52 protein-coding genes and 1 CRISPR repeat array (2 of these 53 only partly in view) are annotated in these 57671 nt (G+C 69.9%); of the genes, 25 read left to right on the top strand and 27 right to left on the bottom strand.

The annotated features are described in order from the left end of the window. From LX15_RS03900 to LX15_RS03930, 7 genes are all read left to right on the top strand, one after another. A protein-coding gene (locus tag LX15_RS03900) for a VldE C-terminal domain-containing protein (RefSeq protein ID WP_253668073.1) crosses the window boundary here: on the top strand, positions 1-445 show its 3' portion. 209 nt of this gene lie to the left of the window's left edge; the window shows 445 of its 654 coding nt (coding positions 210-654); the start codon falls outside the window, past its left edge; the stop codon is at positions 443-445. Positions 446-454: 9 nt separating this feature from the next. Then, complete coding sequence (locus LX15_RS03905) at positions 455-1318, top strand: hypothetical protein (RefSeq protein WP_253668074.1); 864 nt, start codon at positions 455-457, stop codon at positions 1316-1318. A gap of 477 nt (positions 1319-1795) precedes the next feature. Continuing rightward, positions 1796-2308 carry a hypothetical protein gene (locus LX15_RS03910; RefSeq protein ID WP_253668075.1) on the top strand — a complete coding sequence of 171 codons (513 nt, stop codon included), beginning with the start codon at positions 1796-1798 and terminating at the stop codon, positions 2306-2308. A gap of 79 nt (positions 2309-2387) precedes the next feature. Next, positions 2388-2615 (top strand): hypothetical protein, encoded by a 228-nt coding sequence (locus LX15_RS03915; protein ID WP_253668076.1) that lies wholly within the window; start codon positions 2388-2390, stop codon positions 2613-2615. A gap of 31 nt (positions 2616-2646) precedes the next feature. Then, complete coding sequence (locus LX15_RS03920) at positions 2647-2799, top strand: hypothetical protein (RefSeq protein ID WP_253668077.1); 153 nt, start codon at positions 2647-2649, stop codon at positions 2797-2799. Then, positions 2796-3101, top strand: a complete 306-nt coding sequence (locus LX15_RS03925; RefSeq protein ID WP_253668078.1) for a hypothetical protein — start codon at positions 2796-2798, stop codon at positions 3099-3101. The genes LX15_RS03920 and LX15_RS03925 overlap by 4 nt, the downstream gene beginning before the upstream one ends. 241 nt (positions 3102-3342) lie before the next feature. Then, complete coding sequence (locus LX15_RS03930; protein ID WP_253668079.1) at positions 3343-4242, top strand: glycoside hydrolase family 19 protein; 900 nt, start codon at positions 3343-3345, stop codon at positions 4240-4242. A gap of 233 nt (positions 4243-4475) precedes the next feature. Here LX15_RS03930 and LX15_RS03935 read toward each other — a convergent pair whose 3' ends face one another. Together LX15_RS03935 and LX15_RS03940 are read right to left on the bottom strand one after the other, a co-directional pair. Then, complete coding sequence (locus LX15_RS03935; protein WP_253668080.1) at positions 4476-7343, bottom strand: ATP-binding protein; 2868 nt, start codon at positions 7341-7343, stop codon at positions 4476-4478. A 503-nt stretch (positions 7344-7846) separates the two neighbouring features. Then, complete coding sequence (locus LX15_RS03940; RefSeq protein WP_253668081.1) at positions 7847-9097, bottom strand: S8 family peptidase; 1251 nt, start codon at positions 9095-9097, stop codon at positions 7847-7849. Positions 9098-9615: 518 nt separating this feature from the next. Here LX15_RS03940 and LX15_RS03945 point away from each other — a divergent pair. Then, positions 9616-9762 carry a hypothetical protein gene (locus LX15_RS03945; protein ID WP_253668082.1) on the top strand — a complete coding sequence of 49 codons (147 nt, stop codon included), beginning with the start codon at positions 9616-9618 and terminating at the stop codon, positions 9760-9762. Between the two features lie 244 nt (positions 9763-10006). Here the strand turns inward: LX15_RS03945 and LX15_RS03950 are convergent, their stop codons facing one another. From LX15_RS03950 to LX15_RS03955, 3 genes are all read right to left on the bottom strand, one after another. After that, the gene (locus LX15_RS03950; RefSeq protein WP_253668083.1) at positions 10007-10804 is read right to left on the bottom strand and encodes an alpha/beta hydrolase family protein; all 798 of its coding nucleotides are present in this window, start codon (positions 10802-10804) and stop codon (positions 10007-10009) included. Positions 10805-10955: 151 nt separating this feature from the next. Beyond that, the gene (locus LX15_RS33430; RefSeq protein WP_372502234.1) at positions 10956-11168 is read right to left on the bottom strand and encodes an Imm1 family immunity protein; all 213 of its coding nucleotides are present in this window, start codon (positions 11166-11168) and stop codon (positions 10956-10958) included. Between the two features lie 130 nt (positions 11169-11298). After that, the gene (locus LX15_RS03955) at positions 11299-12135 is read right to left on the bottom strand and encodes a helix-turn-helix transcriptional regulator (RefSeq protein WP_308213408.1); all 837 of its coding nucleotides are present in this window, start codon (positions 12133-12135) and stop codon (positions 11299-11301) included. Between the two features lie 171 nt (positions 12136-12306). Here LX15_RS03955 and LX15_RS03960 point away from each other — a divergent pair, with 171 nt between their 5' ends. Beyond that, on the top strand, positions 12307-13473 hold the full coding sequence (locus tag LX15_RS03960; RefSeq protein ID WP_253668085.1) for an MFS transporter: 1167 nt from the start codon (positions 12307-12309) through the stop codon (positions 13471-13473). Positions 13474-13635: 162 nt separating this feature from the next. Beyond that, positions 13636-13905: a CRISPR direct-repeat array (repeat unit 26 nt; unit sequence GTCCTCCCCGCGCACGCGGGGGTGAG). A 118-nt stretch (positions 13906-14023) separates the two neighbouring features. Here the strand turns inward: LX15_RS03960 and LX15_RS03965 are convergent. Continuing rightward, on the bottom strand, positions 14024-14443 hold the full coding sequence (locus LX15_RS03965) for a hypothetical protein (protein ID WP_253668086.1): 420 nt from the start codon (positions 14441-14443) through the stop codon (positions 14024-14026). 51 nt (positions 14444-14494) lie between these two features. After that, positions 14495-14986: a MarR family winged helix-turn-helix transcriptional regulator gene (locus LX15_RS03970; RefSeq protein WP_253668087.1), complete on the bottom strand. Its 492-nt coding sequence runs from the start codon at positions 14984-14986 to the stop codon at positions 14495-14497. Positions 14987-15103: 117 nt separating this feature from the next. Between LX15_RS03970 and LX15_RS03975 the strand changes: the two genes are divergently transcribed. Beyond that, positions 15104-16282, top strand: coding sequence for an FAD-dependent monooxygenase (locus LX15_RS03975; protein WP_253668088.1), 1179 nt, complete (start codon positions 15104-15106; stop codon positions 16280-16282). Between the two features lie 366 nt (positions 16283-16648). Beyond that, on the top strand, positions 16649-17368 hold the full coding sequence (locus LX15_RS03980; RefSeq protein ID WP_253668089.1) for a hypothetical protein: 720 nt from the start codon (positions 16649-16651) through the stop codon (positions 17366-17368). Positions 17369-17861: 493 nt separating this feature from the next. Here the strand turns inward: LX15_RS03980 and LX15_RS03985 are convergent, their stop codons facing one another. After that, positions 17862-19100 (bottom strand): flavin monoamine oxidase family protein, encoded by a 1239-nt coding sequence (locus LX15_RS03985; protein WP_253668090.1) that lies wholly within the window; start codon positions 19098-19100, stop codon positions 17862-17864. Positions 19101-19413: 313 nt separating this feature from the next. Further along, positions 19414-20406, bottom strand: coding sequence for an ArsR/SmtB family transcription factor (locus tag LX15_RS03990; protein ID WP_253668091.1), 993 nt, complete (start codon positions 20404-20406; stop codon positions 19414-19416). Positions 20407-20534: 128 nt separating this feature from the next. Between LX15_RS03990 and LX15_RS03995 the strand changes: the two genes are divergently transcribed. After that, positions 20535-21752: an MFS transporter gene (locus tag LX15_RS03995; RefSeq protein ID WP_253668092.1), complete on the top strand. Its 1218-nt coding sequence runs from the start codon at positions 20535-20537 to the stop codon at positions 21750-21752. Between the two features lie 1188 nt (positions 21753-22940). On the opposite strand, the gene LX15_RS04000 is transcribed toward LX15_RS03995, so the two are convergent. The 5 genes from LX15_RS04000 to LX15_RS04020 form a co-directional block, all read right to left on the bottom strand. Further along, on the bottom strand, positions 22941-24182 hold the full coding sequence (locus LX15_RS04000; RefSeq protein ID WP_253668093.1) for a DUF2399 domain-containing protein: 1242 nt from the start codon (positions 24180-24182) through the stop codon (positions 22941-22943). Next, on the bottom strand, positions 24179-28390 hold the full coding sequence (locus tag LX15_RS04005; RefSeq protein ID WP_253668094.1) for a TIGR02680 family protein: 4212 nt from the start codon (positions 28388-28390) through the stop codon (positions 24179-24181). The genes LX15_RS04000 and LX15_RS04005 overlap by 4 nt, the downstream gene beginning before the upstream one ends. Beyond that, complete coding sequence (locus tag LX15_RS04010; protein ID WP_253668095.1) at positions 28387-29532, bottom strand: TIGR02678 family protein; 1146 nt, start codon at positions 29530-29532, stop codon at positions 28387-28389. The genes LX15_RS04005 and LX15_RS04010 overlap by 4 nt, the downstream gene beginning before the upstream one ends. Next, positions 29529-31061 (bottom strand): DUF2397 domain-containing protein, encoded by a 1533-nt coding sequence (locus LX15_RS04015; protein WP_253668096.1) that lies wholly within the window; start codon positions 31059-31061, stop codon positions 29529-29531. Before LX15_RS04015 ends, LX15_RS04010 begins: the two co-directional genes overlap by 4 nt. A 521-nt stretch (positions 31062-31582) precedes the next feature. Further along, the gene (locus LX15_RS04020) at positions 31583-32059 is read right to left on the bottom strand and encodes a glycosyltransferase family protein (protein WP_253668097.1); all 477 of its coding nucleotides are present in this window, start codon (positions 32057-32059) and stop codon (positions 31583-31585) included. Between the two features lie 733 nt (positions 32060-32792). Between LX15_RS04020 and LX15_RS04025 the strand changes: the two genes are divergently transcribed. Further along, positions 32793-34028, top strand: coding sequence for a glycosyltransferase (locus LX15_RS04025; protein ID WP_253668098.1), 1236 nt, complete (start codon positions 32793-32795; stop codon positions 34026-34028). Between the two features lie 137 nt (positions 34029-34165). Here LX15_RS04025 and LX15_RS04030 read toward each other — a convergent pair whose 3' ends face one another. Further along, on the bottom strand, positions 34166-34501 hold the full coding sequence (locus LX15_RS04030; protein ID WP_253668099.1) for a DUF8129 domain-containing protein: 336 nt from the start codon (positions 34499-34501) through the stop codon (positions 34166-34168). 225 nt (positions 34502-34726) lie between these two features. After that, positions 34727-35242 carry an NUDIX domain-containing protein gene (locus LX15_RS04035; protein WP_253668100.1) on the bottom strand — a complete coding sequence of 172 codons (516 nt, stop codon included), beginning with the start codon at positions 35240-35242 and terminating at the stop codon, positions 34727-34729. 573 nt (positions 35243-35815) lie between these two features. On the opposite strand from LX15_RS04035, the gene LX15_RS04040 reads away from it, so the two are divergent. Next, positions 35816-37336, top strand: a complete 1521-nt coding sequence (locus LX15_RS04040; RefSeq protein ID WP_372502239.1) for a DUF3558 family protein — start codon at positions 35816-35818, stop codon at positions 37334-37336. A 170-nt stretch (positions 37337-37506) separates the two neighbouring features. Here LX15_RS04040 and LX15_RS04045 read toward each other — a convergent pair whose 3' ends face one another. After that, positions 37507-37797, bottom strand: a complete 291-nt coding sequence (locus LX15_RS04045) for a contact-dependent growth inhibition system immunity protein (protein WP_253668102.1) — start codon at positions 37795-37797, stop codon at positions 37507-37509. 128 nt (positions 37798-37925) lie between these two features. Between LX15_RS04045 and LX15_RS04050 the strand changes: the two genes are divergently transcribed. From LX15_RS04050 to LX15_RS04070, 5 genes are all read left to right on the top strand, one after another. Further along, positions 37926-38966, top strand: a complete 1041-nt coding sequence (locus LX15_RS04050) for an aldo/keto reductase (protein WP_253668103.1) — start codon at positions 37926-37928, stop codon at positions 38964-38966. Between the two features lie 259 nt (positions 38967-39225). Beyond that, positions 39226-40170 carry a winged helix DNA-binding domain-containing protein gene (locus tag LX15_RS04055; RefSeq protein ID WP_253668104.1) on the top strand — a complete coding sequence of 315 codons (945 nt, stop codon included), beginning with the start codon at positions 39226-39228 and terminating at the stop codon, positions 40168-40170. A 685-nt stretch (positions 40171-40855) separates the two neighbouring features. Beyond that, complete coding sequence (locus LX15_RS04060) at positions 40856-41770, top strand: XRE family transcriptional regulator (RefSeq protein WP_253668105.1); 915 nt, start codon at positions 40856-40858, stop codon at positions 41768-41770. Positions 41771-42030: 260 nt separating this feature from the next. After that, positions 42031-42723, top strand: coding sequence for a papain-like cysteine protease family protein (locus LX15_RS04065; protein WP_253668106.1), 693 nt, complete (start codon positions 42031-42033; stop codon positions 42721-42723). A 6-nt stretch (positions 42724-42729) separates the two neighbouring features. Then, a complete protein-coding gene (locus tag LX15_RS04070) occupies positions 42730-43545 on the top strand; it encodes a hypothetical protein (protein WP_253668107.1) in 816 nt (271 codons plus the stop codon). A 207-nt stretch (positions 43546-43752) separates the two neighbouring features. Here LX15_RS04070 and LX15_RS04075 read toward each other — a convergent pair whose 3' ends face one another. Both LX15_RS04075 and LX15_RS04080 read right to left on the bottom strand, forming a co-directional pair. Further along, positions 43753-44460 carry a hypothetical protein gene (locus tag LX15_RS04075; protein ID WP_253668108.1) on the bottom strand — a complete coding sequence of 236 codons (708 nt, stop codon included), beginning with the start codon at positions 44458-44460 and terminating at the stop codon, positions 43753-43755. Between the two features lie 279 nt (positions 44461-44739). Further along, positions 44740-45174, bottom strand: coding sequence for a GNAT family N-acetyltransferase (locus LX15_RS04080; RefSeq protein WP_253668109.1), 435 nt, complete (start codon positions 45172-45174; stop codon positions 44740-44742). A 198-nt stretch (positions 45175-45372) separates the two neighbouring features. On the opposite strand from LX15_RS04080, the gene LX15_RS04085 reads away from it, so the two are divergent. Continuing rightward, on the top strand, positions 45373-46212 hold the full coding sequence (locus LX15_RS04085) for a carbon-nitrogen hydrolase family protein (protein WP_253668110.1): 840 nt from the start codon (positions 45373-45375) through the stop codon (positions 46210-46212). A 117-nt stretch (positions 46213-46329) separates the two neighbouring features. On the opposite strand, the gene LX15_RS04090 is transcribed toward LX15_RS04085, so the two are convergent. Beyond that, positions 46330-46797, bottom strand: a complete 468-nt coding sequence (locus LX15_RS04090; protein WP_253668111.1) for a MarR family winged helix-turn-helix transcriptional regulator — start codon at positions 46795-46797, stop codon at positions 46330-46332. 44 nt (positions 46798-46841) lie between these two features. On the opposite strand from LX15_RS04090, the gene LX15_RS04095 reads away from it, so the two are divergent. The 3 genes from LX15_RS04095 (at position 46842) to LX15_RS04105 (ending at position 49198) form a co-directional block, all read left to right on the top strand. Then, on the top strand, positions 46842-47216 hold the full coding sequence (locus LX15_RS04095; protein WP_253668112.1) for a VOC family protein: 375 nt from the start codon (positions 46842-46844) through the stop codon (positions 47214-47216). 162 nt (positions 47217-47378) lie between these two features. After that, positions 47379-47597 carry a hypothetical protein gene (locus tag LX15_RS04100; RefSeq protein ID WP_253668113.1) on the top strand — a complete coding sequence of 73 codons (219 nt, stop codon included), beginning with the start codon at positions 47379-47381 and terminating at the stop codon, positions 47595-47597. A 134-nt stretch (positions 47598-47731) separates the two neighbouring features. Next, the gene (locus LX15_RS04105) at positions 47732-49198 is read left to right on the top strand and encodes an RICIN domain-containing protein (RefSeq protein WP_253668114.1); all 1467 of its coding nucleotides are present in this window, start codon (positions 47732-47734) and stop codon (positions 49196-49198) included. Positions 49199-49485: 287 nt separating this feature from the next. Here LX15_RS04105 and LX15_RS32175 read toward each other — a convergent pair whose 3' ends face one another. The 5 genes from LX15_RS32175 to LX15_RS04125 all read right to left on the bottom strand — a co-directional run bounded on the left by LX15_RS32175 (position 49486) and on the right by LX15_RS04125 (position 53544). Beyond that, positions 49486-49608 carry a hypothetical protein gene (locus tag LX15_RS32175; RefSeq protein ID WP_301303988.1) on the bottom strand — a complete coding sequence of 41 codons (123 nt, stop codon included), beginning with the start codon at positions 49606-49608 and terminating at the stop codon, positions 49486-49488. 219 nt (positions 49609-49827) lie between these two features. Beyond that, positions 49828-51087, bottom strand: a complete 1260-nt coding sequence (locus LX15_RS04110; RefSeq protein ID WP_253668115.1) for a serine hydrolase domain-containing protein — start codon at positions 51085-51087, stop codon at positions 49828-49830. Between the two features lie 342 nt (positions 51088-51429). Beyond that, positions 51430-51570 carry a hypothetical protein gene (locus tag LX15_RS04115; RefSeq protein ID WP_253668116.1) on the bottom strand — a complete coding sequence of 47 codons (141 nt, stop codon included), beginning with the start codon at positions 51568-51570 and terminating at the stop codon, positions 51430-51432. 200 nt (positions 51571-51770) lie between these two features. Further along, the gene (locus LX15_RS04120; RefSeq protein ID WP_253668117.1) at positions 51771-52709 is read right to left on the bottom strand and encodes a phosphotransferase; all 939 of its coding nucleotides are present in this window, start codon (positions 52707-52709) and stop codon (positions 51771-51773) included. A 97-nt stretch (positions 52710-52806) separates the two neighbouring features. After that, entirely contained in the window at positions 52807-53544 is a 738-nt protein-coding gene (locus tag LX15_RS04125; RefSeq protein WP_253668118.1) for a TetR/AcrR family transcriptional regulator, read from the bottom strand. Positions 53545-54206: 662 nt separating this feature from the next. On the opposite strand from LX15_RS04125, the gene LX15_RS04130 reads away from it, so the two are divergent. Beyond that, positions 54207-55610: an MFS transporter gene (locus LX15_RS04130; protein ID WP_253668119.1), complete on the top strand. Its 1404-nt coding sequence runs from the start codon at positions 54207-54209 to the stop codon at positions 55608-55610. 272 nt (positions 55611-55882) lie between these two features. Continuing rightward, complete coding sequence (locus LX15_RS04135; RefSeq protein WP_253668334.1) at positions 55883-56836, top strand: NADP-dependent oxidoreductase; 954 nt, start codon at positions 55883-55885, stop codon at positions 56834-56836. Positions 56837-56932: 96 nt separating this feature from the next. Here LX15_RS04135 and LX15_RS04140 read toward each other — a convergent pair whose 3' ends face one another. After that, complete coding sequence (locus LX15_RS04140) at positions 56933-57562, bottom strand: FMN reductase (RefSeq protein ID WP_253668120.1); 630 nt, start codon at positions 57560-57562, stop codon at positions 56933-56935. Continuing rightward, positions 57559-57671: the final stretch of an LLM class flavin-dependent oxidoreductase gene (locus LX15_RS04145; protein WP_253668121.1), read on the bottom strand. The gene runs 1048 nt beyond the window's last position; only the last 113 of its 1161 coding nucleotides appear in the window; the start codon falls outside the window, past its right edge; the stop codon is at positions 57559-57561. Before LX15_RS04145 ends, LX15_RS04140 begins: the two co-directional genes overlap by 4 nt.

Consider the following 57671-nt stretch of genomic DNA (forward strand, 5'->3'; position numbering starts at 1 on the left):
CTGGGGCGTGAACGCCAACGGCCAGGCGCACATCGCCAACGACCTGCTCGACTGGCTGCTCTCCACCGACAGGCACGGCAACGAGCACGCCCTCGCCCGCCGGTGGGGAATCATGTACATCATCTGGAACGGTCGGATCTGGTCGGCGAACCAGGCGCGCGAGGGATGGAAGCGCTACACCGGCCCGTCCCCGCACACCGACCACGTGCACTTCAGCTTCTCCTGGGCCGGCGCCCGCAAGGAGACGACCTGGTGGAAACCGAAACCGAGGGATGACATGGCAGACGTGCCTCAGTGGCAGTGGGACAGGGTGTTCAACCGCGTGCTGCGGATGTCCGCGGGCGTCGAGGGGGAGAACTTCAACGGCGAGCAGTTCAACCACGAGCAGCGCCAGATCGACGACATCGTCGCCCGACTGGACCGGATCTTGTCCCGCCTGGAGTGAGGGAAGCGGATGGTCACGAAGGAAGCGGCGATCATCCGCGGCGGGATTCTGCCTGAGGTGGCGGGAATCGCCGTCGCCGAGGCGGAGCGGGCACGGCTGTCGCTGGCCGTCGGATGTGTGATGTTGATGAAGGAGTCCGGTGGCGGACGCAACGTCTACGGGCACGACAAGGTCAGGTGCGGCCCGGTGGGCGGACCGGTCACGGAGGAGAACTACCGCGACTACCTGCGGAACCGGTCGCGCTGCGGCGCGCAGGGCGTCGGACCCGCGCAACTGACCTATCCCGGGATCCAGGACCGGGCGGACCAGCTCGGCGGGTGTTGGCGACCCGAGATCAACATCCGGGTGGGTTTCGAGATCCTCGCCGACTACGTCAGGACCAGCGGCGTTCGCGACGCGTTCAGCCGGTACAACACAGGAAAACCGGGGGACACCCCCTACGCCCGAGACGCGATGAGCAAGCTGCCGCGTTGGGAGCAGATCGTCGCCGAAGCAGACGAGACGAGGGATGACATGGCCGAGGTGCCCCAGTGGCAGTGGGACAGGGTGTTCAACCGCGTGCTGCGGATGTCCGCGGGCGTCGAGGGGGAGAACTTCAACGGCGAGCAGTTCAACCACGAGCAGAACCGCATCAACGACATCATCGGCCGGCTCCAGAAGATCGAGGAGATCCTGGCCAACAAGAACCTCGCGAACATCCCGCAGTGGCAGTGGGACCGCCTGCTCAACCGCGTGCTGCGCATGTCGGCCGGTGTTGAGGGCGAGAACTTCAACGGCGAACAGTTCAACCACGAGCAGAACCGCATCAACGACATCGTCGCCCGGCTGGAGAAGATCGAGGCGAAGCTGGCCGCGCAGAACCCGGCGAGCTGAGGACGACCGCCCGAAACAACCAGGAACGAGGTGGGCACCGGAAGACCCCGGTGCCCACCTCGCCGCTCGTCACGCCACCAGTGAGGCCCCCGAGTACCTCGTGTCGGCCAGCAGCGGGGCTGGCGGACATCAGAGGAGAACCCTGTGAGACGAGTGGCCGGTGCGGTTCAGAGCAGTGGACACGCTCGCCACGGAAATGTTTGCCGAGAGAAGCAGAAACCACGTTCGAATGTCCTGTGTGGAGGATTCAGGGCACTCGGGGATCTCGGCGGCGTGAAGGAAGAGGAGCGGAGAAGCCGACTCCGACGCCACCAACCCACGTTGAACAGGCGTGCGAACGACCGAAAGTGGCCGAGGTTGTGTTCGCGACAACGCTCATGGTCTGGGTAGGAAGCCCGAGCGCGGCCGAACGCGCCGTCTTCGGCACATCGCCTCTCCCCCGCCGAACTCGCCCCGGCGGCGATGGAGGCCGTTCAGGTGGCGATCGCCCAGCGGATGGAGGCCTGGTCGAGATCGTTAGCCGATGATGGTTGGCGGGAGCGCGCGGAACGACTTGAGAGCGAGCAAGGCCTCTCGGCAGGCGACGACGAGGTTCCGCCGGCGTTCCGCACACCTGTCGCGACCCGCTCACCTCGCCCGCTGAGCGAAGTCACCGAGGACGTTCTGCGGCTGTACGACAACTGGGACACCTTCGCTGCGCCACCGACGCCGGACACCGTGCTCGGCACGGATCGGACGGGCAAGCTGATCATGACGCTGTCCTCGACCGGGATGACGTCATGCGCAGTGGACGAGCGGTGGGTCGCCGACCAGACCAGCGCGAGACTGGTGAACGCGTTCAGCGAGGCACTCGCCACGGCCAGGGACGAACTGGCGAGGAGTACAGCGGCCCCGGAACCCGCCGGAACCCTCGACACGCTGTTCGGCGAGGCGATGGCTCTTCCGCGTGACCAGCACGGACTCGTCGACCGAGGGGATGAACGGGGATGACGCCTACCGCTGACCAGGTGAAGGCTCGACCAACCTCCTCCGGGACGAGGCGAGGATCTGGGACGAGGAAGCGGCCCAGATGGCGAGGATTCCGTCGATGGTGGACGTCCTGCGGCTCAGCCGCGTCGAGGCGGGCCCGTTCCAGGTCATCTTCGACGCCTACGGACAGGTGCTCGACCAGGTCTCCGCCAGGTCGAGTGAGGCGGCCACGGCCATGGCCGAGTTCGCCAACACCCTCCGGTCGGTGGCGAACACCTATGACGAGGAAGAGGCGGCCGGCGTGCACCGAATGAGCAACATCTACTAGCGGACGACGGACGAGGGGGTGTTGGGGGGTCATGGGCTTCAGCGAGGCGCAGTTCACCGCGACCATCAACAGGATCAACAGTGGGATGGAGGATCTGGGGCACAAGATCGGAGAGGTGCCGAGGGCCGCGAACGAGGCGGTCGACCGCTGGTACCTCCCGGGATTCGTCAACCCATCGCGGTGATCGTGGTGAAGTTCGTCGGGGCGATGGCCACCGCGATCGCGGCGTTCGGCTCCGCGGTGTTCTCCTGGGCGGGCGCCGCTCTGGTGGTCGAGGAGGCCGGGGTCACCAGCGGACTGGTCTGGGCCTCCGTGGGGGCGCTGACCGCCACGCTGGGAACCCAGGCCCAACAGTTGATCGGTCTCCACGGCGAGACCATCGACACCAGTGCCTTCCCCGGCGGGAGGTGGCCGAACCCCGCGACAGGCTCCTACGACGACGGGTCGGTCAAGGACGGCGACGCCAAGTGGTCGCTGAACAGATAGGAGGAGCGCGCCACCGTTCGGTGGGGGCAGGATGCCGCCGAGTGGCGGTGTCGCGGCGGTGCGGGGCGGCCGGCGAGGAGTAGGAGGACCCGTTGGTCAGTCCGCGGCAAGGTGGCCGAGTGGGCCGGTTCGTGGAGGAAACCCCTCTCCACCCTTGACTGGTTCAGACCAAACGGGGTGTCCTGCGACATGGACCGTGTCCCCCTGCGACACGGCGCCGCCAGAGACAAGGAGTGGTCGAGTGTTGAGAAAGCGCCTCCTCGCAGCGTTAGCCGCCCTGGCCACCGCGTTCGTGCTCGCCGTCGGTGCCCCCTCGGTGTCCTCGGCCGCCGAGACGCCCGAGGCCGCTGCGGCGTGCACCGCGCCCAACTGGGTCGCCGGCCAGTGGTACGAGTCCGGGGCGATCGTGCGGTACACCAACGGCCTGTACTACCGCGCCAAGCACGCCAACCCGGGCTACGACCCGACGATCAGCACCTGGTACTGGGAGCCGTACCGCTGCGACGGCGGCGGGGGCAACACGTCCTTCGTGGTCAGCCAGGCCCAGTTCAACCAGATGTTCCCGAGCCGGAACGCCTTCTACACCTACCAGGGCCTGACGGCGGCGACGAGCGCCTACCCGGGTTTCGCCAGGACCGGTGACGACGCCACGAGGAAGCGGGAGGCGGCGGCGTTCCTGGCCAACGTCAACCACGAGACCGGCGGTCTGGTCCACATCGTGGAGCAGAACACGGGCAACTACCCGCACTACTGCGACCGGAACCAGCCCTACGGCTGCCCCGCCGGACAGGCCGCGTACTACGGTCGTGGCCCGATCCAGTTGAGCTGGAACTTCAACTACAAGGCCGCCGGTGACGCCCTCGGCATCGACCTGCTGAACAACCCGTGGCTGGTGGAGCGGGACGCGGCGGTGTCCTGGAAGACCGCGCTCTGGTACTGGAACACCCAGCGCGGCCCTGGCCGCATGACCCCGCACGACGCGATGGTCAACGGCAACGGGTTCGGTGAGACGATCCGGAGCATCAACGGCGCGCTGGAGTGCGACGGGCGCAACCCCGCCCAGGTGGAGAGCCGGGTCAACGCCTACCGGAACTTCGCCCGCATCCTCGGGGTCGACCCGGGCGGCAACCTCTACTGCTGACCGACAAGCCCGGTAGCAGGGCGTGCCTGGCCTCGCCCGGCGGGCGGACGGTCGACGCAACCGAGCGTCCGACAGATCGCCGGGCGAGGCCCAGGGCTGCCGCCAGCACCGGCAAAGGCGCCAGCACCGGCAAAGGTGGACTCGTCACCGAGGCCGGTCGCTCCACGGAACGACACCGGCGACACAGCGACACAATCGTCCACAGTGGCCGCAATCATGGCACCACCGACAGATCATTCACCACGCCGCGTCATCAACTGGGCTCGTGTCCTGACTCCCAGTTTGTGGAGAACCCGGGCCACGTGCTGCTCGACCGTGCGGGGCGACAGGAACAGGAACTCCGCGATCTCCCGGTTGGTGTGGCCCTGCCGGAGCAGCCGCGCGACCTCCTGCTCCCGGGGCGACAGCGCGTTGCCGTAGCCACGCCGGCCGCGTCGCGATGGGGACGCGGTGCCGGACCGCAACACCTTCCGGCACCGCGTCGCGTCGACGCTGGCGCCCATGGCGTCGAACCGGTCCGCCACGGCGGCGAGGTCGGCGACGGCGGACGTCTTGTCGCCGGCCAGGGAGACCATGGCGATCCGTTCGGACAGCAGCGTCGAGTAGTACACCAGCGACAGGTCGTCGGCGGCCGTGCGCGCGGCGCGCAACAGGTCGGTCGCCTCGCGCTCCCCGCGATGTTGGGCGAGGATTCCCCGGCACGCCAGCAGCGCGGCGGCGGCCAGCGGAGCGGTCCTGCCGGCGACGCCGGTTTCCAGATCCCCCACCAGTTTCTCAGCCTCGTCCTGTCGCCCTTCTCGGCAGTAGGCGTCCACCGCCGCCGGGGCGAGTTCCCCGGCCCACGCCCACACGCCCTTGCCACGCAGGATCTCCACTCCCCTGTCGGCTTCCGCGCAGGCGTCACGGGTTCGGTCCCGCGCGGTGTGCAGGCGGACGAGCGCGGCGTATCCACTCAGGACGATCGGCGTGATGGCGTTGTCCGGCGTACGCAGCCCGGTGTCGGCAAGGTGCCGCCCGGCCGCCTCCCACTCTCCCCTGACCATCGCCAGGCAGCCCAGGACCAGGGACAGCTCGCCGGCCAGCGGGAGGAGTTCGCGGTAGTCCTCGATGAGCCGCACCACGCGCCCCCGCAGGCCCGCCCAGTTCCCGGTGAACCAGTCCAGGCGCGCCTCGGTGGACTGCGCGGTGCCGACGATGAACGGCACGCCCGCGCCCACGGCCAGGCGCAACGCCTTCTCCAACAACCGCCGTGACAACGGGAAGTGCCCGGTGAGCAGGCAGGCGTCGGCCAGGTTCGCGTGTGCCCGCACGAGGTGCCGGCGGTCGGTCACCTCGGGCGAGTCCTCCGGCAGCAGGTCCAGCTCGTCCAGCACGGCGGGGTCCCCCACCGACAGCCGGGACGCCAGGTGGTTGGCCAGCAGCGCCAGCCGCAACGCGTCGTCGTCACACCCGGTCAGGAACGCCTCGACCTCGCCGATCCACCGCAGGTGGAAGTCGACGGGCGTGGTCCCGGTGAACGGCTGCGCCAGCGCGGTCCGTCCCTGCATGGCCAGGTCCGGTCGTTCCCGCAGCTCCCGCACGGCGGTCTCGATCTCGGTCAGGCCCTGTCGCAGTCCCTGCGCCTGACGGACGAGCAGCAGGCCCAGGTTCAGCCGGACCTCGCCGCGCGCGGCGACCGACAGGCGGGGATCGCCCAGGAGTCGTTCCAGGGCGGCGCGCGGGTCGTGCTGGTCCAGCCCGTGTCGGGCCACCAGTCCCAGTTTGATCGCCAGTCTGTCCACGTCGGACGCGTGGGGTGTCTCGTCGAGGAGCTGCCGGTACAGCCGGGTCGCGGTGGCGGCGTCGCTCATCTGGGCCGCGTGGTCGGCCGCGGCCTCGCCGTGGCGCAACCACTCCGCGACCATCCCCGCCCTGCGGCTGTGTTCGGCCAGTTGGAGCAACGGCGGGGGTTCCAGCCGCGACAGGGCCGTGAACACCCGCGCGTGCAGCAGTTTCCGTTCGGGGCCGCTGAGCGTGTCGTAGACGGCCTGTTGGGCCAGGGCGTGCCGGAACCCGTAGCGGGTGTTGTCCACCTCGTGCAACACGGCCGCGCGCAGCGCTCGCGTGACGGCGGTGCGCGCCCGCTGGGGCGACATCGCCGCGATGTCGGCGAGGAGTTCCTCCGTGGCGGGAACACCGAGCACCGCCGCCGCCTGTGCGACGCGCCTGCCCGTGGCGGGCAGGCGGTTGAGACGCTCGGCCATGGCGTCCCGCAACAGCGCGGGCACTTCGAGGGAGTCGAGGAGTCGCCGCGCGGTGGCGGTGTTGACGTCGACCGTGCCGAGCGGACCCCGCATCGCGCGCAACGTCTCCTCCACGACGAACGGGATGCCGGCGGTGCGGTGGTGCAGCCGCGCCGCGAAGTCCGAGGGCACCTCGGTGACCCCGAGGATGGCGGCGGCGAGTTCGCCGACCTGCGCCACCTCCAGAGGGCGGAGTTCCAGCAGGAGGGTGGTGACCCCGGCCGGCGGCAGGTAGGCGGCGCCCAGGGGCATGCCGTCCGGCGCGTCCTCGCGGCGGTAGGTCATGAGCACGGTCAGGGTCGGCGGCGGATCGGACAGGAGGAACCGCAGCAACTGGCGTGAGCCGTCGTCGGCCCAGTGCACGTCCTCGACCACGAGCAGCGCGGGTCCGAGCGCCGACAGGATCTCCCGCACGGCGCGGAACACCTGGTGTCGCCGGTGGCGGGGGTCCTCCGCGTGGTCGGGCGCTTCCGGCAGGCATCGGGCGATCTCCGGCAACAGGGGGCCGAGGACCCCGGTGACCGGGCTGAGCCGACGTCGGTCCAGGTACGCGCCGGCCGTGCGGAGCGCGTCGAGGACCGCCCCGTACGGGAAGGGCTCGCGCAGGGGTTGGCAGCACCCGGTGAGCACCCGGAGCGGCGCCAGGTCCGCCCTGCGCTGGAGTTCGCGCAGCAGTCGGGTCTTGCCCACCCCGGCCTCGCCGCTGACGAACACGACCGAGGGTTGCCGGGCGACGACGGCCGACACGGCGGCCAACTGTTCGTCGCGACCGACCAGGACCGGCGAGCAGGAACGTGGGTCCGTGTGCGCCAACGTCATGTCACACTCCACAACGCCGTCGGCCTGTCGTGTTCCCCGGCGTCGTTCGTCGTGCTGATCCGACCCGACCGGCCCCGCGCCCGACAGACGACCCGAGGCGGCCACCGCCCGCCGCTCGCGCGGTGACACGCCTCACACACCCCAGAGAAGAGGCGTCAGCGTAACAGCGTCTGATCCGCCTCGACAGGTTTTCTGTCATCCGCACGACAAAGGCCACAACCCCGTCGGGAGGTCGGTTCGATCCGACCTCCCGACGGGGTCGCTCCCCGTGGAGCAGTCAGCAGGGGTGGCTGCTCCGAACGCGGTCCTGCTTCCCACGCCGTGCCCGGACCGGTGGGCGGGGAGAGGCGGGCACGCGGTTCAGCGGACGGGCGTTCTTCGAGGAACCGGTGTGGACAACCCGGCTCGGGAATCCGGGAGGCGGTCCTCGACGGGGATCACCGGGGTGGCGAGGAGAGCTGCGGACCGCACGGTCTCATCGGCCCGGTCTCACCGCCCCGGTCTCACCGGCCCTGCGACGAACCGTCGTTCAGGAAGCCGGTGTAGAGCAGCTTGTTCGGCGAGCCCTTGACGTCGCTGATCTTGTTGGGCGTCGTGGCGGTCAGCAGGGCGTCGGCGACCTCCGACGGCGACTTGCCCGCGTTTCCGGACGCGCCGAGGTACAGGGCCGCGGCCCCGGCAACGTGCGGCGTCGCCATGGAGGTCCCGCCCATCGACGCCGTGCCACCGCCCGGCCTGGCCGACAGGACGTTGCTGCCAGGGGCGAACAGGTCCACGCACCGGCCGTAGTTCGACGCCGAGCTGGGCGCCCGCCAGATCGACCGCTTGTCGGCGGAGTCGCTGGCCGCCACGGTCAGCGCCTCACCGACCCTGGCCGGCGAGACCCGACAGGCGTCCCGGTTCTCGTTGCCCGCCGCCACCGCGACCGTGACGCCGGCGTTGATCACCGTGCGGGTGGCGCGGTCCAACGAGTCGCTGGCCGAGCCGCCGAGGCTCATGTTAACCACCGCGGGCTTCACGGCGTTCTTGGCCACCCAGTTCAGGCCCTGCTCCACCGAGCTGCCCCGGCTGTAGCCGGAGCAGTCCAGCACCCGGACGCCGACGACCGTCGCCTTCTTGGCCAGGCCGTAGGTCGAGCCGGCGATCGTCCCGGCCACGTGGGTGCCGTGGCCGTGGCAGTCCTGAGCGACCGTGTCGTTGTCGACGAAGTCGTATCCGTTCTTCGCGCGGCCTCCGAACTCGGAGTGGTTGACGTCCACGCCGGTGTCCACCACGTACGCGGTGACGCCCTCGCCGGCGCTGCCCGGGTAAGCGTACTTCCGGTCCAGCGGCTGGTCCCGCTGGTCGACGCGGTCGAGGTTCCAGACCGGGTTGGGCTGGACGCCGAACGCCCTGACCACCGTGTCCTGCTCGACGAACTCGACCGAGGGCTCGGCGGCGAGGCGCCTGGCCGCCGCCTCGCCGACCTCCAGGGCGAACCCGCCCACGACGTCGTAGACGTGCGTCAGCCTGCCGCCGTAGCGGGCGGCCAGCCGCTGGGCGTTGTCCGAGACCTGGGCCGCGTCGAAGGTCGCGGACCGCTTGAAGTGCACGATGTAGCTGCCGGGCACCGAGTCGGCGGTGTTGGCGTTGCGGATCTCGCCCTCGGCCGCCGTGGCGTGCGGCGCGAGGGCGGCGCCCAGGCCGAGGGCCACCATGGCGGCCGCGAGGCCCAGGGCGGATGTTCTCGCCGGGGAACCGTGCTGGGAACGCATGCGGGGAACTCCATCTCTGCCTCGCCGGCGGACCTGGTCCGCGCGGCGCGTGACCTCAGGCAGTCGCAGGGGGGAGGTCACGCCGGTCGACTGTGCTCGACCAGGGCAGGACGGAACATCAGTGAACGATTTGATTAGGGGTACGTAAGAAAATCCGTGACGCGCCGGGACATCCCCGAGCCCACGGGTTCCTGTCCGCTCAACAACCATGCATCGCGAGGCGTGATCACTTGCCGTGTGGTGCGGCCAGCGATCGAGAGGACGCCCTGTTGGTGGCGGGCCTGGGCCGAGGGGGTGCCTGATGTGGCGAGCGAGCCGCGGTTGGCGAGTTCGTACCTGTCGGCCGCTCAGGTTGCCGAGGCCACCAGGATGACAGAGGCCCGCGTTCTCGATCTGCTGCGCAAGCCGGTGGGGGTGCCGGACAACCCTCTCTCGGCGCTGTTCACGCCGCGAGCCGGTTCGGGAACCTGCCGCTGTACAGCCAGCAGCAGGTCTACGAATACCTGGAGCTTGACAGCGTGAGGCCCTCGGTGCGGGAGTGGATGAAGCCGACCAAGGGCCGGAGGGTGTTGATGCGTGACGGCGAGGAGGCCGCGCGCTACGTGGAGTGGTATGTGGCCGACCGCGATACCCGGATCGGCCGTGGCCGGAAGAAGCAGGAGTGATCTCGCTTCCTCGACCTCGGGGCTCCCGACCCTCGTCTCGTCAGGGGGCCGCCGCGACGATGTCACGGCGGCCCCTTGGCTTGCGACTGCGACAGCGCATGAAACATGCCGGTTCGTGGAGAACCTCGTTCGTCCGCCACACCGCCCGGACGCGGTCCAACGTGGCACCTCGGAACGACGAGACTTCCTTGTCCTACAAGGAAACGCGCCTCCAGTCGTGCAGTTTACGCGTGTCGGACAGTCCCTAGCCCGCGGGCGTGAGGTGGCGTCGGAACCACGCGGTCAGGCCCGCGTCCACCTCGCGGGCGATGGGGAGCTGGGGTGCGGGCTCGATGCCGGGCTCCTCAGCCAGCGGGTGTGCCAACCCGGGGATCGACAGCAGTTCGGCCCGCTCCCCCATCGCCTCGACCAGACGGATCGCGTCGGCACGCAGCCCGGGGTGGTCCAACTCACCGCTGACGACCAGCAACGGCGCGTGGGCGGCGAGGGCGTCCGCCTTGGCGATGAAGTCCAGGCTGTCAACGGCCTTCTCGGACTCGGCGTCGTACGGGTAGTCCCCGGGGAACAGGTCCACGACGGACCGCATCCGGATGGCGGCGTTCACCACCGCCCCCGCGAAGATCGGAATCTCGGTCTCGGCGAGGACCCGCAGCGCGACGGCCCCGCCCAGCGAGCCGCCGAGCACGCCGATCGGCCCGTCATCGACCGGCAGTTGCGCGCGGATCGACTCCAGCGCGGCCGGGAACTCCTCGAACGCCTGGCGGACGAACGGGTGCAGGAAGGACATCAGGACGTCCTCGCGCATCAGCTCCAGGCCGGCGTCCATGCTGCCGTTGACCATGCGCGCCCCGCACATCGGCATGCCGAGGTGCACCCGCCACGCGGGCAGGTCGTTCATCGGCAGCGCGGCGGCGAACGCGGCGTCCGACCTCGGCGCGTCGAGCATGTGCCAGGTGACGATCAGCGGCGCGGGGCCGTCGTCGGCCGGCGGCAGCGCGGTGAAGGGAACACCGGCCGCCGTCCCAGTCATCGGTGAGCGCATACGACCACGGTAGGTCCACGGCCGCGCGCTGGGAAACGGTTACGCCACCAGCGGAATCAGTGTGGTCGGCGACGCGGGCACTGAACGCGAAGAACACGGCCGGTGGGACATGGTCCCACCGGCCGTTGCCTCATTGGCTTCCCCGCTCCCCTCAGAATCCGTCGGCTTCCTGCCACTCCACGCAGGTTGGCCGGTGTCCACCTGACTCGTGGAACTCGTGCACAGCCGCCCGAAGCTGGTCGAGGGTGATCGCCGCGTTGGCAGGGAAAAGAAGGCCGGTACCGAGGTCCTGATACAGGTCGACCTTCGGCAGGGGGTGTTGGACAGCGTCATCCAAGGATGATCGAAGCCAGGGCCGACCCAAACGAGCGCCGCGACCCGTTGGTCAGGGTCGACGTCGAACTTGATCCCGTGGTCGGGGAAACTGGAGGGGGCCGAACGTTGGGCGCTCGACGACGAGCGCGGTGGGGTATGCGGAGTCCTTTTCGGGCTCTTCACCCGGTCGTCGTTCGGTTGTCCGCTTCGGTGAGAAGTACTCGGAGCGCGTCCTCGGCGGCACGGTCGTCGGGCAGATAGGTCAGCAGGTGGTGGCCGGGTTCGTCCACGGCGGCGAGTTTCACGTAGCGCAGACGCAGGTCACCGACGATCGGGTGCCGGAAGTGGCGGATCGCGGGGTGGTAGGCGGCCGTCTCCCGCCGCTCGTACCAGCGGGCGCCGTCCGGGTCCTCGACGACGGCCCGGGCGATCTCCGCGAACCGGGGGTCGTCGGGATGGCGCGCGGCGTTGGCGCGGAACTGCCCGAGCAGCGTGCGTGCCTCAGACTCCCAGTTGACGAGCAACTGTCGGCAGGGTGGCCAGCGGAACACCAGCCACAGCAGGTTGCGGTGTCGTGGTGGCAGGCGCGCTGGATCTGTCAACAGTGCGGCATACCCGGGGTTCCACGCCAGCATGTCCCAGTGCGGGTCGATGACCACGGTCGGGTTCGGAGTCAACGCGTCCACGAGCGACGCGAGGTTGCGTGACACCGAACGCGACGGCTTCCGGCGCTTGGGCCCGCTTTCCACAAAGGACAGCACGTGCGCCGTCTCGGCGGCGTCGAGCCGCAGCACCCTGGCCAGGGACCGCAGAACCTGCTCCGACGTGCGCACTCGGCCCTGCTCCAGCCAGGAGTACCAGGACGTGCTGATGCCCGCCATCTGCGCGACCTCGCTCCGCCGCAACCCGGCCGTGCGGCGTCGCGGGGAGCTGGGAAGGCCCACCTGCTGTGGGGTCAGGCGTTCCCGGCGGGACCGGAGGAAAGCGCCGAGTTCTTCACGGGGCGTGGTCGTCACGGTCTCCCTCCGGGCTCTGCGCGAACAAGGATAGTCCCGACGGTGCGGTGCTCCCGCGCGGCACGGGCGGGCGCGGAAGCTGTCAGTGTTGGTAACCGGTTGAGCGCCCTTCCTTCCTCCGATCGCTGCTGAGCTGGGGGAAGCCTGTCGCGAAAGGAGGGCCTCACCGACATGACCGCGACATCCGCTCCGCTCGGGCTGTCGACCCGGTCGTTCTGGTTGCTGCGCGCAGCCGGGCTCATCAGCAACTTCGATCGCTTCTCCATCGGCCCCATGCTGGTGCTGATCGGAGCACAGTGGAACGTCCCACTGTCCACCGTGGCCTTGGCCGCCAGCGCCTACTTCCTCTGTTACGGGCTGATGCAGCCCGTGTGGGGCGTGGCCAGCGACCGTCTCGGCCGGATCTGGGTGTTGCGCCGGTCCCTGGCGGGAGCGGCGTTGGCCGCGATCGTCTCGGCGGCGGTGCCCACCGTCACCGCGATGGTCGTGGCCCGCGCCGTGGCGGGGGCGTTCTTCGCCGCCGCGATCTCCTCCACGCTGACCTACGTGGGCGACACCGTGCCCGTCGGCGCCCGGCAGCGGTACCTGAGTGACCTGATGACCATGTTCGCGCTGGGCACGGCGTTGGCGACCCTCGTGGCCGGTGCGCTGGCCGACGCGGTGAGCTGGCGGCTGGTCTTCCTGCTGCCCGGCCTGGTCGCGGCGTACCTGGCCGTGGCGTTGCGCCGGCTGCCCGAGCCGGAGCGGGAACCACTGACCTCCTGGGTCGCGCCGATGCGGGTCGCGCTGCGTTCGCGGTGGCAGTGGTACGTGATGGGTGTGGCGTTCGTCGAGGGCATGGTGTTGTTGGGGTTGCTGACCTACCTGGCGCCCGCGATGCAGTCACGCGGGGTACCGTCCACAGTGGCCGGAGCCGTCTCCGCGCTGTACGGAGTGGGAGCCATGCTCTCGGCCCGGATCGTCCGGCGCGTGGCGGGCGCGCTCGGACCGGTTGTGCTCATCGTCGTCGGCGGGACGCTGGCCGTGCTGGCCTACACGACGGCGGCCGTCAGCCTGTCCACGCCGTCGCTGGTGATCACGGCCTTGCTTCTGGGTGGTGGTTGGTCGTTCCTGCACTCCACCATCCAGTCCTGGGCCACCGAGCTGGTTCCGGCCGCGCGGGCCACCGGCATCGCTCTGTTCGGGGTCTCGTTGTACGGGGGCAGCGCGTTCGCCTCCGCCCTGGCCGCCGACAGCGCCGCCCGAGGCCTCTACTCCTCGTTGTTCCTCATCGGCGCGGTGTTGCTGGTTCCACTGACCGCGGCCGCCGCCCTCGGACGCGCCCGCCACCGCCGATGAGGCTCTCCACCACCTCGTCCGCTGATCACGCCCGCCTACGCTTCACGACCCCCCGCGCTCACGTCCTGCCCACCGGTAGTGTTTCCTGAAGCCATGACCACAGCCCACCCCACCCGAGATCAAGAATCGGTAACGACCCTGCATTAGCCCAGGTCGCGAAGGGTCCTCCCCGCGCACGCGGGGGTGAGTCCCTCACGCCCACACAGAAGGCTGCCGTGGACGGGTCCTCCCCGCGCACGCGGGGGTGAGTCCAGCATTCCGGACATCACGGTGCCTGAGTGGGTGTCCTCCCCGCGCACGCGGGGGTGAGTCGGCCAGCAGCCCGCCGCCGGGCGACAGGTATGCGTCCTCCCCGCGCACGCGGGGGTGAGCCGATTGCCAGCCTGACCGTGTGGAGACGGTGGTTGTCCTCCCCGCGCAGGCGGGGGTGAGGTCGTTCCACTTGTTGGTGAACGCCGGGCCCACAGGAGTCCAATGATGTCCTCGCCCTGGCCGCAGGCCACGACCTTCCGGGAAGGCCGTGGTGTTCACCGGGGAGCCGTGCAGCGCTTCACCGGCATGTCTCGGCCATGGCGTGGAAGGACCGCTTCGGGGCGAGGCTGCCGTCGGGCATGACCTTGCAGACCCCGTAGGAGGCCATGTCGAGGTCGAAGCGCGGGTCCGGGTGGTGCGGGAACTGGTAGCTGGCGAAGGTGTGCCAGAAGGCGGTGTCCACGCCCTCCTCGTCGAAGAGCGCCACCATCTCGCGCAGGTGGCGGGTCTGCTCCTCCTCGTCGCGGACGTAGTCGCCGTGGAGGCGGGGCGGGTTCGCCTCGTAGTCGACGATGGTCCAGCCGAGACCGCCGCACTCGGCCGCGCCCCGGTACGTGCAGCAGCCGAACTCGGTCGCCGCGATGGGCTTGCCGCGCCGAAGGTACTCCCGCAGGCCCTGGCGGTAGACGTCGCTGGTGTCGCCCCCACGGTGTCGCACGAGATGGCGACATCCCGCTCCCCCGTCGGCCCGCTCTCGCGGACCCGGCCTTCAGGGGGCCGACTCGTCGTCGAGGCGGGCCATGCGGGCCGAGACGTCGTCGACGAACCGGGTGAGCAGGCGGCCGAAGGTCTCGCGGTCCTCCTCGGACCAGTCGGCCAGCGCGTCGGCGAACCAGTCGAGCACCGTCCGGAGGTAGCGGCCGGCCGCCGCGTCCCCGTCCGGCGTCAGTTCGATCAGGCGGGCGCGCTGGTCGTGGGGGTCGGCGACCCGGCGGACCAGGCCGCGACGCTCCAGTTCGTGCAGGTGCCGCGTGACGTGGGGCCCCACGACCTGCATGCGCGCCGCGATCTCGCCGACCCGCAGCGGTTGGCCGGCCAGCCGCAGGGTGACGAGCACCGTCATCGCCGGGCGGTCCAGCGGGATGCCGACCCGCTCCATCGCCCGCTCGCGCACCACGCTGCGGTTGAGCGCGGTGCCGAGCCGCATCAGCGGTGGCAGCACCGCCGACAGGTTCGGCCGACGGTCGTCCGTGTCGCTCATCACACCTCTTACATACCTAAGTTAGCTATACGGTTGGCGGGGACGCCCGCTCGCGACGGGCATCATCGCACCCCCGAAAAAGATACCTAACTTAGCTAGACGGCCTTGAGGGGCAGCATGAGCACCGTCCTGATCTCCGGCGCCAGCGTCGCCGGCCCCACCCTCGCCTACTGGCTCCACCGCCACGGCTTCGACGTCACCGTCGTCGAGAAGGCGAGTGCCCTCCGCGGCGGCGGCTACGCCATCGACATCCGCGGTACCGCGCTGGACGTGGTCGACCGGATGGGCCTGCTGCCGGACCTGCGGGCCACCCACGTCGGCACCCGGCGGATCACCTTCCTCCACCCCGACGGCGGCGTCATCACCTCCGTCCGACCCGATGCTGTCGCGGGCGGCGTCGAGGGCCGTGACCTGGAGGTGCGCCGAGGCAACCTCGCGGAGCTGTTGTACGCGGCCGTCCGCGACGACGTCGAATTCCTCTTCGACGACACCATCGTCGCCCTCGACGATCACGCCGACGGCGTGGACGTGACCTTCCGCGGCGGCGCGCGCCGCACCTTCGACCTCGTCATCGGCGCTGACGGTCTGCACTCCGTGGTCCGATCCCTCGTCCTCGGCCCCGAGGAACAGTTCCACCGCTACCTCGGCTACTGCTTCGCCGGCTTCACCATGCCCAATGAGCTGGGCCTGTCCCACGAGGGCGTCCTGTGGAACACCCCTGGGCGGGCCGCCGTCCTCTACGCCCTGGGCGAGAGCGAGAACGTCCACGGGTTCCTGAGCTTCGCCCTCCCCGAGCCCCCGTTCCACGCCTTCCGCGACCCGGCAGCCCAGCGCGACCTGGTCGCCTCCGTCTTCGCCGACGACGGCTGGGAGATCCCCCGCATGGTCGCCGCGATGCGCGACTCCGACGACCTCTTCTTCGACGTCGTCAGCCAGATCCACCTGCCGCGCTGGTCGTCCGGCCGGGTCGCGCTCGTCGGCGACGCCGCGTTCGCCCCCTCGTTCCTCACCGGCCAGGGCACCAGCGTCGCGCTGGTCGGCGCGTACATGCTCGCCGGCCACCTGGCCACGGCGCCCGACCACACCAGGGCGTTCGCCGCCTACGAACGGAGCACCCGACCGTTCGTCGAGCTGAACCAGGCCCTGGTCACCGAAGGCAACGCCAGCATGTTCCCCAACACGGCCGAAGCCCTGGCCGAACGCAACGCCGCCCTCCTCAAGCTCACCTCGCTGCCCGCCGACACCGGCCGCCCGGCCCATTCCGCACTCCAACTGCCCACCTTCACCCAGCACTGACACCGGACCGAGCGCGCCGAGACGTCCTGCTCGCGCCGAACACCGCGCCCCACTCACGTTGGTCGCTTGACCCGTGGACCTCGGACGGTCTCCCTATCGATCGCGTCGCCGCGTTCTCGTCGCCAAGCGCCTGTGCGGGAGCGCCCTCAAGCTCCGCATCCCCATGACGGTGATCAACTGGTGGGCACCTCTACCACGGCGATCACCAGTGTTCTGACCGATTACCACCGCCTCGCACCATGGGAGCAGCGTGTCGAACAGCCTCACCGAAGGACTCCAGACCCTCGTGGCGAAGGACGCCGCGGACGGGATCGACCGGGCGGTGGTCGGCGCCGTGATCGATCAGTGATCGATCACGGGGGAAGCGTGCTCGTGCTCCAGCGCCGACCGGACGAGGAGTTCCTCCCCGGCCTGTGGGAACTGCCCTCCGGCAAGGTTGAGGAGGACGAGGCGCTCCTCGCTCGCATTGACGTGTCACAGCGACACCACAGCGAGAAACAGCCAGACCGACGAAGAGGACCGCGCACAGGCCATCGACGAAGCGCGCGTGAGGGTGACAAGATCACGTGCCGCGCGGTGTGTACGTGTGCAGCCCGAGGTAGGGGGACCAGGGGTATGAAGGCGAGACTGTTGACGAACACGGTGGGCGTCCTGATGGGGATCGGTCTCTTCGTGGCATTGGTCAGCGGCGGCCTCTGGCTCCTGATATCCACCGCCCCCAGCGTTGACGGGAAGATGGAGACGGTGCTCGGCCAGGTCCGTGTGGCCGAGCACCGCCTCGGCGGACGTCAGTTCGAGAACGTCCAGGACCGGCGTTTCCTGACCGCCTACTTCGTGGGCGCCCCCACCACCGGGAACGTCGAAGCCCTGGTGAAGGGACCCTTGCTGCACCCCTTCTTCGACCCGGAACGACAGACGGAACGGCCCCAGGGGCCGATCGACGGCTGCGGGATCTTCGGCAGCGGCATCCGCCTGCCAGCGGGGAAGGTGCCCGCCGAGGGTCTGTCTACAGAGGACGCCGAAGCGGTGCGGGCGGGCAGGTTGGAGATCATCCAGGTGAGCATTCTCTGCAAATCTGGCTGGTGAGGGCCCAGGAGGGGGACAGCAGGCCATGCCAACAGCGACCCGTCCGGGCTGTCGACGATGACCACAGCGCCCGGGTACGGGAGGACTGGAAGGACATGTCGACGTGGCAGCAGGAAGACCGACGCCGACATCGTCGCCGGGACCGAGCATCTGAGGAACGCGTCGAAGGAGTACTGGTCCGCAGCCGAGGAGAGGCCGTGGCCCCCTGAGGTCGAAGGACACGACATCGTGGTCGTGGCACCGTCGTGTCGCCGGCCCCGCCGGTCCCCCCGGTCCCGCCCTTGTCGTCGCGCGAGGTGCGTGGTCCGGTGGCCTCGGCCGCACTGGTTCCGGTGGTCATGCCCGCCATGGTGCGAGGTTGTCGCTGCATCGAGGTCAACCCTCGACGGTGACAAGATCTCCATAGCCTCTCCCCCACCCAGGCACGGCGAGGGCCGTGTCCTGAGTGGAGGAACGAGCCGTCGACGGCGGAGACCCTCTGGTCGAGGCAGGGTCAGTGGCGGCCGTCGGCCAGCGCCGCCGCGACGTTCCGGGCGGCCCGGGCGCCGCTCTCGATGGCGCCTTCGATCCCGCCGACGCCCAGCGACGCGATGTCGCCTCCCGCGAAGTGAACACGTCCGTGGGGCTGGCGCATCAGGGGGACGGCCTGGGTGAGGTCGCCGGGCCGGTGGTGGGCCCAGGTCCCCTGCGAGAACTCGTCGTCGACCCAGTCGTGGCCCGCGGTCTCCAGCACCTCGATCCCGGGGACGAGCGCGCGCAGCGCGGCCTGCACGGCCTCGCGGTCCTTCACGCCGAGGGCGTCGGCGTCGGAGGCGAAGCACACGACGAGGGTGTCGCCGTCGAGCCGGTGCTCGACCCTGGCGGCGTTGATCGGGTTCTGGCCGACCGGGGCCAGGGCGGCGAAGGGCTCGACCGCGCCCCTGACCCTGGCCCAGATCTTGACGGTCCGCATCGGGTGCTTCCGCTCGACCATGGCACGCGCGAGCGGCGCGATCTCGGGGGCGATCCTGACGTCGCCCAGCGTGTTGAGCGGCAGGGCGACGACGGCCGCGCGGCCGTGGATCCGCTCGCCGGAACGCGTGGTCACCAGGACGCGGGTGCCGTCGTCCTCGATCGCGACGACCGGCGTGGACAGGCGCAGCTCGGCTTCTGACTCGCCGAGCATGGCGGTGATCAGCCGGCGGGTTCCGCCCTCGATCGGCCAGGAGCCGGCGGTTTCCAGGAACGCGCCCCAGTCGCCGAAGGTCGTGGCGGCCCACGCGAGCATCTGCTCCACGCCCTGCTCGTCGGGACTGGGGGCCAGCATGGCCAGCGCCCCGTCGAGGACATCCCTGTCGTACGCGGACAGGTCCAGTGAGTCGAGCCGGTCGCCGACCGTCTCCTCCTCGATGTCGCCGTTGTCGACCGCGGTGAGGTCATACGGCAGCGGGAACCGGGTTCGGGCGGCGGCGAAGAACCGTGCCATGAGCGGGGCGACGGCGTCGTTGTGGTCGAGCTGGGTCCCGGAGCGCACCGCGCCGTCCGCCAGCCAGTAGACCTTGTCGATCTCCAGCGGTGCGGCCAGCGGGAATTCGTGGCGTCGCAGCTCACGCCACACGTGGGGCTGGGTCCAGTGCACGTAGGTGCCGCCCAGGTCGAGCGGGTGGCCGAAGGCTTCGCCGGTGTGGGTCCGACCGCCGGCGCGGAGGGATCGTTCGAGATCGCCAGCGAGGACGCGTGGGCGGCGGACCACACGTCACCGGTGTCGCAGCTTGTGGCATCGGACGAAGGCCAGGCCCTCCCCGCGGTGAACCCCAAAGCACAGCGTCATAGCTGGTCAGCGACATTGGCGAATGGGCTGAGCGGCATGCCGACCTGGCCGACGCGTGGGTGTGGCGTTGAAAGCGCGCCCCAGGCCGGGAGGCTGACAGCTCGGCGAGCTGTTATCCGGTTCTCGCTACCCGCGCCAGCGCGACAGGTGGCAGCCCTACCTTGTCCATTGTGGACGATGTGTGCCCCGCGTTGACGTAACCTGGGTGGGGCCTGGGTCCGCGTAACCGGGCTTCTCAGCCGTGCTCGGCCGGTTCGGCTTCGAGTAGCGCGACCAGCCGTTCGCCCCGCTCGGTGAGCAGGTAGACCACGTTGCGGCCGGCGCGCGTCCTGGTCGCCGCGTCCGCCTCCCGCAGGACGGCGAGGTGCGCGCTCACCGTGCCGAGCGACACGCCAAGGGCGTGCGCGAGCTGGGTGCTCGTCGCCGGACGGGCGAGTTCACGCAGCACTCGCGCACGCCCACCGCCGAGTAGCGTGGCCAGCGGGTCCGCTCGTGGTGCGGCGGCCGGCGCGGCGACCCCGCGTGCCGGGTAGACCAGCGCGTAACGCGGCGGCCGCTCGCACGTCCACCAGCCACCGGCGGTCGTCCTCGGCACGAAGATCAAGCCCTCCGCGTCGATGTGGCGGTCCGGCCAGTCCTGGTCGCTGAACCGGATCGCGTTCTCGCCGACCCAGACCGAGCGGTTCCTCATGGTCTCGACCGCGTGCTGCCAGCCGTAGGCGGCGAGCAGCCCGGCCCGGTACATGATGTCCCGTTCCAGCACCGCGCGTCGGCGCGCCCAGTCGGGAGCGACGAAGCGATGGAATCCCTCCGCCAGCACCGCCGCGACGCGGCTACCGAGCCCGTCCAGCTCCAGCCATGCGGTGTCCTGCGGTTCCCAGCTCGCGGTGACGGATTCGGCGACGGTCGCGCGCACGTGCTCGTCGGAGTGGGCCGCGACCTCGGCGAGTTCGTCGGCCAGTCGGGTGCGCATGCCGTCCTTCGGAGGCAGCGCGACCAGGTCGGGAAAGCGCTTGGTCGCCGCGACCAAGCCGAGCAGACCGGCGGCGACCGGGTCCCGCGCCAGCCACGTTCGGTACTCGGACTGGTTGTCCCCGTGCCACGGCTGGTGCCAGGGGTCAGGGCCGGGACGGTGCAGGGTGATCAGCGCGCCGATCGTCTCCGCGAGCGGAGACACGGCGAAGCGGCAGCGGGACAGCGCGGTTGGGCTGAGCCGGAGCAGGGTCATGGCGCGCGTTGGCCTCGCTGGATCAACTCATGGTGCGGCAGGTGTGGTGTTTTCGGTCGGCACGGTTATGGTTGCGGTGTTTGGCGCAAGGTTAGCCCGCACCTCACCTGTTCCGTCACGGTGACGTTGTGCCGCCGACCTCGCGCTTCCTGTCCAGAACGCTCACGCCACCGTTCCGTGGGTTCTTCCTCGGTCGCCTGGTGTCGCTGCTGGGCAGCGCGATGAACCCGGTCGCGCTCGCCCTTGCCGTGCTCGACGCGTCCGGACGGCCCCGAGACCTCGGCGTCGTGCTCGCCGCGCAGATCGTTCCACATCTGGCGCTGCTGCTCGTCGGCGGCGCGGTCGCGGACCGGTACTCGCGCCGCGCCGTGCTGGTCGCGGCCAATCTCGGTGCGGGCATCACGCAGGGCGCGGTCGCGGCAGTGCTGATCACCGGCCGGTACGACCTGCCGCTGGTCGCCGGCCTCGGACTCGCCAACGGCGCGCTGGACGCGTTCGCCTCGCCCGCGTTGCGCGGCATCGTGCCCGAACTGGTCGCACCCGACGATCTACAGCGGGCCAACGCGCTGCTCGCGTCCGCCAGGAACGCCACCAAGATCCTCGGCCCGACCGTCGCCGCTCTGCTCGTCGTCGGGGTCGGCGGCGGCTGGGCGATCGCGGTCGACGCGCTCAGCTACCTGGCCGCGGCGGGACTCCTCGCCCGGCTCCCGGCCTCGACGGTCGCGGTCCGACGCGGGCACCTGTTCGCCGACATCCGGGACGGCTGGCGGGAGTTCCTCGGCATCCCGTGGGTGTGGATCGTGACGCTGTCCTGCGGATTGATCAACTTGGTCCACCTCGGGGCCTGGCAGGTTCTCGGTCCACAGTTGACCAGCGAGCGCGGTGGCGAGGCGCTGTGGGGTGTGGTGCTCAGCGTTCGCGCGATCGGGTTGCTGGTGACGAGCGTGGTGATGTGTCGTGTGACGCTCCGCCATCCACTGCGTGCTGGTCTGGCGACGGGCGCCGTCGGTGGGCTCGCTCTGGTCGCGCTCGGGCTGCACGCCGACGTTCCGGTGTTGTTGGCGAGCGCCCTCGTCTCGGGCATGGGGTTCACCGCGCTGGGCATCGCCTGGGACACCGCGCTACAGCAGCACGTGCCGCGTGATGCGCTGTCACGCGTTTCGTCCTACAGCGACCTGCTGTCCTACGTCACCATGCCCGTCAGCCAACTCCTGATCGGACCGGTTGCCGCGCGCTGGGGCGGCGCGCCGGTCGCGTTCTGGTGTGGAATCGCGTTCGCGGTCGTCGCGCTCACCCCGCTCGCCGCCCGCTCGGTCCGCAACCTCCCGGCAGCCGCCCCCACGTGATTCGCGAGCCGGGCGAAGGTGCTCTTGCGCATGCCACTACAGCCGGCGGCATGGTGTGGCGTACCGGGTGAAGAGGCCCCGCGTCGCGGCGCGCTGTTCCTCATCCCTCTCAACTTTGATGCTCGCTTCGGAGTTCTGGTCCAGGGAACAACGGCCCACGCCGCCCCCCACCGATGTTTGACAAGATCGTCCACGGAGCCCAAACTCAAACTCGTATCGAGTTCACTTTCATCCGACCAGTCGCGTCCTCGACGAGCAAGGGAGGCCGAAAATGGCTGAACGCGACGCAGGATCGAAGACTCGACACAGGTGAACACAAGCCCCGGAAACCAGCCTCGTAGGCCGGACGGGACGCTAAGGCGGGCCCTCGACGCGCACGGATGTACCCCTGCCCGCCAGGCTTTCAACCCTGGATGCCGAAGCCGCCGGACATTCCCGAGCCCGGCAGGGCGAAAACCGAGGCCGCGCTGGCGGTGGGAGTTCACGTCTGCTCCCGTGATGACGCCCGGCTTCGTAGCCTGTGACGAGTCAGGCCTGGTCCGCGAGCAGGAAAGGATCGCCGGGCCTGCCGCTGGCGTGGGGATCTCGGTTGATTCCAGTTCCTGCCCTCTGCGGCGTTCCCTTCCAGGATGTGCAGGGTGTGGCCGAACCCGGCCGCGTCGAGGTTGGTTCTGGACACGTGTCCGAGGTCCGACCCCAGCACGGCATCCTCGGCGACACCGGGGCCCCGATTCGCGCCACCCACCACGACCACCACCCACCACGACCACCACCGACCACGACCACCACCGACCAGTCGGGAAGCGACCCACCGTCACGACCCGCGGCAACCCTCACCACAGTGCTGGAACTCCCCGGCACACAAGGGAAGAACACCTCAGAACACACCGACACGTCACCGCTGACGTCCGCGACGACACAGCGCAGCGCGAACCACGGACGCCAGATGACGCCTACCTACTGGCATCCACTGCCGTATCCTCATCGGCGAACTGACGCCTCACACTTGCCCGCGAGCTGAAGGTCAGGACTCCGAGATCAGCGGTGGCGGTCCACCCGGCCAGAGTCTTGATCTCCGCGAACGTCGACAGGAGACGGGGTCGAAGCACGTCCGGGGCACGCGGTCAGCAGCGATTCGGCCCGCGGGGCGTGTCCTTTCGCGAGGGACATGTGGGGGTTGGGATCCTGTCAGTCGGAAACGTCGGTTTCTGCCGTGAGATCGGACAACAACAGACCGAGCACACGTTCCTCGTGCACCGGGATGCGTGCGTGGTCGTAGGCGAGCCGCAATTCCTGGACCGCAGTCGCGAGATCACCAGAAGTGCCGTGAGGAACGCTCAGACCGCACTCGTTGGCATAGGTACGTGTGTCGAAGCGCCACGACAGGGCACCGGGCGCCACAGAAAGCACTTGGTCGGCGATCGTGAACCCCGCCGGGTCGAAGTCCGCACGCGCGTGGATCGTGCAGCCCGCAGCGGTGAGCCAGGCGAGAAGATCCAGCGCGGCACCAGAAGCGATTCCGTCCGTGCACACCAATGGCGGGCACGACGGGCCGAGCGCGTCGGCGACGGCTTCCACGATGGTGGGGTTCTCACACACGAACACGTCGACCGCGGGAGCGGTCCAGTTCCCTGCGAGGGAACGCAGGGTCAGCCAGACAGGCTCGCCGAGAGCGGCGGCGCACAACCTCGCAGCCGGGGACTCACCGGTCAGCGGGAGGTTCAGTGCCAGCACGCGGGAGGACACCCCGTCGCACACCACTCCGGCCCCGGCCCACGCCGCGCGCCACGCTCTGCCGGCTCGCTGTGGTCGGGGAAGTCCGTGCACGATCGCCAGGAGACGGGCCACCCCGCGCCCCAGCAGCCGGTCGGCGTCAAGAGCATGCGCGTCGTGCACGGTGTCCGCGGCGAGTTGCGCGAGTCGTGTCCCCCTGCCCGTGGTACGCAGCCGGGCGATGACGCTCGCCACCTGTTCAGCCAGGCTTTGAAGCGCTCCTGAGCCTGGCCTCGGCAAACCGGGGTCCGCGAGCCACTGCTCCACCGCGGACGCGGACACACCCGCGCTGACGAGGTGTGCGGCGGCGCGCTCTCGTTCGCTTGCTGCCTCGGCCTGTGCGCGGTCGCGGTGAGCCCTGTCCGGTTCGATCCGCCTGCCGTGCAGCGCCTCGACCAACCCGAGCACGGTCAGGTGGTGCTCGGAGAGCTTCGCCGCGAGGTCCTGGAGCCGGACGGGTTTGCCGGTCAGCTCCCACCGCGTGCCGAGCAACAGCGCGACCTGCCGACGCTGCTCCGCGGTCAGCGCGAGGGTGGTGAGCGTTCCTGTTTCGGTGCGATGTCCGCGCCTGGCTCGGGTGTGGACGGCGTCGAGCACGGCCGCGGGACCTGGCAGGTGCGCCCAGTCCTCGATACCCGGCGGAATCGTGGCCGTCACTCCGCGTCCGCCTCGGCGAACAGGCCGTCCGTCGCCAACAGCGCCTCGTCGGCGCGTGGGTCGGAGGCCGGTAGTGGGACGCTGGTCCACTCGCCGCCGCACCACAGGTACGGAACGGCGTCGACACCGGGCAGACCCTTGTGCCTGGCCAAGTCGTAGACGGCCACCGCGGGGACGGTCGGGTACTTGCACCACTCGTCGTGGGCGGTCAGCATCACGTCCAGGTCGAAGCTCACCGTCAGGCCCATGAACGACGCCTTGATCTCCTCGTCCACCCCGGTCATCGCCTCGTCCAACCACACGCAGCGCGGGGCGTGCCCACCGGCCGCGTTGTAGGCCACGAACGCGGCGGCGAACAGCGGCTGGGACAGCAGCACGACCTTCTCGCCGCCGGACTTGGCGCCGTGCTTGGCGGCGTCGAACGCCACCCACCGGCTGGCCGGACCAGGCCGGTACTGCAACGAGATCTTCAGCCAACCGCGGTAGTCGAGGGCGGTGGACAGTTGCTCCCGCCAGTCGGCGGAGCCCCCGGCCGCCGCGTCCGCCCTGGCGGCGTCGATCTTGCGGGCGAGGAAGGAGCGCACGGTCTCCTGACGTGCGGGCGAGAGCTGGTGGTAGCCCTGCGTCAGCGCGTCCACCACGGTGCCCGCGTCCGGGTCGGTGGGATCGGGTTCCCACTTCAACTGCACGGCGTTGCCGTGCCGCGTCGGGTGGCTGATCAACTGCTTGTTGATGTCGGTGAAGGTCCGGGCGGTGTAGTCCAACCGGTCCTTGAGGTGCTCGATGAACGTCGAGCCGAGCAGGGTGGTCAACACCCGTTGCTGTTCGGAGTCGAACGCGTTCTCCTGCTCGCGGACCTGGTTGGCGAGCAGGTCCGCGGCGGCCGGGGGCGCCTGCCAGCCGGTCTTGCTGTCGGCCAGGACGGCCACGCGCTGGAGCGCGCCGTCGTGCTCCGGTTCCAGCACCCGGGCGTCGCGATCGGGCAGCAGCTCCTGCCGCAGTGCTTCGAGCCTGCTGTAGCAGTGCCGCCAGGCGCGGTCCACATCACCCGGTTCCGGCAGTTCGCGGCGCGCGGCGCGGGTCGACTCGCGCGCGGATTCCACGCTTCGGCGCTCAGGTTCCGCCAGACCGAGGGGCTGCGCGAGACCGGCGTCGTACACCTCCCACCACGCTTCGAGCACGGCATCCCGCCTGCGTTCGGCGGTCTGACGGCGTTCCTCGTGCCGCCCGAGGGTTTCTTCGGCCCGGGTGACCGTGATCCGGGCGCTGGTGAGCCGCTCCCCGAGTTCGTCGAGTTCACGGCCGACCCGCTCCACCAGGCGGTCCAGCTCGGCGCGGCGGTCCAACTGCGCGCGGACATCGCTGGTGAGCGCCTCCTGCGCGGTGCGCAGTCGAACCTCCACCTGTCGTTTGTGCCCACGCAGGGCGTTCAGTTCGCCATCGACACCGGCGAGCCTGCGCTGTGCGGTGGCGAAACCGCTTCGCGCCTGCGCCAACGTCGCCGCCCGCAGGTCGAGCAATTCCTTGCGCCGAGCCAGTTCGTCCACGGCATGGCGGTAGTCCTGCAAGGCCGCGTCGTGGACGGGCAGATCGTCCAGTGGGAAGGCGTGCTCGCTCGCGTAGGTGGAGAACGCCGCCCACGCGGTGTCCCTGGCCGTCTCGTTGACGCGGTGGGTGTCCATGGCCGCGGCCGCCTTGCGTTCGCTGTCGGCTGCCTGCCGTTCCCTCTCCCGCAGCGTGGTGACGGCGTCGGTGACCACGCGCTCTCCCGGCAGCCTCGCGATCTCCTCGCCGAGGTGCCGCAGGTCGTCCTCAAGTTCCTGGACCCTGGCCGCGATCGCGTTGGCCGTCTCCTCCAACTCAGCCAGTCGGGTCCGCAACCGGTGGATCTCCCGCTGCCTGGCGGACTCACGGGCGGTGGCACCGAGGTGGGAGGCGGGTCGGGCGACTTCGGCGCGCCCGGACAGAGCGGCGCAGCGCCACGTGCCGTCGGCCGCCAGCCAGGTTCCGGTCGCATCGTTGTCGGGGCGGGAGTCGTGCCAGCCAATCGCGGTGAGCACAGCGCGGATGACGGATTCCGGGACACCGCCGGCGGAAGTGGGTTCCAGCACCGCGGTCAGATTCGCATCAGCTCGGGTTTCCCCCGCGCGCACCACCACCGTGTCCGCCTGCTCGACGCCTGCCGCGGTGGTCAACCCGCCGTCAGGGCTCAGCCAGGCGTCGAGCACACCCGCGGCGGCGAGGGTCGCCTCCAGCAGGTCCACCTCGTCCGGCGACAACTCACCGACGGGCTGGACGCACCGCCAGAACGGCGCGCCCAGCCCACTGTCGGGCTCCGGCCGATCACGACGGCGCCACGTGTCCGGAGGGGCCGGTGGGCGCTCCGCCCGGTCCAGTACCGCCGCCAGTTCCGCCGTGATCTGGTCGTGTTCCGCCACGAGTTCAGCGCGCTCGTGCACCAGTGCCGTGCGCCGCGCGCTCAAGGTGTCGCGAACCTCGTTGACGTGCCTGGTGATCGCCGCCACGGGTGAGGAGCCGCGCTGTTCGGCCGGAGTCCTCGACGGGTCCACCGCGGTCAACTCGGCCACCAGGTCGCACCATTGCTCGACGACGTGCTCGTCCGCCTTGGCCAGGACGACGCTCGCGTTCCACTCCCTGATCTGCCTGCACAGCGTGTCGACCGCGGCCTCGACGCCCTCGTGCGCCAACTCCCGCCGCTCCACGGCCTCGTTCAGGTCCGACTCCCGGTCGGCCAGCAGGTCCGCCGACCTCGCCACGGCCGACTCGGCCCGCTCGAACACCGCACGGAGCTCCTGCAACCGGGCGAAGCGCTCCCGTCGGACCGAGAGGTCGGCGCGCAGCGCGGGCACGTCGCGCGCGGCGAGGTGCCGTGTGACCGACTGGTCCAGTCCGGCGAGGCGCCCGGCAGCCCGGACCCGCTCGGCCGCCCGTACCACCTCTGATTCGGCCTGCTCAGCGGCACGAGTGGCGCTCTTCTCGGTCTCGGCGGCTTTCGCCACGTCCTCAGCCGCCTCGGTGTGGCGCTCTTCGACTCCCCGGAGTTGTCCGGTCAGGGAACCGAGCTGTTCACGAAGCCCTTCGACGCGGTTCGCCGCGCTCATGGCGTCCTGGAACGCCTGGCTGTCCAGCAGCTCGCGCAGCTCCGTGCCGAGGTCGTCCCGCTGCGCTCGCACCTGGGAGATGCGTTCCTTCAGCTCGTCGGCTTCACCGCGGGCGGTGGCCAGCGCGTTTTCCGCGGCCCGGCGGTCTTTGGTGGTGCGGTCCAGTTCGGTGGTCGCCGCGGTCAGCGCGTCGGCGCGATGGCGCACGACGGTGCGTGCCCAAGGGGTCCAGCCGTAGCGGACGAACGCCGCCAGACTCACAGCCGCGCCGCGGATCTGTTCCACGGCCGTGCGCAGCTTCTCCAGGTTGTCCCACCCGTCGGCGAGCTGGGTGATCTCCGTGCTCGCGAGCGGTGGCAGGGCCGCACGCAGGGTCTCCGCCAGGCTGGCGGGGTTGAGCCGTTCTCCCAACTTGGGTTTGCGCAGTTGCTTGAGCAGCTCGGTCAGGTTGTCGTAGGCGTCGGAGCCCAGACCGAACAGCTCGGAGGCCAGCCTCTCGCGGTAGCGAGCGGCGCTGTCGGGCACCGTGACGCCGGGAACCTTCTTGAGCTCCTTCTGGTCGAGCGGCCGGCCCGCCCTGGACAACTGGAGATCGCGTCCCGGGCGCAGGTGGGTGATCAGGTGCCACGGGGTCACCGCGGACGTGCCGCTGCCCCGGCGGGCGCTGACACCGAGACCGCAGACGAAGTACCGCGCCGTGCCGTCGTCGTCGAGCCTGCCGAACTCGGCCCAGGCGTACCCCAACCCCGCGTCCGATGGCGGACGCGGGTCGTCGTCCTCGCCCGTGGGCAGCAGGTTGAAGCGCATGGTGCGGTGTTGGGACCCGAACGGGTCGAGCACGGACGGGCCGATCTCCCCGCGCAGCAGCATCAGGGTCGTCAGTTCGAGCACCTTGGTCTTGCCCGCCCCGTTGCCCCCGCGCAGCACGAGACGCCCGTCGGCGAACCAGAACTCCGCCTGGTCGTACTCCCACAGGTTGAGGATGCCCACGCGCAACGGCTGCCAGCGGTGGAGGCTCGGCTCGGGGAGGCCCCCCTTCATCGCTGCCGCCAGCCAGCGCTCGCGGTCAGGTCGCGGTCGGGTCAACCCTCGTCCTCCTCGTCCAGCTTCGCGTTCACGGCCACCACCCGAGGGTCGCGGAAGCGCGCTGCCGCGGCGGTCAACCGCCACGTGTCCGGGATTCCAGTCGGGCGCAACAGGTCCAGCGCACCCAGCCGATCCCGTGCCGTGGATTCCACGGCGTTGCCCACACGCAGTTCGTTGGTCATCGCCTTGGCGTGACGCGCCCGGACCTCGGACGCTGCCGCACGGAGGTCGTCGGCGGTGACGACCGAACCCGCACCGTGCGTGCGCACCAGTTCGTCCAGCACCATCAGGGCGGCGAAGTCGGCGGCGCGCTGCCGCGGAAACGGAAGGTCCGTGTCCGCTTCGTCGGCGGCGATGAGCGCCATCCCCTCCGCGCGCTGCTCGACCACCCACCCCGTCATCTCCGCGCACCAGGTCAGGACGCGGTGGCGCTGGCTGGTCAGGTAGTGCCGCTCGGCGTCGGTGAGGTCCTCGTACAGGACCACGGGCAGCTCGACCAGTTTGCGCATCAATCCGATCCGCGCAGCCGCCTCGTGGGGCGGTCCGTCGTCGCGCCCCCCGCTGAGAGCGACGCGCAGCGAGGCGGGGTCGACCAGGCGCAGCAACAGCTCACGGCGCACCTCGTACGCGCCGCCGATCGCATCACGATGGTGCGCCCACCCCTCTCGCCGCTCCTCGTCGTCACGACCAATCGGCCGCAGTGCCCCCATCGACACCAGCAGGCGAACGGCTTTGACGAACAGCGTGCGCTCGGCGTACCGGTCGGGGTCATAGGGTGCGAGCCCGACGTCCTCGTGCGTGGAGAGCACCCGGACCCGGTCGGACAGGTCCTGGGTGGTGGTGATGTCCTCGGCGTCCTCGGCCGCCGCCGCAGCGAGGATCGCCAGCACGAGGACCCGACGGGTCGGTGGCCGGAACCGTCGGGGCGCGACGACGACACCGTCAACGGGCAACCGGAACAACCGGGCGGCGGAGTCGGTCACCACCAGTCGGTAACCGAGCCGCTGGGTGAACCACTCGCCCAGCGCCACCCGGTGCACCCGTACGAGCGGCCACACGTCGGGGTGGGTGCGCCGGTCCAGCACCGGCGAGCGCAGAAGGGCGGTGAACGCCCGTTGCCGCTCAGCCGCGTCGCGGTTCACGCGGGCTCCATCTCGAAGTACCAGTTCAGGGTCGTCATGCTGCCGCTGTTCGCGCGCAGGCTCGTGGTGTGGTGCGCGTCCGCTGGTCGACCCAACGTGATGCGCCACCGGCCGTCTCCGGTCACCGCGGTCTCCGATCGCGTCCGCCGCACCACGCTGACGAACTCCAGCAGCAGGTCCAGTTCCGCGTCGGTGATCTCGCCCCATTCGGCCAGGTGCGTCCCGGAACGCCGACGTAACGCCGCCTCGGCGCCGCTCCGTGCGGCCAGAGCGGCGAGCCTGGCCCGTCGGGCGGCGCTCTTGCCCGTCGAGTAGTCCGGGATCTTGGTCCGCCTGCCGACCGCGGCGCGCGCACCCTGTTCGCGGAACCGGGCGGTGACCGGCGCGGGCGAGGCGGTCGTCCAGCTCAGGTCGTTGTCGTCAGCGGAGTCCGCCGCCAACAGCAGGTGGCGCGCGGAGAACGCGCCCACCGCGGTGTCCCAGATCCGCCAAGCGCTCTCGTCGTCGGGAGCGCGCTCGACGGCGACGGCCAGGGCCAGCAGTTCCGCCCGGCGAGTGACCGCGCCGCCGGTGTCCAGCAGGAGGTTCATGTTGCGGGCCCACGGGGCGATCAGATCACGCAACTGACGCCGCAGCTTCCGCGCCTGGCTGTCGCTGTCACCGAACCATGAGCCGAGAGCCACCCACGTGCGTTCCCAGTGATGTGCCTGGGAGGCCACCACTTCGTCGTCCGCCTCGCCGCCCAACGCGGCGCGAACGCACGCGCGCCACACCTCAGGGGTCAACAGCGGGTCAAGCTCGGCCACCAGCTCCGCGATCCGCGGTGTGTGGACGTCGACCTGCTCGCCCCACATACCGATGTAGGCGCGCAACGTCTGCCACAACAGATCCTGCTTGGCCGGGTCGGGTCCTCCCGACAAGGCGTGCGCCAACGTGCTCTGCCACCCGCGCGCGGCCTTGGCCATCGCCTCGTGCATTGCCGTGACCTGCTGGAATTCCGTGGCCGCGTGGGTGTAGGCCGCTTTGCGGATCGCTTCGGCGAACGCGGTCAGCCGCTCGTGAATCGCACGCGGCGCGAGGGTGAGGTCACCTCCGGCCTTCTCGGTGTCGTCGACCGACGACCAGAAGACGTGCAATCCCGCGGCTCTCGGCGTGAGCTGGTACCGGTCACGTCGGCGCAGGAAGTCCTCCCCGGAACGAGCAGGTTCCTGCCACCGGGTCAGAACCCGCCACTGCACCAAACGCTCCAGCCGCGCGTCGAGGTGCAGCACGTCCGGGGCGAGCAGGCGGTCGACGACCTCAGCCGGCACCTGCCCGGTGAGGTGCGCGCGAACGCCAGCGGCCACCTCGTCATAGGACAGACCGGTCAGGCTCGTGTCCTGCTCGGCCAGCAGAACGTCGACGATCACCCGGTACTGCGCCGCGAACCGCGAGGTGAGGTAGGCCGGAACGAGCTCCTGCCCCGGCAGCAGAGCCGACCACGGATCAGCGGACACCTCCGTCTCCGGCGTCTCGTCGTGATCATTCACTCCTCCAGGTTACGTAGGAGGGATGCCGACGCGAAAGCACGAGCAACACGTCACCCGTTCCAGTGAGTCCTTCATCGGGAACTGCGCTACGTTCCACGGCAAGCCGGGCGGTGCACGCCGAACAGTCGTGGCGCGTTCGTAGATCTCGACCTGTCGGGCGGACACGAAGTGAAGGCTGCACCGGTCGACGACGAGTCGTCGACCGAACCCGCCGAGTGCGCAGCGTCGCCCCAAGTCCCGCAAGAGGACAGTCAGGAACTCCCTGAGAGCCGCACCCCGGTCTAGCGGCGGTCCCCAGTCCGTAGAAGTCACCATCACGCACGGACGCTGGCTCGCGCAGGCGCCAGAAACCCCACTCACCCTGGACGATGACGGGTTTGGCGAACGCCATGCGCCGCAACGCGGAACTCCCCCAGCACCACGTCGGCGGCCGCGTAGGCGGGGCGTGGGCTGGTGAGCACCACGGCCTGTCTTCCCGCAGTGCCGTTGGCTCGCGTGGCTCGTTGTTGGACAGTGGCCCATCACCGGCCCGTCTTCCACGATGACCAACTGGACGGTTCGGCCATCTCGACTGAGCCCCGCCACACGTCGCAGGCGGTGAGGATCCCCTCCAGTTTGATCGAACGCGCCAGGCGGGAAACCACCGCCAGGAGCGGCACGTCCGGCTCCAACCCGTACTCGGCCCGGAAGCTCCCGCCGTCCACACCGGGGTGATCGCCCCGCACGTCGACCGGGGGCCCCAGGACCGTGACGTCGACGAAACCCTGCTCGACGGCGTACTCGCGCAGCGATTCGGAACCGACGACCAGGGGCGCGCACCGGGGCAGGAAGGACGTGAGCGTCATGTACAGGACGGTGGTGACGATCGGCACGCCCAACAGCAGGTGCGGCCCGAGGTAGGCCTCCACCGCGGGGAACCACTCGTATCCGTGCACGAGGTCGGCCCGGCGTCTCCTGGCCTCGCGGAGCAGCACACTGGGGGCGGAGTGCCGTGTCAACCTCGCCGCGCTCTGGACGGTCGTCTTCTGGATGGGAGAGAGGACGCCGACGTCCTGTGTGGCTACCCGGCGTCCGCACCGTCGCCGTACCCGCGGTCGGGAGGCGGAACTCCTCGATCGCCGTCAGGTTCACCACGCGTTCCTCAAGGCGTCAGTCTCGCGTTCCAGGTCCGTCAGGAGCTGTCGCCGGCCGTGGACGCGGCTGAACAGCGGGCCGCAGATCCTGGTCGCGGCGAGGACTTTCACCGGATCGGCGCGCAGGGGTGGGAATGGCGGCCACCGTCATCTCGGCGGCCTTCGCGGCGGCGACGCCGAGCAGGGAATCCTCCAGGGCGACACAGGATCCGGGGTGAACCGGCCAGCCGCCGTGCCGCCTCCAGGTAGACCTCCGGGGCCGGTTTGTACGCGGGCACACACGCGAGCCCCAGCACGAGCAGGCGGCACGGATGACTGCCGAGACAGGTCCGTGAGAACGCTCGACAACAACTCGGAATTCAGGGATTGCAGGCCCTGACGCCAGGGGGCTCCTGGGCGGCGGTTTCTGATCACCACCGGGAACCCTCGCGTCCCGGTGTCCTGACGACGCGACCGCGAAGCCCGAGTGAAGGAAAGAGGAGAAAACCCCTCTTTCCACTCTCAACTTATAGCGCACAGGGGGGCTTGCGGCAAGACCCCGGCCCTGCCGCAGAATCGCCGGCCGAAGCCAAAGCCCACGAAAACGGGAGTCGCGGAAATGCGTGTGTTGTTGTCGACGTACGGGTCACGCGGGGACGTCGAACCACTGGTGGGGCTCGCGGTGCGGTTGCGGGAACTCGGCGCGGAGGTGCGGATGTGCGCCCCGCCGGACGAGGACTTCGCGCGACGTCTCGCCGGCGTCGGCGTGTCGTTGGTGCCGGTCGGCCCGTCGGCACGCGCGCTGACAGCCGCGGCGCCACCGCCGTCGTCCCTGTCCCAGCAGGCGGCCGAATTGATCGCGAACCAGTTCGAGGTGGTCACGGCGGCAGCCCAGGGATGTGACGTCCTGGTGGTGACCGGCATGTTGCCCGCCGCGGCCGGCGCGCTGTCCGTGGCCGAGAAACTGGGCATCCGCTCCGTGTCGGTGACCTTCCAGCAGCTCACCCTGCCCTCGCCGCACCACCCGCCGCTGGCGTACCCGGGCCGGCCGTTCCCTCCGGAGGTGACCGACAACCGGGTGCTGTGGGACCTGGACGCCCAGAGCGTGGACGCGTTGTTCGGCGAGGCGCTCAACACCAACCGGGCGTCGTTCGGCCTGCCACCGGTGGACAACGTCCGGGACTACGTCATCGGCGACCAGCCGTGGCTGGCCACAGACCCGATCCTGGACCCCTGGCGGGAGACACCGGACCTGGACGTCGTCCAGACCGGCGCATGGATGCTGCCAGACGACCGCCCACTCCCTGACGACCTCGTGGCGTTCCTCGACGCCGGAACACCTCCGGTGTACGTGGGCTTCGGCAGCATGCCCATGCACGCCTCGGCCGATGTCGCCCAGGTGGCCATCGAGGCGGTCCGCGCGCAGGGGCACCGCGTGGTCGTGGCCCGCGGCTGGGCCGACCTGTCCCTGGTCGACGACCGGGACGACTGCTTCGCCGTCGGCGAGGTCAACCACCACGCGCTGTTCGCCCGGGTGGCCGCCGTCGTGCACCACGGCGGCGCGGGCACCACGACGACGGCCACGCGAGCCGGTGCGCCCCAGGTGGTGGTTCCTCAGGCAACGGACCAGCCGTACTGGGCCGGGCGGGTGGCCGAACTGGGCATCGGCGCGGCCCACGACGGCCCGACTCCGTCCTTCGAGTCCCTGTCGGCCACGCTCAGGACGGCCCTGGCGCCCGAGACCAGCGCACGAGCGGCCGCCGTGGCTGGCGCGATGCGCACCGACGGGGCGACGGTGGCCGCGAAGCTGCTCCTCGACGTGATCAACCGCGAAAGGCCGTCAGTGTCCGTGTGAACCACGGACGACCGTGCACCACGCGGGACCGTCGGGGTCGGAGAAGGCGCCGCCCCGCCGCTGGGTTCGCCCCAGCGGCGGGGCGGTCGCGGCCCTGTCCCCGACCGTCAGGACCGCGGAGTCTCGCCACGAGAGCCTCAGGGCTTGGTGTGGCGAGGCGACATGCCGGGCACGCCGTGCGGCGGTGGATGCATGGGTTCCGCGGCCGTGTCCTTGCCCACCGGCGACCCACCCCGCGTGTGCGGCGCCGGCTGGGTCTCCTGCTGTTCACCGGGAGAAGGTTGGGCACCGGAGCGGAGCTCGTCCAACCGGGTGGTCATGATCTGCACGACGGGGACCCGGTTGGCGTGCTCCCGCTCGTAGTCGAGCAGACGGGACAGCGCGTCCTCGTCCAGCGAGCGGATGCGGTGCCGAAGGTCGTCCAACGTCAGCTCGTCGTAGTGCGGAAGTGGCGCCTGGTCCTCACTCGCCATGCCCAGCCCCTCGCTCGCTCGTGACCCGACGGGTCGCGACCAACGCCGCCGTGACGGCACACCGAGTCGATGCTGGCTGACCAGGTCGGCTGCCGCCCGGCTGGGAACCCGTCCAGGGGACGGCCACCAGCCGACCGGGCAACACCACCGGGAGTCCTCAGTCAGGGGTCTGGCCACAGCCCGGGCACGACAGGGCTGTGTCCAGCCCAAGCTTCGCCGCGGTTGTCACTGGGCGTGCCCGTCGATCAGCTCAGCCGTGTGACCGTCGCGTTCGGCGTCGAGGGCGTTGAGCATCAACCCGCGTTGCTGTTCGGACATCCGGTCGGCTGCCTCCTCGGGCAGCAGCCAGGCCCATTCGGCGATCTCGGCGTGGTCCTGCCCGACGCGCGCGTCGGGGAGGATGGCGGCGTAGCAGTAAACGACGAACGTGGCACCAGGAAAGCCGTCGACGCCGAACGTTCCTGCGGGAATCCACTCGACGGCCAGAAGCCGACCGAGGGTGATGTCGACGTCGTGCTCCTCCTTCAGTTCGCGGACCGCGGTCTGTCGCGGATGTTCACCGTCGTCGAGGCATCCGCCGGGGAGTTGCCAGTAGTCTCGCCCGACAGTGCGAGAGACGAGCACCAGCTCCGGCTGGAGCGGATGATGGACGAGGGCGTGGGCGGCGACGCGGACGGCGTACAGGCTGAGGGTCCAGTTCCTTTCGACGTCCTGTGGCGAGTCACCGTGTGCGTTGATCATCACGGGTCGGCACGGTAGCCACGCCAGACCAGCACCGGGCACGGCAGACGAGCCGATTCCCCCACTTGGCGGCGTGCGCCAACCCACGATCCCGCCGCCGTCGCCCAGGTCTGGGCGTCCTCGGTTGTTGCCGGCCGGGCGGCAGCGATGGTAGGTCACCGTCGGTGCTGCGGACCGCGGATCGTGGTGCTGGAAGCGTCGCCGACGTGATACGTCTCGGTGTGGGACACCGCGAACAATCATTTGTAGCGGGTGGAAGTAGCTCGCCTGAGCGGGAACCCGCCGGATTTGGGAGTTCGGGTGGGGAAACCGCCGCGACCATTCGGCTGGTAAGGCCGGTCATGTCAGCGTGATGCTGGTGCCGAGTCGCGCGGCGATCCTCGGCGCGGCGCCAAGCGGATCAGGCCACGGACCGGGTTCCTGGTCACTCCGAGGCATTCTGGCGTTCACCGATGTCAGCCATGACCGATACGGCGCGGATCGGCGTCTCCTATGATCTTGCACCGTTGGAACACGCCGGACAGCGGTGTGCGTCAAGGGGGAGAGTTGAGGATTCGTGGAGTTGGGTTGTGGATGGCGCTTGCCCTCACAGCCTGTGTGTCCTGTACGACGGTCGTCAGCGGGACGCCGCTCGGCCCTGGTCGTTCCGGTTCGGTGGAACGGCCCAGCGACCGCCCGGCCGAGGCCGTGCTCTCGGCGCTGCGCCAGCTCGACGCATGTGCCCTGGTCGACCCGTCCGCGGCGAAGTCGGCCGGGTTCGCTCGCTCGGTGCCGGAGGGGCCACACACCTGCGACTACCTGGGCAACGGGGGCGACAAGGCCGAGGTGCGGATCGGTCATCACTTCGACCACGGCAGTCGCTACCGGTCGGAGCCGATCGAGCTCGGCGGCGTGCGGGCGTACCTCTTCCGGGGAGAGCAGAAGGAGAAGGCGCCGTGCGAGCTGAACATCCCGGTGAGCTTCACACTGTCGATCAGACTCGACGTCAGGCGGGGTGAGTCAACGTCCAGTGACACGTGTGCCCAGGCCAGGGCCCTCGGCGGCGCGGCGGCCGCCCGACTGGCCACTCCGGACGCGCTGAAGGTCGACCCCGCCACGCGTCCACTGTCCGACTGGGACGGTTGCACCCTGGCCAGGGCCGCCACCCCCCAGCGGCCGGACCTGCGTGTTTCGACAGCGATCCAGGACTCGGTGGACGAGTGCAGGTTGGAGGAGGACAAGAAGGACACGAAGGACACGAAGCAGGCCGGCACGTTCGTCTGGTTCAAGATCCGCTACACGAGCGACCCGCTTCAGGGCAATCACGTGAAACGCCAGATCGGGGGCAGGACGGCCGCGGTGATGGATTTCGGCGACAACTGCTGGGTGAGCTGGGCGCACGGTCCCTCGGGTAACTCGGACAAGTTGGCGTCGCATGCCGTGGTCGAGGTGAAAACCCAGGGTTGCGACAACGTCGCGAACATCGCCGCGGAGGCGATGAGGGTCCTCGCGGGCGCGCCGCCGTCCCCCGCGGCGCCGCAGCGTCCCCTCACCTTCCGTCCGGATGAGCCGGACGGCGATGCGCCGGGCGCATGCGTGGACTTCACGAGCGCGGGATCGTCGATGGGGTGCGAGCCCCACGTCGCCGCCCGAGTGCCGACCAACAAGAAGGACCTGATGGTCGCAGCGGACAAGAACCCGAACGTCACCTGCTCCATGGCGGACGAGATTGTTCGGCAGGTCTTCGGTCAGGAGATGCGGCCCATCGTCTACGGCGGCCACTGCTACTGGGGCGAGCCCACCCATGCGGTGGCGGTCAGGGTGACGCTGACCCCGCGCTACGCACCCGACCAGTTCGGCCAGGACCCGTCCCTGTACCAGAACCGGCAGAAGAAGACTTTCGGGGGCGCGCCAGGCGTGTCGTGGACCGCCAGCAAGGGCACCCAGTACGAGATCTACCTGTCGACGACCGGGGACATCACCAAGCCGGGTTACCTGGCTGGCGAGGTGCAGGCGTGGCCGGCCCGCGGCTCGGCCGACGCCACTGCCGACACCAGCAAGCTCAGCAGACTCGACCAGGTCATGACGATGCTGGCCGAGCGGTACCTGCGGTGAGCCTCGACCCTCGTCGGACCCTCCCGGCTGGACGGTGTCCCGTCTGGCGGAGGCGCCTCGACGGTCGGATCTGAGCGGCCGGGGAGGGCACCCGGGCCATCCGGCCCCCGTGCCCTCCCCATCGCGGTCGCGGCGTCATTCAGACGGCGAGATCCCGGCTTCCTCGGGCTTCAGGGGCCGGAGAAGCACATCCCTGATCTGCGCCAACCACTCGACGTGACTGATTCCTGACTTCCTGGTCGGCTCGTAGAGGAATTACCTCGTCTCATCCAGAGCGTCTCCGCCTCATCTTCGGACACACGCGTTGCGAACAGTTCGTTGATCTCGTTCAACAGGTTGTTCACGGTGTCTTGGCATTCGTTGGCGACGAATGATTCCACCATACCGAGAGGGGTGGGTGCGAGCAGGTCGTAGTCCTGGTGGAAATAGCACCGCGCGAGGTAGACCAGGGTCTCAGTCATGGCCCATCCTGGCATGTTCGCGACACCCACGTCCTCGGCGGCGCGCTAGGTTGAACACGGGCGCCGCGCTGCCCCGCCCGCGCCGGCGTTCGCCCCGGCTACGGGTGGATGAGCAGACGGGAGTCGTCATGAAGTACCGCCAGCTCGGCCGGTCGGGCCTCCGGGTGTCGGTGCTCGCGCTCGGGACCGCGACGTTCGGGAGCACCGGCGCCCTGTCCTCCTGGGGACACACGGACATCGCGGGCGCCCGTCGCCAGATCGACCTGTGTCTGGAGGCAGGGATCAACCTCGTGGACACCGCCAACGCCTATTCGGCTGGCCGGTCCGAGGAGATCGTCGGCAAGGCCCTGGAGGGTCGACGTGACGCGATGCTGATCTCGACGAAGGTGCGCTTCCCGATGGGTGAGGGCCCCAACGACGCCGGGCTGTCGCGTCACCACGTCCTCGCCCAGGCCGAGGCGAGCCTACGTCGGCTGCGCACCGACCACATCGACATCTACCACGTCCACGAGTGGGACGGTCAGGTTCCGCTGGAGGAGACCCTCGAAGCGCTGGACTCCCTGGTCCGGGCGGGGAAGGTGCGCTACCTCGGGGTGTCGAACTACACCGGCTGGCAGCTCATGAAGGCGCTCGGGATCTCCGAACGCCATGGTTTCCACCACTTCGTGAGCAACCAGATCTACTACTCCCTGGAGAGCCGGGACGCCGAGTACGAACTGCTGCCGCTGTCGGTGGACCAGGGCCTGGGCGTGCTGGTGTGGAGCCCGCTGGCGGGAGGCTTGCTCACCGGCAAGTACCGCCGCGACCGCCAGCCCGAGCAGGGGCGACATCTCGCGGGATGGAGCGAGCCTCCGGTCCGCGACGTGGAGAAGCTCTACGACACCGTCGAGGTCATCGTGTCGGTCGCGGAGGAGCGCGACGCGACAGCGGCGCAGGTCGCACTGGCCTACCTGCTCGCCAAGCCCGCCGTCAGCAGTCTCGTCGTCGGCGCGCGCGACGACGACCAGCTCGTCGAGAATCTCCGGGCCGCCGACCTGGAACTGACCGAGTCCGAGATCGGCCGGCTGGACGCGGTGAGCGCGCTACCACTGATCTACCCGCACTGGCACCAGGCCAGCATCCCCCTCAAGTTCCGAGGCCCGTCCGATCTGGTCCTTCACCCGCGGTGACGCCTGATGTCGAACACGTTTCGGATCTGTCCACAGTAGACACAACGCGCAGGACGAGCGGGCGGCCATCCTGTTCTTGTGTCGCGGACGGTGCTCCCGCCACGCTTGCCGCCACGGCGGGCGCGGCGAGTGCGCCCGCCCAAACCCAGACACCCTTACTACGCAACAACTCCATCCTGTCGACCCCTAAGCGAGGCGGAACTCCCCTAACAGTCAGCCTGGGTGGACGAGGGCGCGGGGGCACCCCACAGGGTGTGGGGTGCCCCCGCGTCCTGCTCGCTCGGGGCACGGCGTCGGACGCTGCCGGTTCCTGGGCCAGGGGATGGTCCGGGGCGACGAACACCTCGGAGGAGAGCCGGCGGATGTCGACCGACGCCTGGCGGACCGCCACGAGGCCATGCTGCGCCGACGCGCCCTCGGCGGCTACCGCCGCGACCTGGACGGGGTGGACCTCGACCAGCTCGGGGCGGCGGGCAGGGCGGTGATGGCCGACGGCCAGCCCCGGAGGACGACCGAACTCGTGCGGATGCTCGCAGCACGCTTCCCGACGTCGACGCCGCGTGCGCTGGGCGAGATGCTGATCCCCGCGCTCATCCCGGTGGCGCAGATGCCGCCGCGCGGGCTGTGGCGCGCCAAGGGAGGAGTGCGCAACATCCTGCTCTCCTCGTGGCTGGGCCGCGAGGTCGAGCCGGCAGGGGAAGGAGCCGACCCGGTCGGCCAGGAGCTCGTCCGGCGTTACCTGGCCGCGCTCGGCCCCGCGTCCGTCGCGGATCTGCGGGCCTGGTGCGGCCTGGCCGGCCTGCCCGCCGCGGTGGGGGCGATCCACGACGAGCTGGTCACCTTCCGCGACGAGAACGGCCGCGAGCTGATCGACCTTCCCGACGCGCCGCGGCCGGCTCCCGACACGCCCGCCCCGGTGCGGTTCCTGCCGGCGTTCGACAACGCCATCCTCGGCTACCAGGACCGTGGGCGGATCATCGACGACGTCCACCGCGGCCTGTCGGTCGCCGGCGCCCGCGTCATCCTGGTCGACGGCCGGGTCGCCGCGACCTGGAACGTCGACGCGGGCACCGTGGTCGTCACCCCGCTACGACCGTTCCCCCGAGCCGAGCGCACCGACGTCGCCGAGCAGGGGCGGGAACTCGCCATGTTCCTCTCGGACCACGAGACCGACCGCGTCCAGGTCGCGGCGTCTCCTCGCTGACCGGTGGCCCCGCGCGGTGCGTTGTAAGCGCCGGTCAGGCTCCCGCGCAACGCCGCGAGGTGCTCCACGATGAGGGAGGAGCGCAGCGGCCCGCTCAGTCCTCATGGCACGACGAAGGACAACAACCTCAGCCGACACCTCGTCGGTTCGGGTCGTCGTCGCGCAGACCACCGCCCCGAACAGGCTCAGGGTGACCCGCCACATCGTGAGCGGTGGTCGCCAGCACGGCAGCCGCACGTGGACGCGGCAGCCTCCTCCCCAGCGAGGAACCGGCGGCGTCGAGCCATGACAGGTTCCTGAACGCCCTGGGCCGTCGGTGTTGCCACCTTCTCACGCGTGGCGTACGGTCTGCCGTCACGCCGCCCCCTTCGGGTGCCTCGGTGCTGCCGAGGACCTGCTGACCTGCTCCCTGCCTCGGCTCCCCTGCCGTCGCTCTGAGGAAGAAGAGGGCACAGTCGGATGTTCGCGAACCCCGTGCGCGCCACGCAGACCGCAACAGCTCGGAGGCCAGGGCCCCAGGCAGCGAACAGAACCGCCGCATTCCGTGGCCGTGTGCCCGGAGCACGGACCTCGCCCGCCGCGTCCAGCATGTGAGAACCGCGCCCGGCCTCAACGCATGACGGGAAGCAACGAACTCGCCGCCTGTGCGGACTGCTGCCACTTCCGACGGAGCGGAGGATGGGCGATGTCGGACGAGATGCGGGAACACGTCGACGCGGCGGACGACCGGTCGTTCGAGAAGGTGCTCCGTGCCGCGATCCAGCGGAGCGGACTCGGCCTGGAGCGGATCCGCCATCGTCTGGCCCAGCGGGGATGTCAGGTCAGCGTGGCCACGCTCAGCCACTGGCAGTCCGGCCGGCGCCGACCCGAGCGGCCCGAGTCGATGATGGCGCTGGCGCTGTTGGAAGAAGTGCTCGCCCTTCCCGAGGGCGCCCTGACCTGCCTGTTGGGCCCGCCGCGCCCGCGCGGGCTCAGCAGGAACGGGCAGCGCCGGCTGCCGGCCGAGACCGTGTGGTCGACCGAGCCGCGGATACCGGCGCTGTTGCGCAGTGTGGAGTCCGAGGACGAGTACCTCGTCCGGCTCAGCCAGCACAACCTGGTGCGACTCAGCCCGCAGGGCGCCGAGCAGTCCGTGCACGTGCGCCTGGTGCTGCGCGCCACGCGTTCCGGGGTGTCGCGGCTTTCCGTCGTGTGCATGCTCGACCGCCCACATCCACGCAGCCCCGAGCTTCGCCCGCTGCGGCACTGTTCGGTCGACACCGCGACATACCTGCCCGATGAGGGTTATCTGGTCGCGTCTGTCGCTTTCGACCGGGAGCTGGCCCGTGGCGACTCCCTGATGGTGGAGTACGAGGTGCGGCACCCGGCCTCACCTCACCCGTCGACGTACTGGGAGAACAAGCTGCGTTTCCCAGTGCACGAGTACTACGTCGAAGTCGCCTTCGATCCCCGAGCGGTGCCGTCCCGCTGCGCCTGGCAGGTGACGGGCGACAAGGACGTGAGGCGGGGCGGCGAGGCGCTGCTGGACGGGTCGCACTGCGTCCAGCTCGCCCTCTCCGACGCCGCTCCCGGGTGTTACCGGATCTCCTGGGAGTGGTGACGGACCGGGCCGTTACCGCCGGGCCGCTCCACGCGACGCGAACCGCGCTCACGTCTCGATCCTTCGCGTGTGACCGGCGAGCGGAATAACTGCCAAATGTAAATCGTCGGGCTCAAGCACGTTACGACGAACGCAGGTAGCCGCGACTGGCCGGCGGAGCGAGAGTGAACGCGGCGGTGGAACACCGCCCTGCCAGCGTCATCACTCCCTGCTGGGGTGCGGTCCGACACCCCTTCCCCTGTGGCAGAAGGAGAAACCCCGTGTCCACTGTGTCCAGACGAAGGACCGGACGGCTGTCCCTGGTCCTCGGAGCCACCGTCGCGGCCGCCACGCTCGCGCTGTCCCCCTCGGCCGGCGCCGAGCCCACGCCCTCGTCCGACCAGACGCCGAACGGCCTGGTGCTGACCCATCCCCTCAGCGACAACAGCCACCTCCGCCTCGACGAGTCGACCCGAACGGTCGCCGCCGGGCCCGCAGAACGCACCCTCAACTTCCAGGAGCAGGTCCAGCAGCAGACCAACTGGTGCTGGGCCGCGACCGGCGTGAGCATCGAGCAGTTCCACGGCGCGGCCACCTCGCAGGCGGAGTTCTGCGCGGCGGGCAAGGGCACCTCGGCCGGCAACTGCCCCAACCAGGGCGGGACCATCCCCGAGATCGTGCGGGGCTTCCAGCGCACCGGGTTCTCGGCCAGGAGCGCCGGCGGGGCGGTGTCCTTCGCGACGATCACCAGCCAGATCGACGCCGGCACGCCCATGCTGGCCGGGATCTACTGGACGCAGGGCGGCGGCCACGCCGAGGTGATCTACGGCTACGACTCGTCGAACCAGACGTTGAACGTCGCCGACCCGTGGCCGACCTACCAGCGGTACCGGACCCAGTCGTACAACAGCTTCCTGCGCAACCAGCAGTTCACCTGGGGTGACACGGTCACCAACATCTCCCGGGGTCGGTGACCGGCGGTGACCAGGTCTGCGGGCCGTCTGCTGGGCGCGCTCGTCCTGCTGCTCCTCACCCTGGCTGGGGGAACCGGTGGTACGGCGGCGGTGGCCTCGGCGCCACCGGTGTGGGCGCCACCAACTCCGGAGCAGGTTTCCGCCGCGGTGGCCGCCGCTCACTCCACCGAGGCGATCGGCTACGCGCGCAGCAACTTCCGCGGACCTGGTCACCAGGACCCGGGCGCCATCACGGTCGAGACGACCGGGGTTCCGGTCTACGCGCTCGACCCGGCGTTCGTCCGGGGTGAGACAGTCGGTTCCGTCGCGACACTCGCCTACGTGGCCGTTGTCGCCCACGCCCAGAACGGCGGCACGGCCACCATCCAGGTCACCCCGGCCAGCCCGGGTCACCTGGGCACGGAGTGGCGAGTGGACACCGTGCTCTCCGGGGACGACGAGCGCCAGCTCGCTGGCCAACTCCCGTCCGACACGGTGTTGCTCAGCGAACCCCAGATCAACGGTTGGTACGCGCTCAGCGACGACGGAGTCCGCCTGTTACGGGCCAGCCTGCCGCAGTCGGCGGTCGGCGTGTTCGTCCCGCTCGGCGAATACCAGCGGCAGGTCCGCGATCGCTACGCCGACAAGCAACCCGGCTCAGCACATCACCGCGACAGCCGCCCGGCTGGGGAGCAGCAGGCCCAGCCGTCCGGCGCGCCGCGAGGTGCGCGGTCGTCCGAGTCGTCCAGCTCGGTTCCGTGGTTGGCTGCTGCCGTGGCCCTGCTTCTCGGTGTGGCCTACCTCGCGCGAAGGAGGTGCCGCACGAAACACATCCCCCAGTGACTCTCCGTCTACTGTGGATCGTCCTCCCATCGACGGTTGTGTCCACACTGTTCCATCCTCTGCCTGAACGCTCCTCGGTGCGGGGCGGCGGAAGGCGGTCCTCCCTGGCCGGAGGACCGCCTTTCGCCAGCCCTCAGGGCTGTCGACGAGCGTGAGCGGGGCTCCCCGTCGCACTTGACGAGTATCGGGCACCCCTTCGATGCCACTTCAGTGCTGGCTGGCTGGGATCGGCGCGTCGAAGGTGTCGACAACGAACTCAGACACACACACGTCGTTCTCGCTGTCGCCCTCTTCTCGCGAGAGCGAGTGAAAACGGACCCAATGCCCTTCCCTGCTCGCGGTTCTGGCAACGCTCAGCGTGGCGTTGACGGGGTTTCCGATGGTCTGCTCCTGGGAGGTCCATGTTGACAGGACTGCGACGCCCTCGGGGAGAGCCCAGGCCCGTGGTTCCGCGCTGGCAGGCACGAAGGGCTCGTCGCTCAGAAGCTCCACGACCCAGCCGATCTCACCATCCGGGTCGACCTCGTTCGTCACGCGGACGCCGAGTCCGATCATGTAGGCCGCGTCGACGTACTCCTCGAAGTCTGGAGTTCGATCGTCGAAGTAGACAAGGCGCAGACGCCTGATCGCGCCGTGCACGCCGTACGTGCCCGGCTCTGGCTCACAGTGCTGACGAAGGAATGACGTGACGGCCCTGCGAACCGCTTCGGGCAGTTGACGCAGCACCTCGTCCAGAGCCTTGTCCTCACGTTCGGCGAGGTAGGCGTTCAGTTCCGCGACGAGGGAGTCCGTCAGGGCGAGGTCGTCGGCTCCCAACGTCGTCACGACCTCAAGTGTGTCCGCCGGGTCGTCGAGGAGTGCGAACACGCGACCCTTTCCCGGGCTCCTGTACGCGGCGAACTGACGCACCGACATGTCATGCCTCCATCACAGCCAGCGCTTCGACACTCCGAGACAGCACGATCACGTGCCAGTGCTGCGGCAGCCGGCTGAGCTTCATCGGCAGAGCTGCGCGCTCTGTCGCATCGGGTTGAGAACGCTGTCGGTTCGGGTACCGCCCGGACCGCATGGCGCAACTCACGGTGCCACACCACGCACTCACGGTCAACAGGAGCTTGATACGCGGCGCCGAGACTGGTTATCAAGGCAGCCCGCCGTTGGACCCGGGGGTCGGGAGGGCGCCGCGTGGGCGAGTCAGGACTGGATGCCGCCGTCACCGGTGAGAGAGGTGTCGCCGGTCAGGCGGATCAGACCCGCGTGCGTGGGCCGGAACCCACAGGCGTCGAAGTAGAAGCTGCGCAGGTGGTCCTCGAAGTCGACGTGCAGCCAGGTGCAACCCGCGCGTCGGGCCTCATCCGCCGCCCGATGCACGAGTTCGGTCCCGATCCCCCGGCGCTGGTGGTCGGGCCGAACCTTCGTGTCGAGCAGGAAGGCGTGGTCAGCCCCGTCCCAGGCGTTGTTCACGAAGCCGATGAGGGACCCGTCGCCCAGTCTCGCGGTCACCCAGCCAAGGCTGTGCCGGGCGACCCTGTCCCACCACCCCGGCTCCGCCTGTCCCCTGTGGGCCAGGGTCAACGCGACCAGTTCGGCGTCGACGAGGTCGCCGCGCCAGCGGTAGTCGATCTCCATCCCGGCATGATCACGGGTGAGGTGATCGCTCCGCGCGCGAATTCCCCTCAACCACGGGGAAGCACCTTCATACAGATGAGAGCGGGAGCTTGACAGACATGACGCCCGGACTTCGAGCGCGCACTCGCGGTATGCGGCGCGGCGGGTGCCCACGGCATCCACGCGTTCCTGTCCTCGCTCCACTGTAGAGTCCCGGCCGTGACCTCGAACTCCCTGCCGACCACTGGTCTGCGTGTGGCGGCGGCACAGGCGTGTCCGGTGCGCGGTGACGTCGCGGCGAACGCGGCGACCGCCGCGGAACTCATCCGGGAGGCGGGCGCGCGGGTCGTCGTGCTGCCCGAGAAGTTCCTCAGCGGCTACGAACCGGACCTGATCGGGTCCGACCCCACCCGCTACGCGGTGGCGGCGGGTGACGCTCGCCTCGACCCGATCGCCGAGGCGTGCCGGGAGTCCGGGAGCGTCGCGGTGGTCGGCGCCGCCACGCACGAAGACGGCGCGCTGTTCATCTCCTCGCTCGTGTTCGGCGCCTCCGGCGACCTGGTCGCCCGCTACGACAAGCAGTTCCTGTTCCGCAGCGAGCGCGAGCTGTTCCAGCCAGGTCGGGCCGGGTGCACGATCGAGGTCGACGGCTGGCGGCTCGGCCTGGGCATCTGCTACGACTGCGGATTTCCCGAGCACGCCAGGGCCGCCGCGCGAGCGGGCGCGGACGCCTACCTGGTGAGCGCGTTGTTCAGCGTCGGCAACGGTTTCCACGAGTCGCGCACGTGGCTGCCCGCCCGCGCGTTGGACAACACGGTGTATGTGGTGCTGTCCAACCATGTCGGCACCACGGGCGGGTGGAACGCGTGCGGCGGCAGCGCGATCTGGGGTCCCGACGGCCGCGTCGTCGCCCAGGCCGGACCCGACGAGACGACGATCGTCGGCGCCGTGCTCGATCCGGCGCGGTTGGCCCGTGTCCGAGCGGCGGAGCCACTGCTGGAGGACTTCTCCAGGCCCGAGCCGTCAGCGCTGCGAGATCGCGTCATCGTGAAGGCCTGACGAGGGGGCCGGGAGCCTTGCCCGGCCCCCTACGTGCCGCTCCTCGGTTGGCCACGTCCAACGCCGACGGAAGGCAGACGGGCAAGCCCAGGAAGCGGTGACACGGCATCGTCTCACTCACTGCCGCTCGGCATCCGAGGCGAGCTGGTCGGCGAGTCGGCGGATGTGACCGGCGAACTGCGCGGCGTCGACCGGATCCCAACCCGCGACCATCTGAGCGAAGACCTCCTCCTGCCACGCTCGGGCATCAGCCAGGAGCCGACGCCCCTTGGGCGTGAGGGTCAGGTCCACCCGCCGCCGGTCGACGGCCGAGGCGGAGCGCCGCAGGTAACCGTCGTCGACGGCGGCGGCGATGAACCGGCTGGCGCCGGACTGGTCGATGCCCAACTGGTGCGCCACATCGGAGACCGAGACGTCCTCGCTCGTGCGTGCGGCGGTGTCCACCGCCTCCAGCACCATGATCGCCCGCACGCGGCGCTCCTCAGCCGTGGGTTCTCCCGCCGCGCGCAGCGCCCAGCGCCGTGACCAGAACCGCACCACGCTGAACAACGCCGCCCCGGCTCCCGCCAGCTCGCGTCCCGCCACTCCCACACCTCCACATGTATGCGATACGCATATATTATCGCGCCATGACCATCACGCTCAACCACACGATCGTTCCGGCCCGCGACAAGCGGCGGTCCGCCGAGTTCCTCGCCTGGTTGCTCGGCCTCACGGCCGGCGAACAGACCGGCCCCTTCGTTCCGGTCCGCATCAACGACGAACTCACCTTCGACTTCGACGACGAGGACGGGTTCCACCCCGGCCACTACGCGTTCCTCGTCGACGACGAACTCTTCGACGCTGTGCTGGGCCGCCTGAGCGACGCCGGCACCGTCCCCTACGGCTCCGGCCCGGAACACGGCTGGGACCGCTCGATCAACCACCTCAACGGTGGGCGCGGGGTCTACGTGTGCGACCCGGACGGACACAGCTACGAACTGTTCACCACCGTCCCAGCCTGACGCTCAAATCAATCCCCGCTCCATCCGGGCCACCTCAGCACGCTCGCATCGCACCGAGGTCACGGCCCGCCTCGAGCGGAGCTGATGTTGGTCGCCTTTTTCGCCAGTGGGTGTGACATCCGTGTCCTGCCGGACATGAACAGGTGAGACAAGGAGGTGTGTGTGGAACGGCAGGACCGTTTCGATCTTTGTCTCAACGTGCGCACGCGTTTGCAGGGGCTGTCCACCCGGCTCGACGACGTTGCGCTCCTGATCCGCTCACGTGCCGCGATGCCGGTATCCGCGGCCCCGCCGACGTTCTCGTCATTCGCAGCCGTGACACCGGAGCACCCTGGCACCGGAATCACCTTCCCCACGCCGCACAACCACGGGGAGAGGTGAGCCGCGAAGGACATGATCATTGTGCGGCGGGGCGGTGTCACCCGAATGTCGGCGGGCCAGCCCCCAGACGGCGGCTGCCACTCCCTCTGGCGTAGGCCAGGTTGGTAGGTCCGGCTCAACGAAGGGGCATCGCCATGTTCAGGGCGCAGAACGTTCTCGGGCTAGCGGCCGCGATCTGTGTCAGCCTGCTGTTGCCGTTCGTGGTGGTGACCAACGCCCACGCCGCCCCGGTCACGATCACCAACGGTGTGGGGTTCACCGACTCGGCCGGCAATCCCCTCCACGGCCACGGTGGCGGCATCATCAAGGTCGGCGCGTACTACTACTGGTTCGGCGAGAACCGCTCTCCCGACAACCAGTTCCAACACGTCTCGGTGTACCGGTCCACCGACCTGCGCTCCTGGGAGCTCCGGCGCGAGAACGTGCTGGCCCAGGACCCGACGCCCGAGCTGAAGGAGGCCGCCCTCTGGCGGCCCAAGGTCATCTACAACGCCCGCACCGGGCAGTACGTGATGTGGACGCGCAAGGAGAAGAAGCCGGGCGACTTCGGCGAGTCCAGGGTCGGGGTGGCTACATCGTCCTCTGTGGACGGCGAGTACACGTACCGAGGCAGCTTCCAGCCCCTCGGGTACAGGTCGTACGACATGAGCGTGTTCCGCGACGACGACGGCACGGCCTACCTGATCTCGACGACCAGTGAGCAGAGGGACCTCGCCATCTTCCGCCTGACCCCCGACTACCTCGGTGTGGCGGGCCCGGCGCCGGTCACCGTCCTCACCGGCGTCAAACGGGAGGCGCAGGCGATGTTCAAGCGCGACGGCGTCTACTTCCTGGTGACCTCGGGCGTCACCGGCTGGCAGCCCAACCAGGCCAGGTACGCCACCGCGACCAGCATCGCCGGTCCCTGGAGCGCGATGGTGGACCTCGGCGACAGCATCACCTACGGCTCGCAGTCGGCGTTCGTCCTGCCGATCCAGGGCAGCGCCACCACCTCGTACCTCTACCTCGGTGACCGGTGGGCGGGCGCGTGGAACGGCGCCCACGACGACTCCGAGTACGTCTGGCTGCCGCTGCGCTTCCCGTCCACCAGGTCTTTGTCGATGAGCTGGCACCCGAGGATCTCGATCGACACCGCGACCGGCGAGGTTCAGGGCGTCGGCGCGGGTCACGCCTACGAGGAGTTGCGGCCCCGGCACAGCGGCAAGTGCCTCGACGTGCCCAAGGAGTCGGCGGAGGACGGCACCAGGCTGATCCAGTACGCGTGTGGCACCGCCGCGAACTCGAACCAGCACTGGCAGGTGCGCGACCTGGGCACCGGCTACCACCAGGTCATCGTCCGGCACAGCCACAAGTGCCTCACGGTGCCGTCCTCGTCCACGGAGGACGGAGTGCAGGTGTCCCAGCGAACCTGCGGTGCGGGCGAGAACCAGCAGTGGCGCATCACCAACCTCGGTGGCGGCTACTTCCAGATCCTCGCCCGCCACAGCGGGAAATGCCTCGACGTGGCTCAGGGATCGACGGAGGACGGCGCCAGGGTTGTCCAGTACACCTGCAAGGACAGCCCGAACCAGAAGTGGCGCCGGGTGGGCGCGCCCTACTAGCCCTTCCCGGTTCCTGGCCTTCTCCCCCATCGCCAGGAGCGACGAACCCACGACGAGCCTGTCCTGGCTGGGCAGCATCGTGTGCCATTCCCTGCACGCGCTCACCTCGCCGAACACGCGGCAGAACACACGGCCGAACACGCGACCAAACAGCGCAGCACCAGAGCGTCAAACGCTGCGTTCGGCCTCGAACCGCAGCACTGCCCACCCTCCACACCCTCGCGCCGGCACGAGGAGTTGCGGCCCGCCACCCGGTGCGGGATGGCGGGCCGCAACGCACCTGTCGGTCAGTTCGGGTCACGCCCGAACAGGCCGAGCAGGCGGTCCTGCAACGGGGCGTCCTCGGGCACCTCCACCTCCGCGCCCAGCACCGTGACCCCGGGCCCGAAGGCGTCGGGGGTGCGGATCATCTGGCATCATCTCCAGCACCTCCGGCGGCATGGACTCCGCCTTCGCCCACAACCGGTCCACGTCCTCGGCCGCGATCGTGGTGTCCTGCCCGGTCGCCTTGGCGAGATCCCACCCGTGGATCACGATGTTTCTCCGCAGTGAACGGGGCTCACCACCACCAGAGCCGTTGGCGCAGGGCGAGAGTCACCTCGTTCACCGCTGTCACGCGGTGTTCCCCATCATCCGAGACAGGAGCGGACGGCCTTGATCAGGTTCGCCGCCCGCGTGTCGTCGGGCCGGTAGTTCCAGAGATTCGTGACATAGCCGAAGCCGACGCGCGCGTCGGGGTCCGCGAAGCCGATCGAACCGCCGGAGCCCGGGTGGCCGAACGACCCCGGTCCCATCATCGGCATCGGTGCGCAGGACCGCCAGAACCCCAGCGACATGAAGAAGGAACGGTCGGCCGGGATGTCCAGCCCGGGCGGCAGCCCGTGCATCCGCGTCTTGTCGGTCTGGACCTCCGTCATCGTCTCGACCGTCGACGGGTCGAGCAGTCGCACTCCGTCCACCTCGCTGACCGTGGCGGCGTACATGCGTGCCAGTGAACGCGCGTCCGCGAGCATGTTCGCGGCCGGGAACTCCGCCGCGCGCCAGGCGCGCGTCCGGAAGTACCCGGTCGCGGGGTCCATGGCGCCGCCGAGCACGCCGGCGCGGATCTGGAGCGCGTCCGGGCTCCACATCGACCTGACCCAGGCGGTGACCGTGTCCGCGTCGAGCCCCGTCGTCGCGATCATCCCCGCGAGCAGCTCCTCCAGGGTGAACGGAGCGGCGTCCTCGAACCGGGCCACCCGCTTCTCCTCCGCCTCGGGCAGGCCGATCCACGCGCTCAGCCCGAGCGGGCCAGCCACCTCCTCGGCGAAGAACGCGCCCAGCGACCTGCCGGTGATCCGACGCACGACCTCCCCGACCAGGAAGCCGTACGTGACGGCGTGGTAGGCGTGCTCGGTGCCCGGCTCCCACAGGGGCTTCTGCGCCTCGAGCGCGCGGATGACCGGGTCCCAGGCGCACGCCTGCTCGAACGTCAGCGGCCCGTCGACGACCGGCAGACCGGCCTGGTGGGACAGCAACCAGCGGACCGGGATCTTGTCCTTCCCGTGGGCGCCGAACTCCGGCCAGTACTCGACCACCGGGGCGTCCAGATCCAACTCGCCGCGCTGCGCCAGCAGGTGCGCGCAGATCGCGGTGGCGCCCTTCGTCGTGGACGCGACCTGGACGATGGTGTCCTCGTCCCACGGTCGGTTCGCCTCGCGGTCGGCGAGGCCGCCCCAGAGGTTGACGACGGGGCGGCCGTCCACGTAGACGCTGCACGCCGCGCCGATCTCGCCGGGGTCTCCCTCGAAGTTCGCGCGGAACGCGTCGGCGACCTTTCCCCATCCCGCCTCGACATCGTCACCGCCGCTCGTGGAGGGCTCGTGGTGTCTCCCGTTCGTGTCCAACATGCTGTGGTCCTTTCTGATGAACTGAAAACCTTGGGGATCTGGGACTTCTGGGGAAGGCGCGCGCGACGGACACCCACGAAAGGCATCACGCTTCTTCGTGGGCGCGTGAGAGCGTTGATCAATCGCTTCCGCGCACGGGTGGGCGGGTGTTGCCGCCCTCCGACTCAACTCCGAGCTGTCGATACGGGCAGACGTGAGCCGTTCGGAGAGGAAGCTCGACAGCCACCAGAACTCATCGAGATGCGCGCGTCCCTGGGCATTCAGGAAATGCGCCTCAGCCATGGCAAGCGGTTCTCGGACGGGGCTTTCTCCCCGTCGACGAGGCCGCGCTGCTCGACCTGATCATGAGCGCGTAGATGGTCCGGCGATGCCGGAGAAACCCCGGTCGCGCAGCCAGGCCGTGATGTCGTAGCCGTGGGTGTGCCGGTCGGACAGGATCGCCAGGACGATGCCCTCCAGCACTCCCTTGAGCATCTCCGTCATCTGCTCGCCATTGAGCGCCTCCCCTGCTACTCGGTCTCACTGACTACCGGTAGATAGTAACACTGAATAGTGGCGGCGCAAGATCCCCAGCGGAGGGGACGACGGCGTCGTACGCGAGGTCGCGAACAACGCCCGGCAGCCCATCCCGACCTGGTTCGACCAGCTCGTCGCACGGCCGGAGCGACCGCCGATCCGGCCACTCAGGCCATGCCGCCGGCGAACGGCGTCGCCCGCCATTGGTCGATCGCCGGCTTCATGTAATCCAGCAACACGGGCAGTTGCGGCACGAGCGAGAGGACGGCGACCGCCCGCACCATCCCGACGGCGTTCACGAAACGCAGGACGTCCTCGTTCAACGGCCTCATGCCGTTGCGCCGCGCACCCCGGTCGTAGGCGGCCTCGCAGGCGGGTCCGAGAGCGGCGAGGTCCCACTCGACCGGACCCAACGAGACCAGCTCGAAGTCGGCGTAGAGCTTCCTGCCCACAGCGGAGAAGATGTTCACGGACGGGGAGTCGCCGTGGATGGGCTGGAGGTCGATTCCCGGGAACGCCTCCTCGAACGCCGACCGTGAGCGCACGAGCGGCTCCAACACCGCCCACTCGCGGCGCGCCCGGTCCAGATCGGACGGATCGATGAGGTCGGGACGGCGTTCGAGCAGGGCGAGGCTGTCGGTGACGAACCGTGGCTCGGCCGCGGAGAGGAACGACAGTCGACCCGGGTACGCGCGCATCGCGGCGTGCAGGTCGGCGACCATTTCGGAGTTCGCGACGTAGTCGGGTTCCTTGCCCCGCTCCTCCTCGACGTACTGCCAGAACGTCATCGAGAACCCGCCGCGCTGGACGGGCTCCCTGGGCACGAGGGGGCTGGGAGGGATCACCGGGGTGCCCTGGTCCGCGAGCCACTGGGTCACGTCCAGTTCCGCCTGCTGGCGCTGGCCCTGGGAGTCGAGAGGGGGCAGGACGGTGGGAACGCGGACCACGACCGGGGAGGGCGCGAGATGGACAACGACGGAGAACAGGTCGTGGAGCACGGCGGCGTCAGTCACCGTGAGTCCGAGATCGCGTCCCGCCCCCACCGCCGCGTCCACCGCGGCTGAGGTGCGCCGCGAGATCTGTTGCGCTGTCAGGAAATCAGCCATGCCGTGATCGTCGCACGTGGTCCTGGCCGGCTCACCAGAGCAGCGGGCAGGCCACGACGTGGGTCGTCGTCCCCACACCGGAGTTGTTCACGGGGTCTCACCGTGAACCCGTGAGCCCGTCGAGCATCAGGCCGATGGTGAATTCGAAGCGGTCGTGGACGGTTCCGGCGGTGAGCTGGGCCGCGTGGCGCTTGGTCTGGGGGAAGGTGTCGGGCAGTGCGGCGAAACGACGCAGGAGTTCGTCCCGGCTGACGACCCAGTCGTCGTCAGCGCGGCTGAGCCGCCTGTTCACGAGGGAGACCTCAAGGCTGTAGGCGTTGACGTAGAGCAACAGCGAGTCGATCGCCCACGCGGCGGCCTGCGGGTCGATGCCCCCGGCGAGCAGGATGGCGAGCATTCCCTCGCCGACGCGCAGCGTGTCCAGATTGGTCGGGGCGGCGGCGAAGGCCGCCTGGGAGATTCCGGGGTACCGCAGGTACTGGTCGCGCAACTGGGCACAGACGCTGGTGATCTGCTGCCGCCAGATGGCGGCGTTCGGCTCAGGCAGGTTGATCTCGGCGCACAGACGGCCGATGAGCAGCTCGTCCAGGTCCTCCTTGTTGACCACGTGGGCGTAGAGCGACGACGGTCCCGTCTCCAGCTCGGTGGCCAGGCGCCGCATCGTCAGGGCCTCGTACCCCTCTCTTTCCACGATGCCCAACGCGGTGCTGATGATGGCGTCGACCGTGATCGGCTTCTTGCTCCCGCCGGACGGCCCACGCCGGGCGGCGGGAGCGCTCTGGCCGGTGGCGAGCTGGTGCCGCGCTGCGCGCCGTTGCTGAGGAGTCGGTGACATGCCGGCAGTCTAACGAAGCGACGAACAGTGTTCCTCAGCACAGGAACGGTGTTCGTATTGTTCAGAACGGTGTTCTGAGGTAGAACGGTGTTCGTGCCCAGTGACCAGCGCCCACCGCCGGCGCGCCCCCACAGCACACCGCCGATGCGCGGCGCGTGACTCGTCCTGATCGTCGCTTTCCTGACGCGCATCGACTTCAGCGCGCCAACCTCACCGGCCCGCCTACACAAGTCCTTCGCACTCGGCGTGGTCACTCAGAACGGCCCGCCCAGCGACTTCACCCCAGTCCGCTCACCTCAGAACGGCTCGGCGGCCCCATCGGGCGACGAAGACCGTTCTGGTGGCTGTCGGGCCCGACTTCTCCCTGGCCTCACTCACCTCGTGCCGTGACACCCGCAGGTGTCCTGCTGGACGCGGCCTCGGGCCTTGTCGATGCCTGAATCCCGAGCTTCCGACGCGGCACGAGTTCGGAGCCGGTTCCTCACCCGACCACGGAACGCACTCACGCGTTCACGCAGGAAACGCACCACCACTCCCCCGCGAAAGGAGCGCACATGAGCGCCCGGCTTCACGAGAATGAACACGAACAACCAGCGGTCCGATCCCCTGATACACCCCAGTCCCTGCGGGCGGCGTGGGCAGCGCTGGCCGGACTGTCAGCGGTGTTCCTCTTCGAGATGCTCGACACCTCGATCCTCAACGTCGCGCTGCCCACGATCGGCCGTGACCTGCACGCTTCGACCGTCGCGCTCCAGTGGGCGACGGGTGCGTACACGGTCGTGTTCGGCGGTTTGATGCTGGCGTTCGGCGCGGCAGCCGACCGGTTCGGCCGGCGACGGGTCATGCTCATCGGACTGGCGCTGCTCGGCGTCGCGAGCCTGGCGACCGCCTTCGTCACCACCGCGGCGCAGCTCGTCGTCGTCCGGGCAGTGACGGGCCTCGCGGCGGCGATGACGACTCCGGGGACGATGGCGCTGGCCTTCCGGCTGTTCGACCGGGACGACCTGCGCGTCCGTGCGGCAACGCTGATCTCGACCGTGGGTCTGGTCGGGCTCGCGATCGGCCCGACGGTCGGAGGCTTCGTGCTCGCGATCGCTCCCTGGCAGGTCCTGCTGCTGATGAACGTGCCGATCGCCGTGCTCGCGATCCTCGGTGTGCGGGTCGGCATCGCCGAGGACACGGCCGCTGACCTCCACCGCGACCCAGCGGACGTGCTGGGAGCGGCGCTGGGCACGGCGTCGATCGTGCTCGCGCTCGTCGCGCCGACGCTGTTCGTGAACGACGGCGCTGGCTCGTGGGCGCCCTGGACGGCCACGGCCGGGGCCGTTGTGACGGCGTCGCTCTTCTTCCTCCGCGAGCGCTCGGCCCGTCATCCACTCCTCGACCTGGAGCTCGTCGCCCGTCCGCTCGTGTCCAGCGGCCTGGCCTGCAAGGCCGCCGCCGGGCTGGCGACCGCCGGCCTCGGCTACATGGTGACGTTGCAGATGCAGCTCGACTGGGGATGGCCGCCCGCGCTCGCTGCCATCGGCATGCTGCCGCAGGTCATCGTCCTCGTCGCGGGCGGTGCGCTCATCAAGCCGTTCGTGCGACGGGTTGGTCTCGACCGAGCCGCATGGCTCAGTGCGGCGGCGGTCGTGTTCGGTCTCGCCGTCTACGGGCTGCTGGGCGGTGTCGGGTACCTGTGGGTCGCGATCGCACTCGTGCTCGTGGCAGCGGGGATGCGCGTGGTCGGGGTCGTCGCCGGGGTCAACGTGCTCCGTGGCCTGCCGGAGAACCGGACCACGATCGGCACGGCGCTCACCGACACCGTCACCCAGGTCGCCTCGGGCACCGGCATCGCCGTCACGGGCACCATCCTCGCGGCGCTGTTCACCGGCGACATCGCCACATCGACCTGGAGCGCCCAGCAGACAGCGGACTTCCGGGAGGCGGTCATGATCGCTGGCCTCACGCTCACCGCTGCGGCTGCGGCGCTTGTGGGCTGGGGGATCCTCCGCGCGCGGAGCGCCACAGACGGCCCGGTGAGCGGGTCGACCGCCGACGCGGTCGGCGGAGGTGAGTCCTGACATCGAGGGGTGAGGAACCCTGCCACCACGGCGTGGTCGGGTTCACCAGCAGAAGGCGAGTCCGCGACGGGCGAGCGCAGAACAAGCTCGTCGCACCCACGCTCAACCAAGCGCGTGATGGCACCACGCCCTCCGGGCAACGCGGCGCCCGTGTCAGTACCGTCAGACCGCGCACCCTCCGACGGACGCCGCGGCGCCTCGATGTCGCACCGATCGTGCTCCGTCAGCGGTGCGCGTGACGCCGCGACGGAAGGGAAGACCCCGTGAGCACGATGGTCGCGATCAGCCAGGACACCTTCGGCGGACCCGAGGTCCTCAAGACCGTCGAGGCGGCCAGGCCCCAGCCACTGCCGACCGAGGTCCTGGTCCGGGTCGTGTCGGCGGGAGTCAACCCCATCGACGTCAAGACCCGGTCCGGCGGCGGCATGGCGCAGGTGCTCGGCGACCCGCCCTTCATCCTGGGCTGGGACGTCTCCGGCGTCGTCGAGGAGGTCGGCTTCGGCGTCCACACCCTCGAAGTCGGCGACGAGGTGTACGGAATGCCCTGGTTCCCCCGCCAAGCCGGCGCCTACGCCGAATACGTCACCGCGCCCTCCCGCCACTTCGCACGCAAGCCGGCGTCGGTCAACCACGACCAGGCCGCGGCCGTGCCCCTGGCCGCGCTCACCGCCTGGCAACTCGTCGTCGACGCCGCCCACGTCCACAATGGACAACGAGTGCTCCTCCACGCCGCCGCCGGCGGAGTCGGGCACTTCGCCGTCCAGATCCTCAAACAGCGCGGCGCCCACGTGATCGGCACCGCCAGGGCGGACAAACACGACTGGCTCCGCAGTCTCGGAGCCGACGACCTCATCGACTACACCCAGGAGCGCTTCGAGGAGACCGTCCACGACGTCGACCTCGTCCTCGACCTGGTCGGCGACGAACACGACAACACCAGCACCCGGTCCCTCGACACCCTCCGACCGGGCGGCCTGCTCGTCGCGGTCCCCTCCGGCGTGTCCCGGGAGTTGACGGACCGCGCCCGCGAACGCGGGATGCGGGCGATCGGCTTCCTCGTGGAACCCGACGGCCACGCCCTCACCGAGATCGCGCGGCTGATCGACTCCGGGGACCTCCGCATCGAGATCGAGGACGTCCTCCCCCTCCAGGAGGTGGCCGAGGCACACCGCCGGATCGAGACGGGCCACACACGCGGCAAGCTCGTCCTCCGCGTCACCACCTGACCAGCCCCGGTAAAGATCCACGCCCGCGCGGGCTGCGGGTGGGCCGGCGCGAACAGCGCCTCGACCTTGTACCCCGCTACGGGTGAACGTTCTTCGTCAGACGCCGCGCAACAGCGTCTCGAACGAGGGTGTGCCGCCGAAGGGGCCTTCCAGCGCCTCGGTCGGGGCCGCCGACGGGCGACCCGTGACGAGGTCGGCGAACTCACCGGCGGCGCGCTCGATGCGGCCGGCCAGGGCCCGATCCACGCCCCCGTCGCCGCCCCAGTCCTCCGAGGCGGCGAAGACGCCCGTCGGGACAGCGATCGCGCGCAGGTGGGCGAACAGCGGCCGCATCGCGTGCTCGATCACCAGCGAGTGGCGGGCGGTGCCGGCGGTGGCGCCCAGCAGCACGGGCTTCCCGGCCAGCACCCCCTTGTCGAGGACGTCGAAGAAGGTCTTGAACAGGCCGCTGTAGGAGGCGGAGAAGACGGGGGTGACGGCGATGAGCCCGTCAGCTCCGGTGACCGCCTCGATCGAGCCGCGCAGCGCCTCGTTGGCGAAGCCCGTGACCAGGTTGTCGGCGAGGTCGCGCGCATGGTCACGCAGCTCGACGACCGTGACGGTCGTGTCCTCACCCCGCTCGCGCAGGGCCGCGACGGTCGCGGTGGAGAGCCGGTCGGCCAGCAGCCGGGTCGACGAGGGAACGCTCAACCCGGCGCTGACAACGGCGAGAGTGCGGGTGCTCATCGGGTCTGGGCCTCCTCGGGGGCCTCGTCGCGGACCTGTCCGGTGACGTCGTCGGCGGCGGCGTAGACGGTGGCGTCCTTCGCCCCGCCGCGGGCCGCCACACGCGACG

The sequence above is a fragment of the Streptoalloteichus tenebrarius genome (genome assembly GCF_024171885.1).
GTDB lineage: Bacteria > Actinomycetota > Actinomycetes > Mycobacteriales > Pseudonocardiaceae > Streptoalloteichus > Streptoalloteichus tenebrarius.

Coding starts and splice junctions, on each gene's coding strand:
- LX15_RS03905 (WP_253668074.1), top strand. CDS start 455: ATGGTCACGAAGGAAGCGGCGATCATCCGCGGCGGGATTCTGCCTGAG.
- LX15_RS03915 (WP_253668076.1), top strand. CDS start 2,388: ATGGCGAGGATTCCGTCGATGGTGGACGTCCTGCGGCTCAGCCGCGTC.
- LX15_RS03920 (WP_253668077.1), top strand. CDS start 2,647: ATGGGCTTCAGCGAGGCGCAGTTCACCGCGACCATCAACAGGATCAAC.
- LX15_RS03935 (WP_253668080.1), bottom strand. CDS start 7,343: ATGACGTTGGCGCACACGGACCCACGTTCCTGCTCGCCGGTCCTGGTC.
- LX15_RS03940 (WP_253668081.1), bottom strand. CDS start 9,097: ATGCGTTCCCAGCACGGTTCCCCGGCGAGAACATCCGCCCTGGGCCTC.
- LX15_RS03950 (WP_253668083.1), bottom strand. CDS start 10,804: ATGCGCTCACCGATGACTGGGACGGCGGCCGGTGTTCCCTTCACCGCG.
- LX15_RS03960 (WP_253668085.1), top strand. CDS start 12,307: ATGACCGCGACATCCGCTCCGCTCGGGCTGTCGACCCGGTCGTTCTGG.
- LX15_RS03970 (WP_253668087.1), bottom strand. CDS start 14,986: ATGAGCGACACGGACGACCGTCGGCCGAACCTGTCGGCGGTGCTGCCA.
- LX15_RS03975 (WP_253668088.1), top strand. CDS start 15,104: ATGAGCACCGTCCTGATCTCCGGCGCCAGCGTCGCCGGCCCCACCCTC.
- LX15_RS03990 (WP_253668091.1), bottom strand. CDS start 20,406: ATGACCCTGCTCCGGCTCAGCCCAACCGCGCTGTCCCGCTGCCGCTTC.
- LX15_RS04025 (WP_253668098.1), top strand. CDS start 32,793: ATGCGTGTGTTGTTGTCGACGTACGGGTCACGCGGGGACGTCGAACCA.
- LX15_RS04030 (WP_253668099.1), bottom strand. CDS start 34,501: ATGGCGAGTGAGGACCAGGCGCCACTTCCGCACTACGACGAGCTGACG.
- LX15_RS04035 (WP_253668100.1), bottom strand. CDS start 35,242: ATGATCAACGCACACGGTGACTCGCCACAGGACGTCGAAAGGAACTGG.
- LX15_RS04040 (WP_372502239.1), top strand. CDS start 35,816: ATGGCGCTTGCCCTCACAGCCTGTGTGTCCTGTACGACGGTCGTCAGC.
- LX15_RS04045 (WP_253668102.1), bottom strand. CDS start 37,797: ATGACTGAGACCCTGGTCTACCTCGCGCGGTGCTATTTCCACCAGGAC.
- LX15_RS04050 (WP_253668103.1), top strand. CDS start 37,926: ATGAAGTACCGCCAGCTCGGCCGGTCGGGCCTCCGGGTGTCGGTGCTC.
- LX15_RS04060 (WP_253668105.1), top strand. CDS start 40,856: ATGTCGGACGAGATGCGGGAACACGTCGACGCGGCGGACGACCGGTCG.
- LX15_RS04075 (WP_253668108.1), bottom strand. CDS start 44,460: ATGTCGGTGCGTCAGTTCGCCGCGTACAGGAGCCCGGGAAAGGGTCGC.
- LX15_RS04080 (WP_253668109.1), bottom strand. CDS start 45,174: ATGGAGATCGACTACCGCTGGCGCGGCGACCTCGTCGACGCCGAACTG.
- LX15_RS04095 (WP_253668112.1), top strand. CDS start 46,842: ATGACCATCACGCTCAACCACACGATCGTTCCGGCCCGCGACAAGCGG.
- LX15_RS04105 (WP_253668114.1), top strand. CDS start 47,732: ATGTTCAGGGCGCAGAACGTTCTCGGGCTAGCGGCCGCGATCTGTGTC.
- LX15_RS32175 (WP_301303988.1), bottom strand. CDS start 49,608: ATGATCCGCACCCCCGACGCCTTCGGGCCCGGGGTCACGGTGCTGGGC.
- LX15_RS04110 (WP_253668115.1), bottom strand. CDS start 51,087: ATGTTGGACACGAACGGGAGACACCACGAGCCCTCCACGAGCGGCGGT.
- LX15_RS04115 (WP_253668116.1), bottom strand. CDS start 51,570: ATGACGGAGATGCTCAAGGGAGTGCTGGAGGGCATCGTCCTGGCGATC.
- LX15_RS04120 (WP_253668117.1), bottom strand. CDS start 52,709: ATGGCTGATTTCCTGACAGCGCAACAGATCTCGCGGCGCACCTCAGCC.
- LX15_RS04125 (WP_253668118.1), bottom strand. CDS start 53,544: ATGTCACCGACTCCTCAGCAACGGCGCGCAGCGCGGCACCAGCTCGCC.
- LX15_RS04135 (WP_253668334.1), top strand. CDS start 55,883: ATGGTCGCGATCAGCCAGGACACCTTCGGCGGACCCGAGGTCCTCAAG.
- LX15_RS04140 (WP_253668120.1), bottom strand. CDS start 57,562: ATGAGCACCCGCACTCTCGCCGTTGTCAGCGCCGGGTTGAGCGTTCCC.